The organism is Anaerococcus jeddahensis (genome assembly GCF_001182725.1).
Classification (GTDB): Bacteria; Bacillota; Clostridia; order Tissierellales; family Peptoniphilaceae; genus Anaerococcus; species Anaerococcus jeddahensis.
This window is the reverse complement of record NZ_CWHU01000004.1, coordinates 1-57,671: the sequence shown is the minus strand read 5'-3', so window position 1 is coordinate 57,671 and position 57,671 is coordinate 1. Positions and strand designations below refer to the sequence as shown.

Genomic DNA, 57,671 nt, shown 5'->3' with positions numbered 1-57,671 from the left:
CACTGGAACCTTCCACAAGGCCACGAAAATATGCCTGAACAAGACATAAATGTTGTTGATAAAAGTGGAAAAAATTTAGGAAGTGTTCATGTAGATGCACAACAAAATGCTAAGCAAAGATATTTCACAGTTCCTAATGTTAAATATTGGAATATAAATGAAAAAGGCGAAGCTGGTTTTATTGATCATAAAATAAAACAAACTTTCCCTACAAATGATGTAACCATAGGAACAAAGCAATATAAATATAGTGAAAACACAAGTTACTACAATTATAGTGACAAAAATCACTTCATCTTAAACTCACTAATGGAGGTCGATAATAAAAAGCCCGCTACTTTTAAAATAGTTAAGGTAGATAGCAAAACTGGTAAGAAACTCCAAGGAGCAAACTTCCACTTATTGGGCTCTGGAGTAAGTGTAGTGACAGATGCGAACGGTGAAGCCACATTTACAAACATTCCACCAGGAACTTATACATTTAAAGAAACAAAAGCTCCAAAGGGCTACAAATTAGATGGAGAAAACAAGACCATAACTATATCAGATGATGGTAATGTAAATGTATCTGGTAAAAACGTCGACTTCTCACAACCAGCAGGAAAAACAGAAGTAGTAGAACACAACAAATATCCGAACTGGCCAGACTATATGAATGCTATGCATTATGGGAAAGTTGACGCCAAAGGTAATGCAGAATTCTACCTATACCTAAAACCAATAGCTCCAAGACAAGGTGGGCAAACTGATAGAAATACAAGACTTGATATTTCTATACCAGGCGTAAATATTACAGATGTAACAGCATACAATGTATCTCCAGGATATAGACAAAATGTTAAATACAGTATGGAACAACAAATTGCAGATCAATATACTTCCATGCTTGGAAATGATGTAATAAACGCCAACCACGGAAATAAGATTACAGGCACTCAAAATACAACAGATGCTTACACAGGAAGAACTGGTTATCAAATCTACTTCCCAAAAGAAAGATTTGCAGGCGATTGGGGATTCTTGGTAAAGGTTAAGGCTAATATTGGTCAAAATAATTCAGCAAACTTATATTATGATTGGTTAACTAATGAAGATACAGCAAATCAAGCAAGTATACAAAAAGTTGTGACTTTAAGCAAAAATACAAGCGGTGCAGATGATAAGCCAACAATAACTATTAAAAATACCCCATTTGAAAAGAAGCCAATAGAAATTTTCAAATTTTCCAATACTTATACTGACGGCAAGAGAGATAGACTTTCTGGAGCCGAATTTGTATTAAAAGATAGCGAAGGAAACATCATTAAAAATGTCTTTACCGACAAAAATGGTAAGGCAAGTTTTGGAGAATATCCAGAAGGAAAATATATTGTCGAAGAAGTTAAAGCTCCAGACGGATATGAGAAAAACGGAGTCTACTTTGAAGTAGAAGTTAACGAATCTAGCGAAGTATCATATACTCCTCGTTTTGAAAATTCATCAGCTAGGCCACAACCAGGTCAAGATTACTTTATAGAAAAGGGAGAAGAAGTTGGAAACCATAGTAATAATATAGTAACTAGTGTTAACCAATGGCTTGACTACAACGAAGGACAATCCTACAGCCGTGGTGAAAGACCAAAGGTATGGGAAGCTTACAGATACGAATCTTTAAAATATCACGCAGATATTACTTTATCTCAATCAAATAAAGGCGATAGATTTGAAATACAATTTGATCCTAACCTTGACTTCACCCAATACTTTAATGGATTCCCAAAACTTAAAATAAATGGAAAAGAAGTAGCAGATCCATACTTCAACTATGAAACTAATCTATTAACTTATGTATTTAATGATAAGACTGCGGGAGGTCCAGCCACAGCTACTATTGACCTTATAGGTATGATACCAAGTAAATATTATGCCAAAAATACTGGCACCTATCCATTTACTATAACTGTACAACCAAACCAAACAGGTATATCAGGTCAAAAATATAATAAAAACATTGAAGCCTTCTTTGACGCATATGATTCAGGTAACAACGAGCCTGTACAAAACTATTACTTCAGAGAAATCTATGAAGAAAATGGACAGTATTATGTAGATGTAATATCCTACTACAACGTAATAGGCGATAGAAATCCATATAAGAAAGTTAATCCTAAAACACTTGCCTATAACTGGATAACAACTAAATTCCAAGGAGGAAACATTGCTAATTGGGTAGGAGAAGGTACTGAACCAAGGCAAGTACTAGATAGGGTAAAAATATATCGTACTGAGGCAAATGTTAGAACTATAAACAATGATTTTCTAGTTAATGACTACATGCCATTGTCAATGGGCTACAATGCAGAACAAAATCCTGATATTTACAGACCAGTTTTCAATGCTTCAATTGATCCAAATCAAAATGCAACCATATCACAAAATGGCATTACCTTGGTTTATGATAAGGGGCAAATTAATCCAAATGGAAAGCTTATAGATAATAAGAATCAACCACTTAAGATTAATATGCCTAGTATTAATAATGGTGAAGGTTATGTTATTGAGCAAAGATTTAAGATTCCAGATATAGATGCTTTTAATAACAAATGGAGAGCCTTTGTTATGAACAACGGCAACCTTAAATCAGCCTTCGCAAGTGGAGCCAACAAAAGTTTTGCAAAAGGAGACCAAACTGGTGGAGAAACTCCAAAGTATTATAAGGAAGATGTCGGTGTAATCAATAAGAAATACACACCTGGACAATTTAAAATTATAAAATCAAATGAAGCCGATAAAAGCAAACTTGCTGGAGCTACATTTGAATTAACAGATGCTAATAATAATACCATCTATAGAACTTCAGGTAATAACGGAGAATTAAGCTTCACAAATCTTGCGCCTGGCTCATATACACTAAAAGAAACCAGAGCTCCAAAGGACTTTATCAAGTCAGAAAAAAGATGGACAGTAAATGTTTATGCAGATGGATCAGTTAGAATTGCTCAAATAGGAATACTTGGATCTGATGAATCATATTTTGGAAATAACGAAAATATAATCATCATGCCAGTATCTAATAAACCAACCGGAACAGAATTCCGTATTTATAAGAAAGACTCTGACGGGAAACCACTTCAAGGTGCTAAGTTTGTTATAAAAAATAAAGAAGGTACTAAAGTTAAAGATGGTGAATCTAACGCTAACGGTGTTGTAGAATTTAAAGATCTAACTCAAGGAAACACCTATATTATAGAAGAATCCCAAGCACCATCAGGCTACAAAAAACTCGACAAAAAGTGGGTTCTTGTAATAGACAAAGATGGAAATAAAAAAGTCTATAATTATAGGGGAAGTTCTGAAACAACTACAACATTAAACTCAATCCTAGAAAAACCTAATGTTAACTGGGTAGACGTTGCAGGAAGATCACTTGATGGCTGGGAATTATACGACAACAGATACACAGGTTGGACAGGAAACTTCCCAACACCATATAAAATGGGTACAAGAATTGTCGGTATAAATAGAAAAGATAGATATATCATCCAAAGATATGTAATAAACCCAGAAGCAGTAAGTATTGGTGCTACTACTGCCACAATTCACAGAGAAAAACCAGAATATCCAAACATGGACTGGTATAGTGGAGCTTTAAATTCTGGAGAAGAATTCCAAGTATTTAAACTTAACAAACCAGTCACAGGAGTAATATCAGACATCAGACTTGCAGAATATGGTGCAACAGATATTACAAGCGGGGTTAAAAAAGATGTAGATAACACTCACTCCGGTCAACCACAAAGACTAAAACTAACTTTACCAGCAACTGATAAGCCACTAGTTGTTGACATCAAAGTTCCTTACAAAGAAGAATCTGGCGGAGTCGGTACTGGTATGGATTGGACTGAAAATGGTACAACATACTGGAAGAGTGACTACTACGAAAGAGCAAGTGTAATAAAAGAAGCATCTCCTGTAGTATCAAATGATGGAAATATCGTAGGATCATATATATCAGAAGGATCCTTAGATGTAACAAATGAGTTTAAAACATTTGATTTTAAACTTCAAAAAGTTAAGGATAATGATAATACAAAAAATATTGAAGGTGCGAAATTTAAGTTAACTGGACCTGGCGAAGGTGGAGAAGAAAGAGAAATCACAACTGGAAAAGACGGTATAATTTCCTTCGACAAACTAAAACCAGGTATCTATAAATTAGAAGAAATCGAACCTGCATCAGGTTATGAAAAATCAAATGTAGATTGGACTGTAAGAATAACATCTGATGGCAATAAGTATATCAAGGTTAATAAGAAAACAGGTGTTACAGAAGAAAATACTAAGCTTGTTAAACCAAATACTAATGGAACAAATACTAACACATCAGTAAGAACTTTAGCTTACAGAGGATTTTTAGAAAATAATAGCCGAATATTAGCTAATAAAAACTTATCCGAGGCTCCAAGCTTAAATTCTATGGAGGAATTTAACACAGGAGAAAGATTAAAATTAGCTGAAAATACACTAGAATTTTCAGAAGAATCAATCTCAAGCCCTCTAAGAGCGGCAAGTGATTGGCAAAAAGTTGATCCAAATGCTTCTACTGGAAGAAGAGATAATATCCAAAACAAGGACTTAGCAAGTACAAAAATCACTGAAATTAATAAGGTTGATAAGAAGTTTAGACAAGTTTTCTTGCTAAAAGACTATTCTTCTACTTCAAAAAGAGAAGTTCAATTTCATAGACAGCCAGAAGACTATGGCATAAATTTAAGTGATGGTGGTAAAACTACTTATAAAATTTATACAGTAGATTCTAAATCAACTTTGGATAATCCAATAAAAATAAAAGATGTCACAACAGCTTGTACACAAACTTTTCCAACACCATCTGGCAAAAAACAAAGGATTATGTCTGTAATTCCAGCGACAATTAGAGGACCTTTATATGTTGAAATAGAAACACCATATAATAATCAATATGGAGTGGGCTTAGGAGTTGACTATACTTATTCCAAGGGTACACCTCCATGGGGAAAAGATTCAACTTTATGGATTGCTGACTCTTATGATAAAGAAGCTTCAATAAATAAAAACCTAGTTTCATCATTTGATCTTAATATCACTAGTGGTGGAAATGGAAGTGTTACAGCAAGTAAATCTACTGGAATTAACCAAGGCGAAAATATCACATTAACTGTAAAACCAGAAGATGGATACCAACTTGAAAAATTGACAGTAGCTGGAGTTGATAAAACAAATAGTGTGGAAAATGGACAATATTCATTCACTATGCCAGCAAGTAATGTTGCAGTATCTGCTACATTTAAAGAAAAATTATATTCAATATGGACACAAACTGTAGACCATGGTTCTATTTCTGCAAATCGAAATAGTAATCTAAAAGTTGGAGATACTGTTAAAATAACTGCTAACCCAGAATCGGGATATAAGTTAGAAAAGATAACTTATAACGATAATAATGGAGATGAACAAACTATAAGTCTTCCAGCAGCTGGAGATATAACATTTACAATGCCGGCATATAGCGTGACACTCACAGCTCACTTTGTAGATGATAGACCAAGCTACAATGTAGAAGTAACTCAAGCTCAAGGTGGAACTATTACTGCTGAACCGAATACAAATGTAAAAGCAGGAGATACAGTTTCCCTATCAGCAACTCCAAGTGAAGGCTATCTATTAGATAAATTTGTTGTAAAAGATGCTAGTAAAAATCCGGTAACAGTAAATGAAAATAATCAATTTACAATGCCAAATTCTAAGGTTACAGTTACAGCAACATTTAAGGAAAAACCAAAGAATGTTTATCCAATAAGTATAGAACCATCACAAAATGGTAGTGTAAGTGTAAAAGCTAGTGCGACAAATGGAGAAGAAGTTACAGTAAGTGTAAACCCAGATGATTACTACGAACTAGCAAGCCTAACTTATAATGGACAAGCTATTAACAAAGATGCTCAAGGAAATTATAAGTTTAAAATGCCAGATAAACCTGTAAGTATTGCTGCTTCATTTAAACAAAAAGAAATAACAGGACCACAAGACGGCGAAATTACTATACCAAGTGACGGCGAATTAATAAAAATAACCAACAAGCAAACAGGCCTTGACCTTAAAATATTCAAGAGAGATTCTAATAGTAGACCTCTTGAAGGTGGAAAGTTTACATTAAAGAAAACAAAAGAAGATTATAAAACTCAAGATAATACATTTACCCCAATGGATGGTATTTCAAGTAGCGACGGTAAGTTAGTATTTACTGACAAGAATGGTAAAGAACAAACACTAGCCTTACAACCAGGTTACTATGTATTAGAAGAAACAAAATCTCCATCAGGCTACAAAAAAGCCCAAGCTCCTTGGAAGATTCATGTATATGAAGACACTACTACTAACCAATTAAAGGCAGAATACCAAGGACCAGACGAAACACCAAACTCTTTCGTAAGCTCTGATAAGGCTTTGGATGGCTATGATCCTAATAAAACACAGGGACAAAATATAATAAAAACAACTAATAGCGGTATTAAATATGCAGCTCGTTTAACTAATATCAATACAGAAGGTAAGACTTATATTCAAAGAATCTATATTGATACAAGAGGATACAATGGACCTGTCAATGTTCAAATCAAACCAGTAATAAAAAGAGAAGAATTGGATGCTCCAGGTCAACCACCAAAAATTGGTTATGAAGGAAAATATGGTGTAAAGACTGCCTACAGATCAACTTATGAGATAAAGGGATTAGATAAAAATCCAACTGATGCAAAACTTAATGACATCTTCAGAAACTATACTATAGCAAACGACGATGTATCAGTAGTAAACACAGCTAGATGGAGACCTTTTGATTGGGGCTTTGATGAAGACCAATTAAACCTTGACCCAGGCGTTTATTACATTGATGTCGAAGGCTTCTACGATGACAATATAACAAAAGAAAATATTGGCAAAATAAAAATGGATATAGACTTCATGACACCAAGATACTTCTGGCAAGCAGATGGTTTCAACCAAAATGGCACTCAACACTTTAAACTTGGAGGATCCTATCAAGCAGGGGCAGAAACATTTGGTTTAGTTTACCAAGAAGACCAATATGTAAATGGAGAGCTTAAGAAAAAAGGCACTCCTACTCCATGGGGAGCATATAAACCTGATGGACAAAAATATCCTAACTGGTTGAGCAAGGCATTTACGGATTGGAACAACGTACCTAGGAAATTTGGTATAGTCGCAGTGCCTAATGGTTATGAAGATAAAAAAATTGAATCAGTTACAACAAGTATAAACATCAGACCACTCTATTCATCTACTAAGAAGACTCAAGTTGGTCCAGAAGGTATGGATATAGTCAATGACGAAGAAACTTATAACATCACATTCTCTAAACACGGACGTGATAATAAAGATGAAGATATTAACGGTGAAGATGTAACAAAGAGAAGACTTGAAGGAGCAGTATTCAAGCTTCAAGAATATGTAATCAATGGTTACAAGGATGTAGAAGGTTCAACTATATCATCAGCCTTTAACGGATACTTTGGATTTAGAGGACTAAAACCAGGTAGATATCAACTTATAGAAGTAAAAGCTCCAGAAGGCTACAAGCCAATAAATGGGCCACTTCTACAATTTACAGTAGAAACAATTAAGACAAATTCTGGTAATATTGTAGATCCAGAATCAGGTAAAGTCGTTGATATCAAATCTATTAATGTTAAATTTGCTGAAACTGATACTAAAACTTATAAATTGAGCGACTTAAGTATGGTTAATCCAGATGATTCTGACCAAATCATAAAAGTAAGCAGTGTGGATTCAAAGAAAATTAGCATTAAGGATAGTAAGATTGTAAACCCTACTACAAATGCCATAGTTAATCTAAATGATTTAATTATCGTAACAGCAGATGGTTACGGATATCCTATCAAGCAAATTAAAATCGTTGATGGATCAAGTGGTTACATCTCACTAGAATATGACAAGGCAAATGGTGTTTACCAATACGTTCCAGAAAAATCCACATCAGAAAAAGATGGTAAGCTAGTGGACTTCGTAACAAGCGCCACTGCCAAGAACATGGGTAAAATCATAAACGAAAAACCAGGTAAAGGTGAAGTAACTGTTAAGAAATTTGATGGCAATAAACAAATCCTTCCAGGTGCAAAGTTTAAAATAACTAACAAGGAAACAGGAAAGCATGAAGAAGGAACAGTTGGTACAGATGGTACACTTAAATTTACTGCCTTAAATATAGGTGACTATAGACTTGAAGAAGTAAAATCACCTGATGGATATATCAACAACAAGCAAGTGTGGAACTTCACAATAGGTGGAGAAGGACTTGACCCATATTCAGGAGAAGCACCACAAAGAAGAAAAGATGTATCAAGTAGCATCCAAATATCTGAATCTAAACTTAGCGTGTTAAACCCAGAAAGTAAAAATGATGGTTTACTATCTGATAATCAAAAAGAAATGCACCCACACTTTGGAGAAGTATTTGAATTCGCTAACAAATACACTATTGATTCCAACTTAAAGATTAATCCTGGGGATTATTTTGTACTACAATTAAGTGACAACATTGACCTCCACGGAATAATGGAAAATCATATTACTAACCTTGATATAATTGCAGATGGAGTAGGTACAATTGCTAAGGCTGATTATAATAGAAAAGAAGGCACAATAACTTATACTTTCACAGACTATGCTGACACTTATAGCCTAGTAGAATTTTCTAATAAGCTAAAAGCATATATCAACCTAAACAAAGTACCAAGTAATAGCACTGAAAGTATTGGGCGTGGAGTTATCGGTCACGACATGATAACAAACAGTATTAATGTCGTATATGATTCAATGACTGCAAGAGAAAAATATCTAGCTACTGATGGATATTGGTATGAAAAGACCGAAAACCACCTCAACCTTGGATCAAAGATTATTAAATTTAATCCTGATACAGGCGAATTTGTTCATTACTACTATGTAAATAGAGATAGAAGTAATACTCCAAGGTCAAGATTCTATTACTCACCTGACCAAGATATTGAAAACATGAATATCGAATATTACAAACTCGATGGTAATGCAAACCTTGATGAGTTAATGCCTTTATCATTTGGTGTAAACGAAGATAACCCTAGACTTCCTGCACCCGTACAAATAAGATCAAGGTCATATCTAGGTGCAGGTCAAGAAGAAAGCATTAGTTTTAATAATGGATTAAATAATAATTCATCATATATCTTCAAAGTTACAGGAAAAGTAAGTGGAAAAGATAAGTCGTCCTATGTTGCGCATGGCAAGCTTCAAATGATAGATTATCCAGGGCGTTACGTTACAAGGTGGGATGGCCACTATGCATATGAAAATGACGCCACTGCTAAAGCAAATCTAGAAATTCAAGCCGTAAACCCAGAAAATATAATCAAATTCAAAAAAGTTGACCAAGATGGCAATCCTCTAGCAGGTGCTAAATTCCAACTTCAATATCAAGAAGACGGTCAATGGAAAGTAGATGCATCTAGAGATAAAACAACTGGTGAAGACGGAGTATTTGAATATACTAAGCTTAAACCAGGTAGCTATAAGGTAATAGAAACATCTGCCCCAACTGGATATAAAAAGGCAGAAGATCCAGTAGCAGTATTTGATGTAGATGAAAACGGTAGAATCATTAGAAAAGATAAGGTTAATAAACCAGTAAGTGGAACAGCAGCAAATACTTCAAATAATGAAGAAGAACATGGAATAACGCCTATTGAAATAGTAAATAAGAAAGAGCAAAAGATAAGTTTTGTTAAAGTCGATGCAGCTAACAAAGATACAAAACTTGAAGGTGCTGAGTTTGAAGTTTGGTATAAGAAAGAAAAGACTGGAGAATATTCTGACACTGAGCTTAAACTTTATCAAAATGATAAAGGAGATAAGTTAGTATTAAATAAAGATGAAACTGCTCCAACAGAATATAAAGCAGTAGATAAGTTTACTACAGGTAAAGATGGTAAGATTGAGTTTACTTTCCATGAAAATGGCTACTACGCTCTTAAAGAAACAAAAGCTCCATCAGGTTATATAAAACCAAGAGACTACGTTAAAGAGTTTGTTGTAAAAGATGGTAAAGTTCAAGAAGAAAAATACTTGACGGAAATGAAGGTTTCTAAGACCAAGTCTGAGTTCTATGCTAATGGAATGCACGATGTTTATAATGCTGATATAACAATGAGATTTAACCCTGATCATGAAAAGATAACTTATGAACAAGGTAAGTCAAAAATAACATTATCAGGTTTACCTTTGAATAACGAATATTATGAAAATAATATTGATACCAAGAAGGGAATAACCATCGATGCAAGACTAGTAAATACTAGTAGCAGATCTTCAGCGAAGAGTTACACTGTTCCTCTTAGTCAATATGGTACTGACAGTAAGGGTAATATAACTATCGACCTTTATGAATTAGTAAAAGAATTGGAAAAGAAAACTGGTGATTCATTCGAATCAGAAAATACCATTGAATTATCAATGTATTCAACTCTTGCTTTAAGTACAGTATTAGATATTAATTCTAAGATAGAAATAGGCGATGGCAAAGACAAGATAAGCGAAGACAGAACTTTCCATATAGGAACTAAGGGAGACGAAAAAGTCAACCACTCTTATAAGTTCACAACATCGAAAGAAATTTCTAAGGATTCAGAAACTAACGCTTATACTCCTATAGAAATAGAAAACAAAAAACTAAGCCTACCATTTACACATGGTTTGAGGGCTTGGATTGGATTTACTATTATTGGACTTATCCTAATGCTTCTTGCAGCTTATTATTACAATAAGAAAAAGAACAAGGGATTAAATCTTGAAAAAAATAGTTAATCATTAAAATTTATCTTAAATTTTGACTGACTCTTAATTTGATTGATTTCAAATTTAGGGTCAGTTTTTTTGTGAAAATTTATCAAAAAAAGGATAAATTTATGGGTAAGTACTTATTATAGAAAGTATTTTATTAAAAATAATTTAAAAAGGAGAGTTTATGTTAGATTTTACTTATAATATTCCAACAAAAATACATTTTGGGAAAGACGCTCTTGATTTTGTGGGCGAGGAAGTTAAAAAATATTCTGATAAGGTACTTATCACTTATGGTGGTGGATCTATTAAGAAAAACGGAGTTTATGACAAGATTATAAAAGAGCTTAAAAATTCTGGAGTTGAAATTTTTGAGCTTTCTGGAATTGAACCAAACCCTAGGATTGATTCTGTAAGAGAAGGGGTCAAAATAATTAAGGAAAATAATATCGGTGTAATTCTTGCTGTTGGTGGTGGATCTACTATTGATGCGTCTAAATTTATGGCAGCTGGTGCTTGTGCAGATTTTGATCCTTGGGAATTTATTTCCAAAGGAAAACCAATGAGCCCTGCAATTCCACTTTTGGCAGTTCTTACCATGGCTGCAACTGGTTCTGAAATGGATTGTGGTGGAGTTATTACAAATCCTGAAACAAAGGAAAAACTTTCATCAGGCCATCCTGATACCAGACCAAAAGTTTCATTTTTAAATCCAGAAATTACTTATTCTGTAAGTGAATTCCAAACAGCTTGTGGTTCTAGTGACATTTTATCTCACATTTTTGAATCCTATTTTAATGTTAATGATTCAATGTTTATGCTTGATAGAATTATGGAATCTTTGATGAAAACTGTAATAAAATATGGTCCAATTGCCATGAAAGATCCTAAAAATTATGAGGCAAGGGCAAATCTTATGTGGGCATCATCTTGGGCAATCAATGATTTTATAGCAGATTCTTCAAAGGCTGCTTGGACAGTTCACCCAATTGAACACGAACTTTCAGCCTTTTATGATATAACCCACGGTCTTGGTCTTGCGATTTTGACACCAAGATGGATGGAATATGTTTTGAGTGAAAAAACTGTTCACAAATTCTATGATTTGGGTGTAAATGTTTTTGATATTGACAAAAATCTTGACCAAATGGAAGTTGCAAAAAAAGCTATAGAAAAAACAAAAGAATTTTTCTTTGATACCCTTGGACTTGATTCAAATCTTAAAGATATTGATATTGATGAAAAATATTTTGACCAAATGAGCAAGAAGGCTTGTGGTAAAAATGGAAAAATAAATGGTTTTGTAGAACTTCACCCTGAAGATGTGAAAAAAATTTACCAAATGTGCCTCGAGGATTAAAAAATTTGACAAAAGGAAAAATCCTTGCTAGAATTAAAAACAAGTTAGAAGATTAATAAACCATAAAACGAGAAAAGTAATTTAGCAGAGTTTTCAAAGAGAGTTCCGTAAGCTGAGATGGAATAAAACAAAGCAAAAATGAAAATGGCCTCCGATGGGCTTGTTCGATATTTAGGACAAGACGGGATCTCCCGTTATAGAGATAGGATATGAATGTATCTGAAGAGGCATAAAATATATGCAATTAAGGTGGTAACGCGGAAAATTTCGTCCTTATTATAATCATTTGATTATAGTAAGGACTTTTTTATTAGAAATTTTTTAAAAATTCCATTTACAAAACCGATTTTAACTTAGGCCTAAAAATTTATATTTTTAAGGAGAAAAAATGACAATAAGAGCACCATACAAATACGATATCGTAGGATCTTTTTTAAGACCAGAAAGAATTAAAAAAGCAAGAGAAGATTTTTCTAAGGGAAAAATTAATGAAATTGACCTTACAAAAATTGAGAATGAAGAAATTGAAAAATTAATTAAAAAAGAAAAAGAGGCTGGTCTTAAATTTATTACAGACGGTGAATTTAGGAGAAGTTGGTGGCACTATGACTTTTACTGGGGCCTAAATGGAATTGAAAAATACACCTTGGCTGAAAATGAAAGAATAAAATTTCACGGAGAAGTTTTAAGACCTGATTCAGTAAAAATTGTAGGAAAAATAACAGGCACAAATCATCCGTTTTTAAAACATTTTAAATTTGTACAAAAATTTGAGGAAGAGGATGTAAAGGCAAAACAAACAATTCCTGCTCCAGCCCAATTGTTAAGGACAGTTTATAGGCAAATTGGAGAGGGAGAAATTTATGCAAATGAAGATGATTTTATAGAAGATGTAGCAAAGGCTTATGGGGAATTTTTCCAAGAAATTTATGATCTTGGTTGTAGGACTGTACAAATTGACGATTGCACCTGGGGCGCCTTGGTTGATGAAGATGCAATAAAAAAATACGAAAATGATGGCAAAAATGTTGAAGAATTAAAGAAAACTTATTTGAAAATAAATAACAAGGCAATTGACAAGGCGCCAGAAGGATTAAATGTTTTGACCCATATTTGTAGGGGAAATTATAAGTCATCTTTCCATTTTAAGGGTGGATATGATAATATTGCAGATTATTTATTGAAAGATGAACATGTAAATGGATTTTTCCTAGAATATGACGATGAAAGATCAGGATCTTTTGAAGCTTTAAGAAAAGTTCCAAAAGGAAAAAAAGTAGTCCTAGGAATAGTTACAAGCAAAAATGGAGAGCTTGAAAAGAAAAAGGATTTGATAGAAAGAATAAATGAAGCCAAAAAATACCTAGACAAAGACCAAATTTCAATCTCCCCACAATGCGGATTCTCATCCACAGAAGAAGGAAATAAACTTACAGAAGAAGACCAATGGAAAAAAATTAAATTATTAAAAGAAGTTGCTGAGGAAGTTTTGTAGGAGACATATCTTAGAAAATAATTCTTATAATTAAGATTAAACTTTAGAATTTTAAAATACCTTAATTAGCCATCTCGACAGACTGTAAGGAGTGGAGAGATCTCGTGGAAGAGTTAATTTATTGGATATATTTAATCTAAGAGATCTCTCGACTTCGCTCGAGATGGGTTATATCTTCATTTTATATTATTTTAATATAGGGTTAATGAATTAAAAATAATTAATTTGTAAGAAATTTATATAAAAACCTTTAGCAATTAAAGACCTTCAATAATTACCCATCTCGACCCTGTGGAGAGATCTCTTATAAAATTATGCTTACAATTAAATTTAAACTTTAGTAATTAAAAATTCTAACATTTTCTTCCAAAACACCCAAAAAATGGGTGTTTTAAATTGCTTATTTTTTCGTTTTCTTATAAAATATAATATGGTGAAAAAATATGAGAGAATTTAGTAATGAATTAAGAAAAATAGTTATAAAAGTCGGATCTTCTTCTGTAAGCCATGAAAATGGTGGAGTTGATATTGAAAGAATTGAGGATTTGGCGAAAGAAATTGTAAATTTGGAAAACAAGGGCATTAAGGTGATTTTGGTTTCATCTGGTGCGATTGCAACTGGGGCAAACAGGCTTTCTATTAAAAGGCCAAGAAATGATATTAGCAAAAAACAAGCCACAGCTGCCGTTGGTCAGGTTACTTTGATGAATACTTTCCTCAAGGCTTTTGCGGAATATGGGTATTCTATCGGTCAAATTCTTCTTACAAGAATGGTTGAAACTAACGATGTTATGAATTTTAATGCCAAAAATACTATAAATGATTTGTTGGAAATGGGTGTTATTCCAATTGTAAATGAAAATGACACAATTTCTACTTACGAAATTGATTTTGGGGACAATGATACCCTATCATCTGTAGTTGCAAAGTTGGTTGATGCTGATTTGCTCTTACTTTTGTCAGATATTGACGGGCTTTATACGGATGATCCAAGAATTAATAAGGATGCAAAATTGATCAAAGAAGTTAATGTAATTGACGAAAAATTAAGGTCAATGGGCAAAGATTCTTATTCAAATCTTGGAACAGGGGGGATGGCAACAAAAATCAATGCAGCCAACCTTTGCATGGAAAAGGGAATTGATACGGTAATTGCAAATTCAAAAGATTTAAAAAATATTAGAAAAATTGTGAAAGGTGAAGAAATTGGAACAATCTTTAAAAGAAAAATTAACTAAAATGGGTGAGCTTTCCAAAAAAGCAAAAAAAGATTTTGTAAAGCTTTCAACAAAAGATAAAAATAAAATTTTGGAAAATATAAAAATTTCCATGGAAAAAAACAGGAAAAACATTCTTGATGCTAACAAAAAAGACTATGACAAGGGACTTTCCAATAATATGGCAGAAGGTCTTCTTGATAGGCTAAAACTTGATGACCAAAGAATTGATTCAATGATTTCATCAATCGATCAAATGATAAAACTTCCAGATCCAATTGGGAAAATGACAGATGTGAGAACTCTTGAAAATGGACTTTTGATTGGGAAAAAATCAGTTGCAATTGGAGTTTTGGCAATGATTTATGAAGCTAGGCCAAATGTAACCTTGGATGCGTCAATTCTTGCCATAAAATCTTCAAATTCTATAATCTTAAGAAGTGGAAAAGAGGCAATAAATTCTTCACTTGCCATAGCAAGTGCAATTAGAGAAGGAATAAAAAATACAGGTTTTGATGAAAATATTGTACAAATAATTGACGATACTACGAGAGAGTCATCAACTGAACTTATGAAATTAAATGGCTATGTAGACTTGTTAATTCCAAGAGGTTCAGCATCTCTTATAAACGCAGTTGTAAAAAATGCAAGTGTCCCAACCCTTGAAACGGGAGTGGGAAATTGCCATTTGTATGTTGATAAGTACGCTGATATTGAAAAAGCATTGAAGATTTTTGAAAACGGCAAAACCCAAAGAATTGGCGTGTGTAATGCCCTTGAAAGTTTGGTAGTTCACAAAGACATCGACCAAAGTTTTTACCATGGATTAAATAAAATTGTAGAAAAATATAAGTTAAAAGTTCACGCTTGTGAAAATTTAATAGAAAAAATAAAAGGAGCAATCCCAGCAAGCGATGAAGATTATGGGAAAGAATATTTGGACTACGAATTTTCAGTAAAAGAAGTTGAAAGTATAGACGAGGCGATTGATCATATCTACAAATATTCTACAGGACATTCTGATGCAATAATCACAGAAAAAATAGAAGCAGCAAATAAATTTGTAGAAGAAGTAGATTCAGCCTGCGTTTATGTAAATGCCTCAACAAGATTTACAGACGGTTCAGAATTTGGCTTTGGAGCAGAAATAGGAATCTCAACCCAAAGGCTTCACGCCAGAGGACCAGTAGGATTGAATGAGCTTACAACATATAAATATGTGATTTTGGGTCAAGGGCAAATTAGGGAATAATCTTTTTAAAGATTATTTTTAGAAATTTAGGTTTTTTCTTGTAATAAATTGTTATATATATTTAATACTTCGTTATGTTAGGGCGGAGGAAATGGGGGAGTTTCGATTCTCCCCCTTTTTCCTACCCCTAACGACCCCCACTTTTTTGCCCCCCTTCAACCGACCATTGCATGGAGCTTTTCTTGTAAGAAGCTTACGCTTCTTTCAAGTTTTTAAAGATTTACTGCTATTTAAAAATAATTATAAATTCAAGTGAATTATTAGAGAAAAAAATGTTAGAACCTTAGTGAGCTATTTTTTTCCCAGAGCGTAGACAAAGTCAGTTTAATAATTTATTAATAATTTAATAATAAAATCATGCTAAAACCCATCTCGACTAAGTGAGTGAAACGAACGCATGGAGAGATCTCATGAGATTTCTCGACTCACTACGTACGATAAATCGGGATAAACAACCGAAATCAACGGTTGTTTATCTGCTCGAAATGGGTGAAAATTTAGTTTGGCAACAGTCTGAGAAAGAAAATTTAGTTTCTTTCTAATTTTGCACCCTGCAAGGGCCGGTTAAGGGGTTATAAAGATTGGGGCTTTAGGGGATATAATTAGCTTGAAATTGTGCCAGTGGTACAATTTCAATAATTATACCGCGGAATTTATTCGTAGTTTTAATTTGAAATTGAATTTTGATTTAAGATTTTTTTAAATTTAAAAAGTAAGTTAGCGTGGAAAAAGGGGGAGAATCGAAACTCCCCCATTTCCTTCGCCCTAACATAACGAAGAATTAATTTTATAAAATTACTAACTTTAAGAAAAAAAATAAATATATTTTTCTATAAGGAGGAAATATGAAAATTGGTATTATCGGCATTGGAAACATGGGTTCTGCTATTGCAAAAGGTCTTTTGGGCAAAAATGAACTTTTTTTGTCTAACAGGGGATCTAATTTAGAATATTTTAAGGATAAAGAAGTTTCTATAATGGAAAATAGAAAAGTCGTGGAAAATTCTGATTATATAATTTTGGCTGTAAAACCAAATTATTATAAAGATGTAATTGATGAGATAAAAGATTTGTTGGAAAATAAAGTTTTTATTTCAATAGCTGCAGGTTTTACTCTTGAAAAACTTGAAAATTTATTGGGATCTGACAAAAAAATTGTTATGACTATGCCAAATACTCCTGCATCTGTTGGGGAAGGGATGTCAATTCTTTGTCCAAATTCAAATGTGAGTGAAGATGAATTTTCAAATGTTTTGGAAATTTTTTCATCTTTTGGCAAGGCCATAAAAATTGACGAAAATCAATTTGATTCAGCAAGTATTGTAAATGGTTGTCTGCCTGCTTTTGTAGATTTATTTATAGAAGGCTTGTCTGATGGGGCGGTTCTTTGTGGACTTAAAAGAGATATTTCTTATAAATTAATTGCCCAAACTATAATAGGATCTGCAAAATTAATGGAAGAGTCAGGAGATCATCCAGGACTTTTAAAAGATAAGGTAACAAGCCCAAAAGGAACAACAATCGAAGGGGTCAAGGCCTTGGAAGAAAATAATTTTAGGGCAGGATTGATAAAGGCAGTTGAGGCTTCTTTTAATAAGGCTAAGAATATGTAATTAAATTCATGGGGATTTTTGAGAAAAAAATTTTCCATGAATTTTTTTATCAGCAAAATTAATCCAGAGATCTCTCGACAGGCTCGAGATGGGTTATATCTTCGTTTTTTATTATTTAAATATAAGGTTGATTAAGTAAAAGAAATTAAGGTATAAATAATTTATATTAAAAACCTTTATCGATTAAATAAATATAACAATCACCCATCTCGACCGACCATAGGGAGTGGAGAGATCTTTAAGTAAAAGTAAATAAAGAAGATAAATTAAACGCAGGAGATCTCTCGACAAGCTCGAGATGGGTTAATCTTTATATGTAATTAATAGCTGAAGAATAAACTAATATATTGCTTAAATTTCATTTTTTAAAATTTTAAAGATAATAAAAAAATTAAACTTTAGCAATAAAAAAACATACCGTAATTACCCATCTCGACCTGATAAATATGCCTTGATTTGGCATATTTATCCCTAAAACTAGTTTGAAATCAAGGGAAAATTATTGGTTTTAGTGTGGAGAGATCTCAGTGTAAGATAAATATATAAGATAAATTTAACATAAGAGATCTCTCGACTCATTACATTCGCTCGGGATGGGTATAGTCTTCGTTTTAGTTTATTAAATAATGAATTTAATTTTGTAAAAAAATAATTAATTTGTAAAAATCGAAAAACTTTAGCAATTAAAACCATCCAATAATCACCCATCTCGACCCTGCGGAGAGATCTCAGTGTAAGAGTAAATTTATAGGATATATTTAATCTATGAGATCTCTCGATTTTCGCTCGAGATGGGTTAATCTTTATATGTAATTAATAGCTGAAGAATAAACTAATATATTGCTTAAATTTCAATTTTTAAAATTTTAAAGATAATAAAAAAATTAAACTTTAGCAATTAAAACCATCTAACAATCACCCATCTCGACCCTGTGGAGAGATCTCTTTTATTGGCTTTAATTTTGATTTATTTTTTCTTCGAATTATCATTAATAGAAATTTTAATTTTTAACTTTTTACAATTTGATATTCTAATCTTGTCTCATATTTTGTGGGATATTTTTTGGAAATTATTTTACTTCAGTGTATAATTATTACAATAATATAGTAAAGTAAGGAGTATTAAATGAAAAAATCTTTAGCTATAAAAATTTTAGAAAATCATCTTTTACAAGGTGAAATAAAAACAGGAAATGAAATTGCTATTAAAATTGACCAAACTTTAACTCAAGATTCGACGGGAACAATGGCATATTTGCAACTTGAGGCTATGGATATTGAGGATGTAAAAACTGAAAAATCTCTCGCCTACATAGACCACAATATTTTACAAGAGGGATTTGAAAATGCTGATGACCATGAGTTTATAAAATCAGCCGCCAACAAATTTGGTATAACTTTTTCAAAAGCTGGCTGTGGAATTTGCCACCAAGTTCATTTGGAACAATTTGGAAAGCCTGGAAAAACTTTGTTGGGTTCTGATTCTCACACTCCAACGGGCGGTGCTTTGGGTCAAATTGCAATTGGAGCTGGTGGACTTGATGTTGCGGTTGCTATGGCAAAGGGATTTTATTTTGTAAAGGTTCCAAAAATTTATAATATTCGTCTTAAAAATTCTTTGAAAGATTATGTAAATGCCAAGGATTTAATTTTATATATTTTGGGGAAATTATCTGTAAAAGGCGGAACTGGATATATAATGGAATATTCAGGGGAAGGTGTAAAATCTTTGTCCGTAACTGATAGGGCGACAATTTGTAATATGGGAGCAGAACTTGGGGCGACGACTTCAATTTTCCCATCTGATGAAAATACTTTAAAATATTTAACAAGCCAAAATAGAAAAGAAGATTATAAAAAATTAGAGGCGGATGAGGATGCTTTTTATGATGAGGTAATGGAAATTGATTTGGAAAAAATCGAACCTGCTGTTGCAAGACCTCATTTTCCAGACCAATACCAAAAAATTTCTGAAATGGAGAAAATAAAAATCGACCAAGTTGCAATCGGATCTTGTACCAATTCATCCTACATGGATATGATGAAAGTTGCTTCAATTCTTGATGGAAAAAAAGTTAATCCTGATGTTTCTCTTGTAATTTCTCCGGGCTCTGCAACAATTTTGGAAAAATTATCAGAAAATGGTGCTTTGGCAAAGATGATTAAGGCAGGAGCAAGAATTTTGGAATCGGGTTGTGGGCCTTGTATCGGCATGGGCCAAGCTCCAAAAGCTGGCGGAATTTCTCTAAGATCTTTTAATAGAAATTTTAAGGGAAGATCTGGCACAATTGATGCCCAAATTTATTTGGCAAGTCCAGAAACTTGTGCGATTTCTGCGATTAACGGATATATATCAAATCCTAAAGATGCCGAATTTAAAAAAGATTTTGACGAAAATATTATTTTTGACCATACTGATGCCTATTTTATAAAAAGAGAAGAAGATTTATCAAAAAGAATTAAAGAAACTGTAAAAGGGAAAAATATCAAGCCATTTCCAAAGGCAAGTCCTGTTTCTGAAATAAATTCAAAAATAATTTATAAGGCGGGAGATGAAATTACAACTGATGATATTTGTCCATCAAATGCTAGACTTTTGCCATTTAGGTCAAATATAGAATACTTATCAGAATTTGCCTTTACAACAAAAATCGATAATTTCAAAAAAAGAGCCGAGAAAAATTCTGGTGGAGTAATTGTTGCGGGTATAAATTATGGTCAAGGCTCATCAAGAGAACATGCTGCCCTCATTCCTCTTTACCTAAATATAAAAGCGGTTATTGCCAAATCTTTTGCAAGAATCCACAGGTCAAATTTGATTAACAATGCAATTTTACCGTTAGAATTTGAAAATGAAAAAGATTATGAAAAATTATCTGAATTTGATAATATTCAAATAAAAAATATAGAAAATTCTTTAGAAAGCGGGGAGTTTATTTTAAAAGATTTGGATAAGGATATAGAAATAAAAGTCAGGGGAGATTTTTCAAAAAGAGAAATTGAAATTTTAAAAATTGGTGGCTATATAAATTATGCCAAAAATTTAGAATTGGAGTAATTATGAAAGTAACTTTAATAATGGGGGATGGAATCGGTCCAGAAATTTGCGATTCGATGAAAAAAGTTTTAAAGGCCTTGGGATCAAAGGTTGAGTTTGAAGAAGTAAATGCTGGAGCGAGCGTTTTTGAAAAAGAAAATACTTTTATACCAGATGAAGTTTTTAAATCAATTGAAAAAAATAAAATTGCCATTAAAGGTCCAATCACAACCCCAATTGGCCATGGTTTTAGGTCAATTAATGTTGAACTTAGGAAAAGATACGATCTTTTTGCAAATATTAGGCTAATAAAGTCAATAAAAAATATAAAAACAAAATATGAAAATGTTGATATGGTGATTTTTAGGGAAAATACTGAAGACTTGTATATGGGTCTTGAAGAAAAAATTTCTGATGATGAATTTCATTCAATAAAGGTAATCACTAGAAAAAAATCAGAAAGAATTATATGGGCAGCCTTTGAATATGCCCAAAAATTTAATAGGAAAAAAGTTACCATAGTTACCAAGGCAAATATAATGAAATTTACAGATGGTTTGTTTTTAAATGTTGGACGTGAAATTTCAAAATCTTATCCAAACATTGAATTTGAAGAGCTTTTGGTTGATAATACTGCCATGCAAATGGTTTTAAATCCTAATAAATTTGACGTTGTTGTTACTGAAAATTTGTATGGGGATATTTTGTCAGACTTGGCAGCAGGCCTTGTTGGTGGACTTGGCTTAATTCCTGGAGTAAACAAGGGAGAGGATATTTCAATTTATGAATCCGTTCATGGTTCAGCTCCTGATATTGCTGGAAAAAATTTGGCAAATCCTATTGCAATTTTACTCACAGCATCTCTCATGCTTGATGACATTGGGGAAGGAAATTTGTCCGAAAAATTAAGAAAGTCTATTGAAAAAACAATGGAAGATAAGAAAAATCATACAAAAGATCTGGGAGGAGAGGCAAGTTTAGAAAAAATCACCCAAGAAATAATAAAAAATTTGGAGGCCTAAGATGGATACGAAGAAATTAAAAGCCCTTTCAAAGGAAATAAAAAAGGAAAATACAATTGATAAAGAGCTTTACGATAAATTTTCCATAAAAAGAGGGCTTAGAAATAAAAATGGAACCGGAGTTTTGGTTGGAGTGACCAAGGTCGGAGATGTTTTTGGCTATAAAATTGAAAATGGAGAAAAAATTCCAAAAGAAGGCGAGCTTTTTTATAGGGGATTTCCTTTAACTTCTATGGTCGCTGATTTTAATAAGACAAAAAGACTTGGCTTTGAAGAGGTAATCTATCTTTTATTATTTAATAAACTTCCAAATAAATGTGACCTTGAGGATTTTAAAAATATCCTTGTTGAAGAAAGAAAGCTTCCAAAAAAATTTTTTGAAGATACAATCCTAAATCTTCCTGGAAATAATATCATGAACATAATGATGAGGTCAGTCCTTGCCCTTTATTCTTACGATAATAATCCAGATGATACTGATACTTTAAATGTTTTGTCCCAATCACTTTCTTTAATTTCAAAAATGCCTCTTATTGCAATTTATTCCTATCAAGCAAAAATCCACAATTTTGACGGCAAATCTCTTATAATTCATAACCAAGATAAAAATAAGTCAATTGCTGAAAATATTCTTTCTATGTTAAGGGCGGACCAAAAATATAAAAAAGAAGAGGCGGAAATTTTGGATTTACTATTGATAATTCATGCAGAACACGGAGGAGGAAACAATTCAGCCTTTGCAACCCACGTTGTTTCATCATCAGGAACTGATACATATTCTGCAATTTCCACTGGACTTGGATCACTTAAAGGACCAAGACATGGAGGAGCAAATTTAAAAGTAAGCCTTATGCTTGAAAATATTAGGGAAAATTTGAAAAATAGAGAAGATGAAAAAGAAATTAGAAAATATTTGGAGAAAATTTTGGACAAAAAGGCCTTTGACAAAAAGGGTTTGATTTATGGTTTGGGCCATGCAGTCTATACCCTTTCAGATCCAAGGGCGGTTTTGTTAAAAGAGAAGGCAAGGGAGCTTTCAAAAATAAAAAATTGCGAAAAAGATTTTGAATTTATAGAAAAAATCGAAAAAATTGGTGGAGAAATTTTGATGGAAAGATTAAATAAATCCTATCCAATTTGTGCAAATGTAGATTTATATTCAGGATTTTGCTATGAAATGCTAGATATACCAAAAGATTTATATATTCCAATTTTTGCCATAGCAAGAACAGTCGGTTGGTCAGCCCACAGGCTTGAACAAATTGAAGATTCAAAAATAATAAGACCAGCTTACAAGTCCTTGAGCCAAACAAAAAAATATTTATCAATGGATGAAAGGTGATTTAAAAAAATTTTGCAAATTAAATAAATTTGTCCTATAATAAAAATAGCTAGGGGTGCTTTTAGCTGAGAGATGGATTTTCCATTAACCCTTTAAACTTGATTAGGTTAAAACCTGCGTAAGAAAGCGATAATTTTTTAAAAGAAGTTTAAAGACCCTAGTGAAGGGTCTTTTATGATGACTAAATAAAAGAATATCCCATTTCGACCGAACGTAGTGAGCGGAGAAATCTAAGGAGATCTCTCCACTCCCTTTGTACGATAAATCGGGATAAACAATCGAAATCAACGGTTGTTTATCTGGTCGAGATGGGTTTGAGCTTATTTAATTTTAATTTCTTATAAATTTTAAAAATAAACTCTGTCAATTCTCAAAGACCCTAGTGAAGGGTCTTTTTTTGATCCTGCAAATGTCTATTTATCTATGTGTCGAACACAAATGGGGCATACCACCTCGGGTATGGATTCTATTTGTGTTCTTTTTTTTAGGAGGTGAATATGGTTTTAATAAATGGCAAGGAAGTAAAAATAAAAAATGAAATTTCTTTGTATGAATTTTTAAAAGAAAATAAATTCGATCCTCACTTTGTGGCTGTTGAAGTCAACCAAGCACTTGTAAAAAGAGAAAATTTTAAAAATTTTCTTGTAAAAGATGGCTACAAGGTTGAAGTTTTTTCCTTTGTTGGAGGGGGTTGATTTGGATTTAAGAGATAAAATTTTAAAAAGACAAAATAAAAATGACAATGAAATATTTGAAAAAGCAAAAGTTTCGATTTTAGGTTGTGGGGGACTTGGCTCAAATATTGCCATGATTTTGGCAAGAGCAGGTATTGGAGAAATTTTTTTGTATGATTTTGATAAGGTTGAATATTCAAATTTAAACAGGCAAAATTATAAAATTTCTGATATTGGAAAAGAAAAAGTACTCGCAACAAAAAAAATAATTGAAGAAACTATTCCCTATGCAAAAGTTCATGCAAAAAATATGCATTTGGATGAAAAAAATATGGATGAAATTGTAGAAAATACAGATTATTTTATTGAGGCTTTTGACAATAAAGAGTCCAAGGTTATGGCCTTTGATTATTTTTCAAAAAAGGAAAATAAATTTCTTTTCACTGCATCGGGCATGGCTGGACTTGGGGATATTTCAGATATTATGGTTAAAAAAATAAATAATATCACTATGGTTGGTGATTTCAAATCGAACGCAAAAAAAGATGGGCTTTATCTTGCCTATGTATCAATCATGGCAAGTCTTGAAGCGCTTGAGTGTTTGAAAAAAATAAGAAAGGATTATTATGGAAGATAAATTTATACTAGGTGGCAAGGAATTTAATTCGAGATTTATTCTTGGTAGTGGGAAATATTCTGTTGAATTAATTGATGCTGCTGTAAAAAACGCAGAATGTGAAATGATTACAGTTGCCCTAAGACGTGCAAATACAAAAGATGTGGCAAATATTTTAAATTATATACCAAAACACGTTACAATTATTCCAAATACTTCTGGGGCAAGAAATGCCGATGAGGCAATTAGAATTGCAAGACTTGCAAGAGAAATGGGCTGTGGAAATTTTGTAAAAATTGAAATTATGAGAGATAGCAAATATCTTTTGCCAGATAACGAAGAGACTTTGAAGGCTACAAAAGTTTTGGCTGATGAAGGATTTGTTGTTCTTCCTTATATGTATCCAGATTTAAATTATGCAAGAGATTTAAGAGATGCGGGAGCTGCTGCTATAATGCCGCTTGCTGCTCCAATTGGATCTAACAAGGGACTTGTTACAAAAGAATTTATAAAAATAATAATTGATGAGGTTGATCTTCCAGTTATAGTTGATGCAGGAATTGGTCTTCCAAGTCAAGCTGCAGAGGCAATGGAAATGGGAGCTGCTGCAATTATGGCAAATACAGGAATTGCAAGTGCATCTGATATTACAATGATGGCAAGAGCTTTTAAACTTGGAATTGAAGCAGGTCGTCTTGCTCGTCTTTCAAAACCAGGCAGAGTTTTAGAAAAAGGTGCTGATCCATCATCACCATTGAGGGATTTTTTCGATTAAGATGAATATTAAAAAAGTTACAGATTATTTTCCAGAAATGGATATAATAGATTCAAATATAAAAACCGAAGTTTTAGATAATTACGAAAAAATAAAAAATAAAAATGTAAGTCATGCCGATATTCTTGCAAGTTTAGAAAAAGAAAGACTTGATGAAGAAGATTTTTACAATCTTTTATCAGACAAGGCTCTTGATTATTTAGAAAAAATGGGAGAGCTTGCAAAAGATAAGAGAGTGAGATATTTTGGAAATAATGTTTGTCTTTTCTCACCGATTTATATAGCGAATTATTGCGAAAATTCTTGTAGGTATTGTGGATTTAGGGCAAAATCTGATATAAAAAGGGCAAAATTAAATTTTGAAGAAATTGAAGAAGAGATGAAGGCTCTTTCAGATACTGGAATAGAAGATGTTTTAATTTTAACAGGGGAAAGTCAAAAATTTTCATCAGTAGACTATATAGCAAAAGCTTGTGAAATTGCAAAAAAATATTTTAAGACAATAGGAATTGAAGTCTATCCTGCAAATGTAGATGATTATAAAAAATTAAAAGAGGCAGGAGCAGATTTTGTTACAGTTTTTCAAGAATCTTATAATCCAAAAACTTATGATTTTTACCATCCTTACGGCCACAAAAGATCTTGGGTTTATAGGATTGACACCCAAGAAAGAGCGATGATGGCAGGATTTAGGGGAGTTGGATTTGGAACACTTTTTGGACTAAATGATCCGATAGAAGAAGCTTTTAAATTGGGCCTTCATGCTCAAAAAATTCAAAAAAAATATCCTCATGCAGAAATTGCAATTTCTCTTCCAAGAATTAGACCAACTCATGGGGCAGACGAACTTAAATTTTTTGAAGTAAATGATAAGAAATTTTTCCAAATCATGCTTGCCCTTAGAATATTTTTGCCATTTGCATCAATAACTCTTTCAACAAGAGAAGAGCGCGAGTTTAGAAATTTGGCAGTAAAATATGCAGCAACAAAAATTTCTGCATCAGTAGATACATCAATCGGCCACAGGTCAAAAAAATCCCAAGACGAGGGAGACGAACAATTTGAAATTGCAGATAATAGGTCATGTGATGATGCCATAAAAGATTTAAAATCAATAGGCATGACTCCGGTTTTCACAGATTATATTAATGTTTAGGAGTATTATGAAAAAATTATATTTGGTAACAAATTCAGATAAATATACTGAAGAAGAATTTTTAAAAAGAATTGAAGATGCCCTAAAAGGTGGAGTTGATATTCTTCAATTAAGAGAAAAAGAAAAAACAGACCTTGAGATTTTGAATTTAGGAAAAAAAGTAAAAAAAATTTGCGATAAATATAAGACTCCTTTGCTAATTGATGACAAACCTCACCTTGCTTGGGCACTTGGCTGTGGTGTTCATGTTGGGGCGGATGATTTTCCAATTTCACTTTGCAGAAAATTATTGGGAGATAAGGCATTAATAGGAGCTACTGCAAAATCAGTAGAAGCCGCAAAAAAAGCCCAAGAAGATGGGGCAGACTATTTGGGAGTTGGGGCAATTTTTGAAACAAAAACCCATGTAAAAACCAAAAGAACCTCAGTTGAAACTTTCAAAAAAATAAAAGAGACTGTAGATATTGACGTTTATGCAATAGGTGGCTTAAATATCGAAAATGTAGACGTTTTGAAAAATTCAAAAGCCGACGGGATTTGCGTAGTAAGAGCAATAATGGATGCAGAAGATGTTTATCAAACAAGCTGCAATTTGAAAGAAAAAATTCAAGAATTATAAAAAAATAAACCCATATCGAGTGATAAAAAGTTAGACATCTCAAAGAATTGGTAAAATGAAAAAATAAACAAAACCAATAGATCTCTCGACTCATTACATTCGCTCGAGATGGGTTAATTTTTTTATTTATATTTAAGCTAAAGTTTAAGATGAAATTTTAAGCTAAAGTTTGAAATAAATTTTTAAGTTAAAATTTAAGTTTGAGATTAAAAAAATAAAATTGAAAATTTAAAGATATAAAAATTCAAATTTAAAATCAAATATCATATAAATCAAATAATATTATAATCATATAAAAAATAAGAACTTTAGTAATTTAAAAAATGCACACAATAACCCATCTCGACTAAAGGAGCTGTGCGAGTGCGTGGAGAGATCTCAAAGAATTAGTAAATTTTTAAGAAAAAAACCAAGAGATCTCTCGACTACTGAAATTCGTTTACTTTGCAAACTTTACCGTGCTTTCGCACTAATTTCAGGGATAAATGTACCAAATCAAGGTACATTTATCTGCTCGAGATGGGTTGCTTCTTTGTTGGATTTAATGAATTAATAAATTTTAATGATGTAAAAATCTTGAAATTAAATCTTAAAGTCGAAATTTAATCGAAACAAAATATTAAATTAATAGAGACTAACAACTAAAAACTTTAGCAATTAAAAAAATCTAGCCAAAACCCATCTCGACCTGATAAATATGCCTTGATTTGGCATATTTATCCCTAAAACTAGTGTGAAATCAAGGGAAAATTTGCAAAGCAAATTGGTTTTAGTGTGGATAGATCTCTTTATTAATTAAATCTAAAATTTAAATTTTTCCGAAGAAACCCATTCAGAATTATATTCCCAAACTTATTTTTTATTTACAAAATCAAGCAAAATATTATCTATCGATTCTACTTCTATATATTTTATTTCCTTAATACAAATCTCAAACTCATCGTAAATCTCACCAGAATTTTGGTCTACTGCATCAATTGTGGCAAAATCATCATCTATATCTTTAACATAGCCACAAATTAATTCATAATAATCCAAAGTTTTTCCTAAATTTATTATTTTTTCATTGTCCTTTGCATACTTGACTAAATCGAAAAAATCAGGCTTATTTTTAAAAATTTCGCTGTCAGATTTTCCTATCTTTATTGACTTCCAATACTCATTATAAATTTTTAATTTTTTTAAAAAATCTGATTTATCATTTATTTCCACCAAATCTTTTGAAATTAAAGTATATCCATCAAATCTTCCTTGATCATCTAGGTTATTTATTAAAACTTTTTCATCATCTTCATATAATAAAAATCCATAGGCAAAGGATGAATTTTCATTTAAAAGTTCTACTAATTTATTTTCCATAATTCCCCCTTTTTTTCTTTTATTATACTAAATTAAGGCAAAATAAAAAGCAGGAAAAATCCTGCTTTTATTCCATATATCTTTTTAAGAAATCTTTTGTCCTTTGATTTTTTGGATTTGTGAAAATTTCTTCTGGAGAGCCTTCTTCTAGAATTATTCCTTCATTCATAAATAAAACTCTACTTGAAACTTCTCTTGCAAAATCCATCTCGTGGGTTACAACTATCATTGTAATTCCTTCTTTTGCAAGTTTTGTCATAACTTCCAAAACTTCTCCGACCATCTCTGGATCAAGGGCGCTTGTTGGCTCATCGAAAAGTAATACTTCTGGATCCATACAAAGGGCTCTTGCAATTGCAACTCTTTGTTTTTGTCCACCAGAAATTTGTGATGGTTTTGCGTTTATATATTGGTCCATACCAACAAGTTGAAGGAATTTTTTTGCTTTTTCTTCTGCATCTTTTTTTGAAATTTTTAAAACTTTTTCTTGGCTTAGGGTGCAGTTATCTAGGACGGTTTTATTTTCAAATAAGTTAAAATTTTGAAAAACCATGCCGACTTTTGTTCTGTAGGCTCTAAGGTCAAATTTTTTATCTAAAATATTTTTATCCTTGTATAAAATTTCTCCGTTTGTTGGCTCTTCTAAAAGGTTTAAGCATCTTAAAAGGGTAGACTTTCCAGATCCAGAGGACCCGATTATTGTTACTACTTCACCTTTTTGAACTTCCATATTTATATCTTTTAAAACTAAATTTTGTCCGAATTTTTTTTCTAAATTATTTACTTTTATAATACTAGGCATGGATTCCTCCTGTTACTGATCCGAGTGTAAATTCTTTGTTATTAAATCTTTTTTCAACTAATAAGATTATTCTTGTTGTTAAGAATGTTAGTATGAAATAAATTATAGCTGTTATCAAATATGTTTGGAATATTTGGTAGGTTGAACCTGCTATTGATTTTGATACAAAGAATAATTCTGTTACACTGATTACGTTTAATACTGATGTATCTTTTATATTTACTACAAATTCATTTGCAATTGCTGGTAAAATTGATTTGATTGTTTGTGGAATTACAACATTAAACATTGTTTGTGAATGGGTCATACCTAAAGCCTTACAAGCTTCAAATTGTCCTTCATCAACTGAGTTTATTCCACCTCTTACAACTTCTGATAAATATGCTCCTGTATTAATTGAAACAATTATAAAGGCTGCAAGCATGGTTGACATATCGATTGATAAGAATTGTTTTGCTCCATAAAATATTAGGATTGCTTGAACCATCATTGGAGTTCCCCTAAATATTTCTATATAACAAACTAAAATAAAATTAATTATTTTGTGTAGAATGTAGGCATAAATATTTTTATTTTTGTCAACCTTAATTTTTCTAATAACTGCTACCACAAGGCCTATTGCAAATCCAATTAAAGTTGAAATTATTGAAATGAAAAGTGTTGAGAAAATTCCATTTATAAATAGGGAAGAATACTCATTCCAAATTTCTTTCATTTGACCAAAAAATGAAACTTCACTTCCATCATTTTCAGATAAATTTACCATTTCATTCATAATCTTATCTTGGTCTTTGGTATTCATTTGAGATAAAATTTTATTTATTTGATCTTTCATTTGAGAATTTTTTCTAAGACCTACAGCAATTGATGTATCTTCTGATGAAGTTTCAAATCCCTTGCCTTTTGCAAATTCTACATAAGTTAAGTCATTATTTGCAGAAACTGCTGACATAGCTCCTGGTTTTTCTGAAACATAACCGTCAATATTTCCAGATTTTGTTGCAGAAATCATTGAAGGGAAAGATTCCATAGCAGCCTGTTTATCAAGTCCATCAATTTGATCTAGTACTGTGTAATGGAAGGTATTTAATTGTCCGGTAACTTTTGCTCCCTTAAAATCATTTAAAGATTTAGCATTAACAAAAGAAGAATCTTTTTTCAAAACTATTACCAAATCAGAAACATAATAAGAATCGGTAAAGTCAATTTCTTTTTTTCTTTCAGCAGTAGGACTCATACCAGCGATAATCGCATCGATTTTTCCACTAGTAAGAGCTGGTGGAAGGCCGTCCCATTCAATTTTATAAATTTCTAATTTTTTGCCCAATTGATCGGCGATTTTTTTTGCTATTTGAACATCGTATCCATTTGCAAATTCTCCCTTGGAATTTTTAACTTCAACAGCTCCATTTGCATCATTAACTTGTGCAAAGTTAAAAGGTGCATAATTAACTTCCATACCAACCTTAAATGTGTCCTCATCAGCGTGTGAAACTTCCATTGTAAAAACGAAAGCAAATACAAAAGCCACCAAGAACTTAATTATTCTTTTCATTTTCTCCTCCAAAATTTTTTATTTTTTTTCGTAACTTAATTTTAAGAATTAAATATAAAAAACGGTCCTCATCCCTCAAGGGACGAAGACCGTGTTACCACCCAAATTTAATATTCTTTCACAAAAATATCCTTATTAAGTACAAAATATACTTTCAAAGGATCCCATTAGAAAGTACAAAATTATACCCCTTTGCTATAACGTGCAAATTACGGCATCAAATCAAAATATCCTTGATGCAACTCTAAGGCTTTATTCACTAAGATTATAAGATCTTTTTTCACCATCCAAAGATTCTCTACGCCTATAATTTTTTAGCTACTCTTCTTTTCAAAGTTTTTATATTTAATCTTAGACTAATGATACATCCTCAAATTACATTTGTCAAATAAATATTTATATTTTTAAATGAAAAATTATAATTTTTGAAAAATTTTTAAACTTTTTTTAGACAAATTTATCATGTAAAATTGAAAAGGAAATTGTAAGAAGAATATAAATAGAAAATTATAAAAAATACCATATAATATATTTGCAAGAAATATAAAGGAGTTTGAAATGACAGAAAATAAAATGAATTTTGATAAATTTAAAATAAAAACTAGAGAGGGATCTCTAATCAAAAAAACTATAGCAGTAATGTCAGGAAAGGGAGGAGTTGGAAAATCTTCTGTAACAAGTATGCTTGCAGCAAAACTTTCTAAAAATGGAAATAAAGTTGCAATTTTGGACGCAGATATAACTGGTCCATCAATCCCACAAGCTTTTGGTATAAAAGAAAGCGTAAGAAGCCTTGAAGATGGAACCTTGCTTGCACCAGAAAGTGTGGGCGGAATAAAAATTATGTCAATAAATTTGGTTTTAGAAGATAAATCTGCTCCAGTTGTTTGGAGATCATCAATTGTAAATAATGTTTTAAAACAATTTTACACAGACGTTGATTGGGGAGAAATAGATTATCTTTTGATAGATATGCCGCCAGGAACAAGCGATATTCCTCTAACAGTTTTCCAATCATTAAATATTGATGGGGTAATTGCAGTTACAACTCCTCAAGATTTGGTAGGAATGGTTGTAGAAAAATCCTTAAATATGGCAAAAATGATGGGCAAGGAAATTCTTGGAATTGTTGAAAATATGTCATATTTTAAGGCTCCAGATACTGGAAATATTTACAAAATATTTGGAGAAGGAAAAACAGACGAAATTACTGAGAAATTTAAAATTGACACAGTAGCAAAACTTGCAATTAATCCAGAAATTACAAGTTTAATTGACCAAGGAAAAATTGAAGAAGTAGAAGAAAATGACCTTGATAAATTAGTAGAAAAAATTGAAAAATTATAAGGAGATTTTATGAAAAAGATATTTAAAAATAAATTATCAAAAATTTTAATTTTTGCCTTAGTTTTGATTGTTCCATCAATTTCAAAGGCAGTAGGAAATTTTGATTCAAGCAAAGAGTCATATATGTATGGCGCAGGATTAAATCAAAATCAAATAGAAAATGTAAAAAATAAATTAGGCCTTTCAGATGATATAAACATGGAAAGTGTAAATGGATCTGATTGTGAAAAATATTTAGGCTACAGGGCAGATGATTATAATATGATTTCATCAGTTTCCGTAAAAAAACTACCAAAAGGAAGTGGAATTAAGGTTGAAATTTTGACACCAGAAAATATTACATCAATTACCCAAAGTCAATACACAAACGCAGCAATTACATCAGGAATTTCTGATGCAGAAATAAAAGTAGCAAGTCCAACTCAAGTTACTGGAGAATCTGCTCTTGTAGGAGTATATAAAGCTTTGGAAATGTCTGGAGAAAAAGTAGACACAGAAAGCACCCAAACAGCTCAAGAAGAACTTGGAACACTAAAGAAAATAAGTGATGAAAATGAAAATAACGGATCATTCGACAAGGACAAATTAGACCAAGCAGTTGCTGAAGTAAAACAAAATTTAAAAGACTACAAAGACAAAAACGGCCAAACAGCAGATAGCGGACAAATACAAATTTTCATTCAAGATGCTTTGAAAGATGTAAATATGGGAGATATTTTATCAAATAATAATATACAAATTCTAGTAAATTATTTTGAAAAATACCAAGAAAGTCCAGCAATTGACAGCAAAAATGTAGAAGAAAACCTAAAAAAATTCGCAGGAATAGCTACAGAAAAAGGAAAAAAATTCTATCAAGATAACAAAGAAGACATAGACAAGGTAGGAAATGATATAAAAGAATCAGGTCTTTGGGATAAAATAGTACAATTTTTCAAAGACTTATTCAGTTCATTTACATCAAATTCAAGTAATGATAGTTCAAATAATTAAATAAAAAACAAAAAAACCCATCTCGACCAGGTAAATATTTCTTGAATTTGAATATTTACAATAAAACAAAGTGAGATCTCAAAGTATAAATAAGTTTATAAAATAAACAAAACCAATAGATCTCTCGACTCATTCCATTCGCTCGAGATGGTTTAATTTTTTTATTTATATTTAAGCTAAAGTTTAAGATGAATTTTTAAGTTTGAGATTAAAAAATAAATTTGAATATAAAAATACATAAAATCAAAATTTAAAATCATATATCATATACAAGCACATAACATTATGTAAATTACAGAAATAAAAAAATAAAAACTTCAGCAATTAAAAAACTCTAACATTAACCCATCTCGACCAAAGGAGCTGTGCGACTGCGTGGAGAGATCTCAAATAATAAGTAAATTTTTAAGATAAAATAGACAAAAGAGATCTCTCGACTCATTCCATTCGCTCGAGATGGTTTAATTTTTTTATTTATATTTAAGCTAAAGTTTAAGTTAAAAATTAAAAATTTAAATTTAAATCTTTAAAAGAATCAAAATAAAGGTCAAAATTTGAATAAAATATAAGAAAAAATTTGATTAATAATAAAATCTTTAAGAATAAAAAAATGCAACAAAAACCCATCTCGACCGACTGTAGGGAGTGGAGAGATCTCAAAGAGTAAGTAAATTTTATGATAAACTAAACCAATAGATCTCTCGACTACTGAAATTCGTTTGCTTTGCAAACTTTACCGTGCTTTCGCACTAATTTCAGGGATAAATGTACCAAATCAAGGTACATTTATCTGCTCGAGATGGGTAATTTTTTTTATTTATTTTTAAACTAAAGTTTAAGTCAAAAATTAAAAAAGTCAAATTTGAAAATGAAAAATTTATTATTTTTAATACCAACCACGAAGCTTCATTGCTTCTGCTATTCTTTTTATTGCAAACATATAGGCTGCTTCTCTTACGTCAGTTTTGTATTGGTCTTTTATTGCAAAAATTCCTTCAATTGCCTTTAGCATATCTTTTTCTTGTTTTTCTTGGACTTCTTTTTTTGTCCAATAAGATCCGTATTGATTTTGAACCCATTCATAATATGAAACCAAAACTCCACCGGAATTTGCCAAGATATCTGGAATTATTTCTACATTTTTTTCTTTTAATATTTCATCAGCTTCTGGTGTTGTTGGACCATTTGCTCCTTCTGCTATTAATTTTACATCTAAATTTTTGGCGATTTTTTCTGTAATTATATTTTCAAGAGCTGCTGGTATTAAAATATCGAATTTATGTGTCCAAAATTCTTGGTCGGAAATTTTCTTTGCCTTTGGATAGCCAACAAGACTTTTGTTTTCATCCCTATATTTTTGCAAAGATTCATAATCAAATCCATCTTCAGAATATAGGGCAGAGCGTCCGCATTCTTCACTTTCATCTCTTATTGAAAGATATTTAACTTTCGCTCCTTCATCTTGTAAATATTTTAAGGTAAAACTTCCAACATTTCCAAAACCTTGAAGACCAATTTCTGCATTTTTCAAATCAATTCCATGTTTTTTTGCTACATATTTTGTAGAAATTACAACTCCATATCCTGTAGCTTCGTTTCGTCCGAGACTTCCTCCAAGAATTAATGGCTTTCCAGTAAAAGTTCCCAAATCTTCTCTGTCGCCATTTAATTTTATATATTCGTCCACAAAATAAGACATGATTTGTCCATTTGTATTTACATCAGGAGCAGGGATGTCAATTCTTTCTCCCAAATATTTATAAAGCCCTCTGATATAACCACGAGATAAAGATTCTATTTCTCTTTCTGATAATTTTTTTGGATCAACAGCTATTCCGCCTTTTCCTCCGCCATAAGGAAGAGCCAAAAGTCCTGCTTTTAAACTCATCCAAGTTGAAAGAGCCTTAACTTCTTCTAAATTTACATTTTGATGAAATCTTACTCCGCCTTTTGAAGGACCTAGTGCATGGTTGTGAGCCGACCTATATCCTTTAAAAACTTTCAAAGAACCATCATCCATTTTTACTGGTATCGAAATTTCAATAACCCTTTGAGGCTCTTTTAAAATTTCATAAACTCCTGGATTTAAATTTAATTTCTCGCAAGCTTTTTTTATTTGTAATTGCGCAGATTCTAACGGATTTAATGTATCTGTCATTTTTAACTCCTTATATTTACTAATTTATTTCTATAAAATTTAATCTTTTAATTTATTATAGCACCATTTTTTTTATCGCACAATAAAAAAATACACCTCGAAAGGTGTATTTATACTGTTGACAAACTAAAATTTTCCCCATTTCGAGCGAACGAAGTAAGTCGAGAAATCTCAGAGATCTCTCCGTGCGTTCGTTTCACTTACTTAGTCGAGATGGGTTTTAGCGTAATTTTATTTTTAAATCATTATTGAGTTATTAAGCTGACTTTGTCTACGCTCTGACACCTCGAAAGGTGTATTTTATTCTTCAAGTAATCTTTTTATTATTATAGGATTACCAATTCCTGATGTTATTATTCCATCTCTTGGATTTGCTGCGTGAACTATGCCACCTTGGCCGTCAGCAATTGCCACGTGGGTAATGTTTGAAAGGCTAGTTCCAAAAAATACTAAATCGCCAGCTTTTTCTTCACCAAGATTTATAGTTTTTCCATAATCTGCTTGGCTTTGGGCAAAGTGAGGAAGGCCAATTCCAAATTTTCCGTAAACTTGTTGAGTAAATCCAGAACAATCAACTCCATTTGTAAGGCTTGTTCCACCCCAAACATATGGATTTCCTATGAAATTTGTTGCAAAATTGTAAGCTTGTGAACCAATATCATCGCCAGAAACTGTATAATAAACATATTGAACTTCTTCAGTATTTTCTTCTGGCTCATCTTCTAAATATTGTCTAACAATATCATTTTCTTCAGCCTTTTCTTTTTCATCGACTGGGTACAAGCTCAAATTATTTCTATCCAAATAATCCATATATCTTTTTACAGAATCGTAGATTTTTTTGTATTTATCTTTTAATTTATCCAAGTCCTTTTGATCTTTTTTAGATATATCAAAAGAATCAATTTTTGCAAAACCTGTTTTGCCTTCTTTTTTTACTTTTACAAAATTTGTATTTGCATCAAAATTAACCAAGTCTACTTTTTCTTTGTCTTTAAAATTTGAAATTTCTTTGGAATTTTCGTCAGCTTTTTCGTAAATTTTTCCGTCTTTGATTGCTTTTATATCATCAAGAACATGGTACCAAGCTTTTTCTGTGTATGCAGTTTTTCCTTTGAAATCAATTTCAAAACAATTACTTTTTTCGCCCTTTATATGATAAATATCAGGATAATCAATTCCTCCAACAAATTTCATTCCTTCTTCGCCGCTAACTTTGTCAGTTACATTAACCCCTTCGGTTAAATCATAATTTATTAACAAGGCCTTGGCGTTAGATTTTTTTGGAGTAAATAATTGCGCAAGCATTATTGTTGATATAAATAAAATTATTTTTTTGTTTTTTCTCATTTTCCCATCCTCAAATTATTTAAATTTCAACTACTGTTAATTTATCATTATATTGATTTGCTGTCAATTAATTAAACTTTAAATGTAAATAAAAATTGTTTTTTAAAATTAAAAGAAAATAATTGTGATATAATTAATTTGAAAAATTTTTAAAATTTCAAGAAAGGTGAAATTATGAATCTAAAAAAATTTGGAAATTTGGCTTTTGATAAAAAAACAATGAAAGAAAATGTTCCCTATCCTGTTTATTTAAAATGGAAGGAAGCTGCAAGAAATAATGATATTCTAGACAGGGAAACCGCTGATTCAATTGCTCACGCTATGAAAATTTGGGCGCTTTCAAAAGGAGCAACTTCCTACACTCACTGGTTTCAACCACTAAATGGGAAAACTGCCAACAAAAAAACAGCATTTTTAAATAGAGATGACAAGCACAATCCCATCAACAGATTTTCTGGAAAAGAACTTATAAAAGGAGAGCCAGATGCTTCATCATTTCCTTCTGGAGGAATGAGATCAACTTTTGAAGCTCGTGGTTATACATATTGGGATTTGACTGCAAATTCTTTTATTGAAGATAAGGTTTTATATATTCCTTCAGTTTTTGTTTCATTTTATGGGGAAAAACTTGATAAAAAATTGCCCTTAATTGAATCAATGAATAGGCTTTCTAAGGCTGCAAGTCCAATTTGTAATATGTTTTTGAAAGAGCAAAAAACTTATAGGGTTAAGGCCAAGGTCGGTCTTGAGCAAGAATTTTATCTAATTGATAAAGAATTTTATGATAAAAGAATTGATCTTGAATATTGTGGAATGAGTCTTGTTGGAAGTGACTCAATGGTTGAAAAAGAAATAATTTCCCACTATCTTGGCGCAATTCCTCAAAGAGTTAATGATTTTTTTGAAGATGTGAACGAACAATTATGCGATTTGGGAATATACATGGAAGCTGAGCACAATGAAGTTGGTCCAAACCAATTTGAAATTGCAATTATGTTTGAAAACTCTAATATTTCAGTTGATAACAACCAATTATTGATGCACATTTTGGAAAAAACTGCCATAAAACACAATTTAGCTTGTCTTTTAAAAGAAAAACCTTTCAAAAATATGGCAGGAAGTGGAAAACACAATAATTATTCCCTTGCAACAAATTATGGTAAAAATTGTTTTTCACCAGGAAATGATCCCAAAAATAATCATTTATTTTTGCTATTTTTATCAGCAATGATTAAAGTTTGTAATCTTTATCAAAACCAAATTAGACTTTCATCATCTTCAGTTTCAAACGATTATAGACTTGGGGGAAATGAGGCACCACCATCAATTATTTCAGTTTTTATTGGAAAAGATTTGGAAAATATTTTAAAATCAATTGCAAACGATGAAAAGATTAAAGACATAAATAACAAGGTGAAAATTCCCCATCTTGGAGAAATAGAAACGGATTCATCAGACAGAAACAGGACTTCACCAATCGCCTTTACTGGAAATAAATTTGAATTTAGGATGCTTGGCTCGTCAAAATCAGCTGCAGATTTAAATACTCTTATAAATCTTGCTATGGCAAAAGTTTTAAAAGAATTTGGACAAAGACTTGAAGGAAAAACTGATGAAGAATTAAAGTCTGAAGTATATGAAATTGTAAAAGAAACTTACAAGGAAAATGGGGAAATTTTATTCCAAGGCGATGGCTATTCAAAAGAATGGATAAAAGAAGCAGAAAAAAGAGGACTTCAAAACCACAAAACCTTCCTAGATGCTTTACTTTTCGCCAAAAAAAATTCTTCCTACGATATTTACAAGGAAGAAGAAATTTTTAACCAAAAAGAAATAGATTCAATAATAAATGTAGAATTTGAAGAAATAATAAAATTTTGCCAACAAGAGCTTGAAATTTTATCAAATTTAATCTACCAAGAAATCCTTCCATCAGCCATGAAAGAAATAAAAGAAATAAAATCATATCTAGCTTTTTTAGAAAATGAAAAATTAGAAGAAAAAGCAAAAAGAATAAATGAAAATGTAAAAACACTTTTAGAATATGGGGATAAAATTAAAGAAATTTTAATGGATTTTGAAAATATAAAAGAAATAGAAGAAAAAACAATCTATCTCCAAGAAAAAACAAGAAAAATTACAGAAGAAATAAGAGAAGTTTCAGATAAGCTAGAAAAAGAAATTTCCAGAGAAAATTATTCAATGCCTAGATATGTGGATATGTTGAAATCTTTATAAATTTTTAAAAAATTTAGAAGCTTGAAAAAGCTTCTTTTTTTGTTATATAAATTTACTTCTTTATTGAATAAAATAATTATTTTTAAAATTTTGTTATTTACTAGATAAAATATATGTAATAAATTATTAGTAATTTAAAATTAAGAAAGATTTAACCCATCTCGACCGACTGAAAGGAGTGGAGAGATCTCATGAAATTTCTCTGGATGTTGCACTCGGTGGAAAAGGGTAAATTTTAGTTTGTCGACAGTTTGAAAATTTTGTTATATATTTTTGTTTTACATTAAAGCATATTACTTTATAAAATTAACTCTTCGTTGTGTTAGGGGGAGGAAATGGGGGAGTTTCGATTCTCCCCCTTTTTCCTCCCCCTAACGACCCCCACTTTTTTGCCCCCCCTGCAACCGACCATTGCATGGAGCTTTTCTTGTAAGAAGCTTCGCTTCTTTCAAGTTTTTATAGTTTGATTGTTATTTAAAAATAATTATAAATTCAAGTTCATTATTAGAGAAAAAATTGTTTGAACGAAAGTGAGTTATTTTTTCTCTATTAATGAACTTAGAATTTATTTATTTTGGGTATTTATCTTTATTAAATTCGAATAATCAATTTAAAAATCGAAAGAAACTTTAGTTTCTTTCTAAATTTTGCCCCCTGCAAGGGCCGGTTAAGGGGTTATAAAGATGGGGGTTCTTAGGGGGAAGGAAAAAGGGGACAATCGGAAGTCCCCTGTTCCTTCCGCCCTAAGTCTACGGAGTTTTAATTTTATATAAAATTTTTGTTTTTAATAAAAACAAAAAAGTCCTTTTCATATTTCTACAGAAATATATTAAGCCCTAAGTCTGCTGATAAAATTTTTAATAAATTTTTCCCAACGACTGAGTTTCCTGATTTATCTAGTCTTGGAGAATATACGCATATGCCGCATTTATTTGGGACTACTCCTAAAATTCCTCCGCCTACTCCGGATTTTGATGGGATGCCTACTTTCATTAAATATTCTCCACTCGTTTCATACATTCCGCATGATGCCATTTGGGCTATTGTCATTTGTACTATGTTTTGTGGAATTATTAAATTTGAGGAATCTATATCAAAGCCTTCGTTTGCTAGGACTGCCCCAAATCTTGCTAGAGTTTCTACGTTTGCTCCTATTGCACAAATTCTTACATATAAATCCAAAACTTCATCAGCGTTTTGGTCGAAAATATTTTTGCTTTTTAAATAATAGGCAATGGCTCTGTTTCTATCTGTGGTTGAAATTTCTGATTTATAAATATCTTCCATAAATGAAAAATTCCCGCCTTGGCTCATTTCGTCTATTAATTCTATTACTCTTTCAAATTTTTCTTCCTTGTTTTTTCCAAAAATCATTGAGGTAGTTGTAATTGCGCCTGCATTTATAAAGGGATTTGCAGCTCTTTGTTCGATTGGAATTAGGGAATTAAATTCGTATTTAGTTGGTTCTGTTCCAACTTTTGAAAAAACTTCCTCGATTGTGTTGTCTTTTAATGCCATAATCAAGGTAAAAATTTTTGAAATTGATTGAACGGAAAATATTTTTTCACTTTCTCCAAAATTATAAATATCTCCACTTGTTGTGACAATTGATAGGGCAAAGGCATCTTTATCTACATTTGAAAGTTCTGGTATGTAGGATGCAACTTCTCCAACTTCCTTGTATTTTTTTGATTTTTCTATACATTCTAGTATTCTTTTTTCAATATCTTCTCTTTTCATAAACATTTTTATCACCTACTTATTTATATAAAATATTTACCCAATTTGATATAATAATAATTAAGTAGAAAAAAAGGAGTAATTTATGCTTATTTTGAAAATTTTAAATGAAGATAAGTGGCTAGATGATTATGATTTTTTTAAAAATTTTAAAAATTCTTCTTATTATGAAATTTTGCTAGATACTTATGAAAATTTGAATACAAAAATTCTTTACCAAAGTCACATTCACGGTCAAGGTCATATTGAAAGGGTGATTTTACTTTCTATGCTTTTGGCTTTTTATTATAAATTAAATGAAGACGATACAAATATTTTAAGATATGCGGCAGCCCTTCACGATACAAAAAGAGTTGATGATTCCTACGATACTGAACACGGTTATAGGGCAGCTTTATATTCAATAGATTATGCAAAAATAAAGGAAAATGATAAAAATATTCTCCAAGCAGTTCTTGCAGTTCATTCAAGACCTGACAAGATTATGGATCAAACTATAAATGAATTTTTTGTAAAAAATACTTCAAGGGCAAAATATTTGTCAGGACTTTTCAAAGACGCCGACGCCCTTGATAGGGTTAGGCTTGGAGATTTGAATGAAAAATATTTGAGAAATGATTTTTCTCACGATTTAATCGATTTTTCACAAACTTTATTTGATAAATATGTGGAGCGCCAATGAAAGAAAATTCATTAAGAGAAAAAATTGCCATTTTATCAATTTCTTTGATTTTAACAAGTAACAGCATAATTTCTGGAAGTTTGGTCTATATTCAAGAAGCTTTCAATCTTACAAGAAATGAGGCTGAGTTTATAATTACCCTTTCAAGCTTTACTGTAATGATTTTTATATTCTTGGCAGAATATATTGCTCTTTGGCTAGGCCTTAAAAAAACTATTCTTTTGGGCCTTGGCCTTGTTGGAATTAGCGGGCTTATTCCTGTAATTTTTGAAACTTATCCTGGAATAATTATTTCAAGATTTATCCTAGGTGCAGGTCTTGGAATGTTTAATGGGCATTCGGCAAATTATATAAATCTTATTTATCACGATGACAAAGAAAGAACCAAACTTCATGGTCTAAGAAATGCAGCGGAATTTATTGGACAAATAATACTATTTTCTCTTGCAGGAATTCTTGTAAAAATTAATTATATTTATACATTTTTACTTTATACGTCTGCTTTTTTGATTTTGGTATTTTTTAAATTTAATGTAGAAGATGTGAAAATAAGAAAGGATGAGACAAAAATTAATTTTAACTCAAATATTTTTCTTTTTATAATTTTTGCAATGATCGTCCTATTAAATGCAAGTGCCATGACAATGAGATTTCCCTTTGTGGCAAGCCTAAGTCGTGGAATGGATGTAAATATAAGTTTTTATTTAAATTTTGTTCCAATTGTTGGAATGATTTCAGCTTTTTTATTTACCCCAATAAATAGAAAATTAAAAAATAAGACCATGTTTTTTGGACTTGGATTTTTTGTTTTGGCAAATTTTTTGATAATTAATTTTGACAAAAATCTAATAGGATTTTTACTTTGCATTTTGCTTTTGACTTTTGGTCAATCCATGTGCATGCCATATATTTTTGCAGAAGTTCCCAAATATGTAAAAGGACACAGCTCAAGAATTGCCACAAATTTAATTTTTATAGGTTGTAATACAGGAGTATTTATAGCTCCAATTTTTATGAAAATTATGGATAAAATTCTTAATACAAATTCTATTTCAAAGGGCTTTATTGGATTTGTCATAATTTATTTAATTATTATAGGAATATTTTATAGAAGAAGAAAAAAATAATCTCTCGAAACTAAATCGAGAGATCAGACTGCTGACAAACTAAAAAATTTCCCATTTCGACCGAGTGTAACGAGCGGAGAAATCTCATGGAATCTCTCCATGCGTTCGTTTCACTCACATTAAAACACGTTTGCTTTGCAAACTTCTTCATGCTTTCGCATTTAGTTTTAGGGATAAATATGCCAAATCAAGGCATATTTATCTAGTCGAGATGGGTTGCAGCGTAATTTTATTTTTAAATTAACAATGAATTACTAAACTGACTTTGTCTACGCTTTGATTTCTCGAAAGTCAATCTAGAGATTTTTTTAATTCAAATTATTTATTTAAAATAAACATCCTTGTATTTTTCATCTTTTTCAAATTTATTTTTGATATAAGGGCAGGTTGGAATTATTTTTTTCTTATTTTCTCTTGCGTATTCCACCAATTTGTCAACCAATTTTCCTGCTATTCCTTGACCACCATATTCTTTGTCAACTTCTGTGTGAGGGGCATCTATCAAATATCCCTTATTTACTAGACTTATAAAACCAATTTTTTTATCTCCATCAAAAACTTGTATTTGTTTTTCATCTTCATTAATTTTGTATTCCATTTTATCACCTCTTTTTTTGCTTATACCCATAATTTTTATTTATAGAAAAAAATCTGGGTATAAATATTTCTAGAAGATGGAAATTTATTAAAAATAGAAAGGAATATTATGAAAAGAGAATATAGTTACGGATCAATTATTCTAGTTGAAATTATAATTGCAATAGTTAGCTTTGGTATTTATATGGCTTTTGGAGAGAAGGCTAATGAAAGCACAATTTTTTCTATTATCAGTTCAATTATAACTTGGCTAGGATCATTTGTTATTGCTTCAGGCCTAATTAATAACAGAAAGGGAAGGCTTGGAGATTATTTAAATCAAATTGGAAGACTAGATAAAAAAGCGATTATTGTAAATTTATTGCTTATAGCAATAACAGTTTTATTAACTGTGGCATTTGGAGGAGGAGCTGGATTTGCAGCTGTAAAAGATAATCCAGCAGGAATTTTATCTGCAGGTTTACTTGGAACAATTCTTACTGCAATTTTTGCGATTTTTACAGCCTACGCAAATCATATAGTTTCAGATCCTAGAAATAAAGACCAATCAATTCCGGATGCTTTTAAAAGTGTATTTTCAATTGGTGGAAAATTATTTGGAAAAACTATCTTATTATATTTGTTGTATATAGTTTTACCTCTTATTCTTATTTTTGGAATAATTATTGGAATAATCGTTGGAGCAGATAGCGTTCAAATGGGCATAGGAATTACTATAGTAGGAGCTGGAATTTTGGGTATATATTTTATTCTGATTTCTCCAATTATAGCAGCAAGGCTTGCAGATAATTATTTAAATTTAACGGGTGATATTGAAGGAGAAAATAAAATTATAGAAAATGAAGATGATTTTACTATAACTAGAAATGTATAAAAAAATTAGCAGGAAGTTTTAATTTTCCTGCTATATTTTTTTCTTTAAAATATTTACTGATGAAATAATGGTAAAGATCAAAATTCCAACATCGCCCACAATTGAAAGCCAAATTGGGCCAAATCCAAGAAGACTTAAAATCATAAGAATAATTTTTGTTATCATAATAATTGCTAGATTTTTTTTCGCTTTTTTATCAATAATTTTTGAAATTTTTACCAAATCTTTTGTTTTTCCAAAGGCTCTATCAAAAATTATTACATCCAAATTTTTAAAATTAAAATTGCAATCTTTTTTTACCAAACTTATTCCAACATTAGAAGCTTTTAAAGCATTTTTATCAAGCTTATCATCTCCAACAAAAACGACCTTATGACCATTTTTTTCCTCATTTAAAATTATATTTAATTTTTCCTTTGGACTAAGTCCAAAGCCATAGGAAATTTCAAGCTCTTTTGCAAGATTTTTAACTTCCATTTCATCGTTTGAAGAAAGAATTGCTATATCAGAAAATTGATTTTTCAAATAATCTATGCTTTCTTTTACGTCATCTTTTAAGTAATCTTCCAAAACAATTTTACAAACCAAATTGTCATTTAAGCTCATATAAATTGCCTTGTCAAAAGAATCATCACTTACATTTACAAATTCTTTTCTACCAATTTTTATTTCTTCATTATCATAAGTTTTTGCCCAAATATCAAGGTCATTTACAATCTCTTTTGCCAAAAAATATGAAGGATTATCTCTTCTTTTAAGCTTACTTACAATAGATTTTCCAATGGGACTTTTTGATAATTTTTCCAAATTATAAAGATAATCCAAAATCAAATTTTTGTTATAATTTCCATAATAAATTATATCCTTGACCTTGAATTCACCAAGAGTCATGGTATTGGTCATATTTGTGTAAAAATAGTGGCTATCGATTATTTTTTCAAAAGTTTTTTTGTCTTTGACAAGAATTTTATTTTTCTTTGAAAGGATTAGTCCAAAAATATATGGAAGAGAAGTCCCCAAAATAATACTTGTAGGACTTGCTAAAATCATAAAACTAATTGATTTTTGTACGAATTTACCAAGATTTGCTCCCAAAACTGCAGGAACTACTGCAAGAAAAATTGCAAGGGCAAAAATCATTGGTGTAAAAATCTTAGTAAAATTTCTAATTATCATTTCACTTTCAGTTTTTGTTTGGCAAGATTTTTTTATCAAATCCATAATTTCAAAAGCCAAAGAATTTTCAAAAACTTCTTTTGCCTCATATCTTATTTGTCCAGTTTTTAAAACAGAAGTAGAAAAGACTTGGCAATTTTCTTTAACTTCAATCGGAAGATTTTCTCCGTTTAAAGTCGAAGTATCCAAAAGCCCTTCGCCTGAGATTACTATTCCATAAACTGGGATTTTTTCACCTTCTTTTGCAAGAAGAATATCGCCTTTTTTTATATTTTTTGTGGAAATTTTTACAATTTTTCCATTTGATGAAATTTTATTTACATTTTTTGGGAAAATATTAGAAATATTTTTGAAATTTTCCCCCTCCTTGTCCAAGGCAAGTTTTTTAAAAAATTTAGCAAAATTAAAAATAAGCACTATTAAACAAGCTTCAAGGAAAAATCCTATAAAAAATGTAAGGAAGCTAGAAAGTGTAATAAGGAAACTTTCATCTTTTAAATTTTTTTTAGAAAAAGCTTCAATAGCTTTTATAAAAATATCATCTCCAATAATTAAATACATGGCAAGATAGCTTATAATTATAAAAAATTTCCTCCCACCTTGCTTGTAAAAATAAGTGACTATGACAAGTAAAATTGCATAAAATATTAAACTTATCAGATCCTTTTTTCTCTCTTTTTTCATATTTCTAAAAATTTCCATATATATACCTTTCATAAATTTAAAATCATTCTATAATTTAAGCCTTTAAATTCCAATTGAAAAACTTTAATTAAAAACACCCATCAACCCATCTCGACCAAAGGAGCGAAACGAGTGCGTGGAGAGATCTCGCGATATCTTTTTATTGTATATTTTTCTCAAATGTATTTATTTATAATTTTCTCCAAAATTAAAAATATTTTAAAAATTAATTATTTTCTTTTATATTCACAAAAAATTATAGCAGAAAGGGGAATTTGTGGCAAGATTTAAAGCTTTTAATCCCGAGTAAATAAGTTGAATTTAAATCCTATAAGTGTATATTGGAAAAGACTAAAATTAGATTTTTTTAAAGCGAATATTAATAAATTAAGATTTACATAAAGGAAGTGTTTAATGAAAGAAAATAAATTTATTTTAAAATCAGACTACACTCCAAAAGGAGACCAACCGGAGGCAATTAAAGAACTTGCCGAAGGAATAAAAAAAGGAAAGCACCACCAAATCCTCCAAGGAGTTACAGGATCTGGTAAAACTTTTACCATGGCAAATATAATTCAAGATGTCCAAAGACCAACTCTTGTTCTTGCCCACAACAAAACACTAGCCTACCAATTATTTACAGAATTTAAAGAATTTTTCCCAGAAAATGCCGTTGAATATTTCGTTTCTTATTATGATTATTACCAACCAGAAGCCTATGTTGCGGCAACCGACACATATATAGCAAAAGATTCTTCAATCAATGATGAAATTGATAAATTAAGACACTCTGCAACTATGAGTCTTTTTGAAAGACGAGATGTAATAATTGTGGCGAGTGTTTCTTGTATTTATGGCTTGGGAGATCCTGAAGAATATAGAAAATTAGTTTTATCACTAAGACCAGGCCAAGAAATTTCCCCAGAAGAAGTTATGAAAGAATTAATCGAAAGACAATTTGTAAGAAATGATTTTGATTTTTCACGAGGAACTTTTAGAAAAAGGGGAGATGTCCTAGATATTTTCCCAGCAGGAAATGAGGAAAAAGCAATTAGGGTAGAATTTTTTGGAGATGAAATTGATAGGATTTCAGAATTTGATTCATTAACAGGAAAAGTTATAAGCCACATATCCCACGGCTATATTTATCCTGCAAGTCACTATGCAACAAGTGCAGAAAAAGCTGCAGCCGCTATCACAACAATAAAAGAAGAATTAAAAGAAAGATTAGCTGAGCTTGAAAATCAAAATAAATTGGTCGAGGCTCAAAGGCTTGAACAAAGGACAAATTATGATATAGAAATGCTAGAAGAAATTGGATTTTGTTCAGGAATAGAAAATTATTCAAGACACTTATCCCAAAGAGAACCAGGCTCAAGACCTTATACATTAATAGATTATTTTCCAGACGATTTTGTGCTTTTTGTTGATGAATCTCACGTTTCAATTCCCCAAGTTGGAGGAATGTATGAAGGCGATAGGTCAAGAAAGCAAAATCTTGTAGATTTTGGCTTTAGACTTCCATCAGCCCTTGACAATAGGCCTCTAAAATTTCCTGAATTTGAAAAATTAATCAATCAAACAGTTTATGTTTCAGCAACTCCTGGCCCTTATGAAATGGAAAAAACTGGTGGAAAAGTTATTGAACAAATCATAAGACCAACTGGACTTTTAGATCCAATAATTGAAGTAAAACCAGTTGAAAATCAAATTGATGATTTGATAGAAAATATCCACCAAACTATTGAGAAAAAAGAAAGGGTTCTTGTTACAACTCTTACAAAAAGAATGGCAGAAGACTTGACCGATTACTTATCAGAAAATGGAATCAAGGTAAAATATCTTCACTCAGACATAAAAACAATCGAGCGAAGTGAAATAATTAGGGATTTAAGACTTGGAAAATTTGATGTTTTGGTAGGAATAAACCTTCTTCGTGAAGGACTAGATTTACCAGAAGTTTCTTTGATTGCAATTTTGGATGCAGACAAGGAAGGATTTTTAAGAAGTGAAACCTCCCTTATCCAAACTATAGGAAGGGCAGCGAGAAATTCAGAAGGTCGAGTAATAATGTATGCAGATAAAATTACAAGATCAATGAAAAAAGCCATTGATGAAACCGAAAGAAGAAGAAAAATCCAAACAGAATTTAACGAAAAACACGGCATAACCCCAACAACAATAAAGAAAAATATTGCTGAAATAATCCAAGTAACAAAATCAACAAATGAAATAGAAGAAGTAAAAGAAGAATTCTCACACGAGCAAGTTGAAAATATTATAATTAATTTAGAAACAGAAATGTATAAGGCTGCAGAAGAGCTAGACTTCGAAAGAGCAGCAGAAATTCGTGACCAAATAGCAAAAATGAAAAGAGAATTTGCTGGGGTATAAAATTCAAAGAAATTTAAAAAGTTGAATTTAGTAATATATTTATAGAAATAAGAATTAAACCATGCGCCATCTCTACTAGATTATTGTGCCTTGATTAGCCAATAATTTCTAAAACAAAGTGTGAGAACACGAAGAAATATGCAAAGCAAACGCAGAGCGTAGAAAAAGTCAGTTTAATAATTCATTAACGTTTTAAAAATAAAATTACGCTAAAACCCATCTCGACTAAGTGAGTGAAACGAACGCATGGAGAGATCTCATGAGATTTCTCGACTCACTACGTTCGCTCGAAATGGGTGAAAATTGAGTTTGTTAACAGTCTGAGTTTGCAAAGCAAACGTGTTTTAGTACGAGCGAGTGGAGAGATCTCGTGAATTAAACTTATCATTATAATTTACTTTGATTAAATGGAAAATTAAGCAAAAACTTATCTCAAGTACAGGGAAAAACTATGCTACACCCATCTCGAGCGAAGTCGAGAGATCTCATGAATTAAACTTATCATATAATTTACTTTTTCTAGACTTTTAGAAATTTAAGCAAATCAATAAAAAAATGCAAAGACAATATGCGGAGGTATAAATGAGTGAAAATAAAATAGTAATAAAGGGGGCGAGGACCAATAATTTAAAAAATATTGATCTGACCATTCCTCGAGATAAAATGATTGTATTTACTGGACTTTCCGGATCGGGAAAGTCCACCTTGGCTTTTGACACAATTTATGCCGAAGGTCAAAGAAGATATGTGGAAAGTTTATCATCCTATGCCAGACAATTTTTGGGAAACTTGGACAAGGCAGATGTCGATTCAATCGAGGGACTTTCCCCATCAATTTCAATCGACCAAAAAACAACCAACAGAAACCCAAGATCAACAGTCGCAACCGTAACAGAAATTTATGACTATTATAGGCTTTTGTTTGCAAGAATTGGAGATGCCTATTGCCCAGTTTGTGGCAAAAAAATCGAGGCCCAATCCATTGACCAAATGGTCGATAGGATTTTAAAACTTGAAAATAAAACAAGAATTCAAATCCTTGCCCCAGTAGTAAGAGAAAAAAAAGGACAACACAAAAAGAAACTCGAAAATATCCAAAAAATGGGCTACGTCAGAGTGATGATTGACGGCGAAAGATATGATCTTGAAGAAGAAATCGAACTTTCAAAAACCAAAAAACACGATATTTCAATAATTGTAGATAGGATTGTAATAAAAGAAGGAATAAATTCAAGACTTTCCGATTCCTTGGAAACGGCCCTTGAACTTACCGACGGACTTGTAGAAATAAATGTTTTGGACGGAGAAGATTTTATCCTTTCATCAAAACTTGCCTGCCCAGAAGGCCACATTTCCCTTCCAGAAATCACACCAAATATGTTCTCCTTCAACGCTCCCCAAGGTATGTGCCCAGAATGTAACGGGCTAGGATTTCATTTGCAAATTGACCCTGATCTTGTAATTCCCGACAAAAATCTTTCCATAAATGAAGGAGCAATCGACCCATATGCTACAAGTGGAAAGGGAACTTATTACAACGAAATGATTAAGGCTATTGCCAAAAATCACAAATTTTCCCTTGATGAGCCTATAAAAAATGCTCCAAAAAAAATGATTGATGAAATTTTGTACGGAACAAAAAAGAAAGTTTCCTTTACTTTCGATAGCCATTTTTCAGGAAGAAAAAATTATACAGGCCATTTTGAAGGAGCAATAAAAAATTTATCCGACAGGTACGAAAGAACAAATTCCGACGCTCAAAAGAAAAGAATGAGAGGCTTTATGAGCGAGGAAGAATGTAAAACTTGTCACGGCCAAAGACTAAAAGATGAAATTCTTGCCATAAAAGTTGACGGTAAATCAATTTCAGAAATTGCAGATATGTCAGTTGATAAAAGCATAGAATTTTTTGATAATTTAAAACTTTCACCAATGAAAGAAAAAATTGCCGAATTAATAATAAAAGAAATAAAGGCAAGAATCAAATTTTTACAAGACGTAGGACTTGGTTATCTTTCTCTTTCAAGAGCAGCATCAACCCTTTCAGGAGGAGAAAGCCAAAGAATAAGACTTGCAACCCAAATCGGATCGGGACTTGTTGGAGTTTGCTATGTTTTGGATGAGCCATCAATTGGACTTCACCAAAGAGATAACAATAAATTAATAAAATCCTTGAGAAATTTAACCGATATAGGAAATACACTAATAATTGTAGAACACGACGAAGATACCATGAAAGCTGCAGATTTTCTTGTAGATATTGGACCAAAAGCAGGAGTTCACGGAGGAGAAATTGTAGCAAAAGGATCACTTTCTGATATAAAAAAATGCAAAAAATCAATTACAGGAGCCTACCTTTCAGGAAAAGAAAAAATTCCAGTTCCAAAAGAAAGAAGAACATGGGACAAATATATAGAAGTAAAAAACGCCAGACAAAATAATTTAAAAGGAATAGACGTAAAATTTCCTCTATCAACCTTCACAGCAGTAACAGGAGTGTCAGGATCGGGAAAATCTTCCTTGGTAAATGAAATTTTGTACAAGGCAGTCACCAAAAAATTAAACAAATCCAAAACTCACCCGGGAAAACACGATTCAGTCGAAGGCGTTGAACAAATTGACAAAATAATTTCCATCGACCAATCCCCAATAGGAAGAACCCCAAGATCAAATCCAGCAACCTACACAAAATTATTTGACAATATCAGGGACGTTTTTGCAATGACAACAGAAGCAAAAATGAAAGGCTTTGATAAGGGAAGATTTTCTTTCAATGTAAAAGGAGGAAGGTGTGAGGCTTGTAAGGGCGATGGAACAATAAAAGTTGACATGATGTTCTTGCCAGATGTCTACGTTCCATGCGAAGTTTGTCACGGACAAAGATATAACAGAGAAACCCTAGAAGTAAAATACAAGGGAAAAAATATATCAGAAGTTTTGGACATGACAGTAGAAGAAGCCTTAAAATTTTTCGAAAATCATCCATCAATAATAAGAAAATTACAAACTCTTTATGACGTTGGACTCGGCTATATAAAAATCGGCCAACCATCAACAGAACTTTCTGGAGGAGAAGCCCAAAGAGTAAAACTTGCAAGCGAGCTTGCAAAAAGGTCTACAGGACAAACCCTATACATTTTGGACGAACCAACCACAGGACTTCATATGGCAGATGTTCATAAATTAATAGAGGTTTTAAATAGATTAGTTGATCAAAATAACACAGTAGTAGTAATCGAACACAACCTTGACGTAATAAAAGTCGCCGACCACATAATAGACCTAGGACCAGAAGGAGGCGACGGAGGCGGAGAACTTTTAGTAACAGGGACTCCAGAAGAAATAGCAAAATGCAAAAAATCATACACAGGACAATTTCTTAAAAATATTCTTTAAAAAAATTATAAAACAAAGATCACCCAAGGGTGGTCTCAGAGCGTAGACAAAGTATAAATTTAGCTAATATTTTATTTTAAAATAAATATTAAGCGACGTACCATCTCGACTAAGTGAGTGAAACGAACGCATGGAGAGATCTCATGAGATTTCTCGACTCACTACGTTCGCTCGAAATGGGAAAAAAATTAGTTTGTCAACAGTCTGAGATCACCAAAGGTGGTCTTTTTAAATTATTTGTAAAATTTACAAAAAATAATCTAAAAATTTAAAATAAATTTTGAATAAAAATTCTTAAAAATCTTAAAAAAATTTAATTTCCCAATTCATATAAATTATTTTAATAATATTTATCAAATGACTTAAAAAAGCACTAAAAATATTAAATAGGTTTTTATGAATATTTATAAAATATGTAGACTTTTTGAAGAAAGATGATATAATGGAAGTGTAAAAATTTAATTTTTTTTAAAATTAATACGAGCTTTTTAAAATATTTAGTATCTTATAAAAACAAATAATAAAATACTAAATATTTATAAAAGTAAATTGTTGTATGCAACTAAAAAATTATAATCTTACCTTGATAATGGTATAAGAAAGGAAAGTTATGAAAAATTCGAAGAAGATGATAGAAATCATCGAAAAGAAAAAAGAGTTAAGCGAAGAGAAAACTCCTAAATATGGCACAAGAAAACTATCAATTGGTTTAGTATCATGTATGTTAGGGTTTTCACTAATAATCGCACCATGCTCATCAAAAGCAATAGAGTTAAAAGAAAGTCCAGAAGCAGCAGCTTCTGAAAAAAACATTCCAGAAACTCCTGTTGTAGATGAAACAAAACCTGCTGAAACACCAAAAGAAGAAACAGCAACGCCTGTAGAAAATCCTACAGAAACTACACCAGCTGTAGAAAAAAAAGTAGAAACAAAACAAGCTGATACATTTAAAGCTAACCTACAAACTATTACAGTAGATCAAGGAAAAAATGTAGAAGATTATAAAAAAGCAATAACAAATCTTCCACAAGATGCAAAACTTGATGTAACAACACCAGCAGATACAAAAGAAGCTGGAGAAAAAGCTGTAAAAGCAACAATTACATTTTCTGATGGATCAACAAAAGAAGTTGAAATAAAAGTAAATGTAAATCCAGTAGAAAAAACTGAAGAAAAAAATACTGAAAATTCATTAGAAGTTTCTCCAGAAGAAGAAAAGACAGGAGTGACTGCTCCTAATGAAGGGGTTGATGCAATTTCATCTGCGACTTATTACAACAAGGCCAACTGGGAAAATAAAATCAAAGATAAGTCTCGTTGGCCTATAGGCGACAAACAAAGACTTGTGAGGGTATCCACATCAGACCCACTAGAAATGAACGATGTAAACTACGACGGAGCATTTATTGATGCCAATGGTAGAACTGTACTTAGACTTATATACAGGGAAAAGGCAGCTGCTACTTCCGGCGTTTGGTACAGAGCATTGTTCAACTTTGGAGAGCTTGACCAATACGTTGACTATGACAAGTCCTATGTTGTAGGTAGAGATGGTGAAACAAAGTATGATTTAAAACCATTTAACGACAGAAAAGAAAGACTGCTGGATATTGGTAGAGCTACCGGGGACAGAACGAACCAAAGAAAGAATCTACCTATAAACTTAGTATTAAATGAAGGTTTAAGAACAAAGGACCTAGGAGATAGGAACTATATCGTTCAAATGCGTATCACTAATGGTGACGATGCGACTAAGATATACGCCTACGCACCGGGCAAGTCTTCAATGGACTATTCATCTTATACGAAATCTACCTCAGTTTCACTTAGCGACAAGGTTGACTCACTTTTCGTAAAGGGCGGCCAACAAAGTGACAGTGAAAATGCGACGAATCAAGAATTCTTTATGTCTGAGTATATAGCTAACCCGGACGAGTATGCTGATACAACTAATATTGGTATAATCAGAACTCAATATAAGGGGCAAAGAAAAGGTACTGCAGATTCGCCTACAGTAGGCGGAGAACCTATTGCCTTCGTTCAAGTCTTTGACGCGAAACTTGTACCTTTCTTAAAAGAAGAAGCTGATGGTACTATTGCCTATACAAACCTATTAAATGAAGATAGGACCGTATCAAAATTTGCCAACAAGGTGAAAATTAAAAAGACTGACATTAACTACTCAAAGGATGGCAAGCTAGCCTATGTTGTACTAGCACCTAAGGCCTTCCAAAAAGATGGCGTTAATAAAGTAGAAATTTCTAAGCATGACCAATATACAATGCTTCAAGGTTTTTATTTCACTGCTATTGATTATCTAGTAGACAAGACTAAATTTGCAGATAACTTTGTTGGCACAAACAAACTAGACTACTCAATGATGTCCGGTTGGATGAATCCAAACATTAACGGTTGGACAGTTTTTGAAAAAGAATATGAAAACGACTATAGAGTACCTGAAGGAGAATCCTACCTAATTGACGTAGGAACAAAACCTGCAAGCAACCAAATCATGGTTCAAATTGGTGACGAAACAAGAGCTATCTATAGAAAACCGCAAGGTTACTACAATGGCTACGTTACTGGCAAAAATGGCATCGACCAAATCGATGAATTTGCTAAAGGTGTATATAAATTTACACTTAGAGAAGGTGCTACTATTGAAAAAGGACAAAAGATAAGAATACTTGTACCTTATGTAGGAGACCACCCAGATACGGTCAACTTCTTAGAAGCCAATGACGGCACAGACTATAACAAGGGATCTGCCCAACTAAGATTGCAAAAAGATAGAAATATCAATATGCACCTTTACACAGACCTTCCTGGTGGAGCAACATTTAAATTAAGATATACTCTAAAAGGTCAAACTGAAGAAAAAGAATTAGTTTTCACTAAGCCAAATCTTGCAGGTGGACTATGGAAATATAATGACAGTGACAAAGTTTTAACAGGTATACCAAATAGATCTTCAACTTCTACAGGTGGTAACTTCTATATAGATACTACAAAGCTAGAAAAAGGAAAAGATATATTTGTAGATGCTTATGATGAAAAAGGTAATAAATTAGAAGATAAAACTTCTTACTTTAGATATTCTAAAGTTAACAAGGTAAGTGTATACAATGATATGACTTGGGTTGACCACACAGATACTTCATCAATCCTATCTATCAATAAGTCACTTTACACTCCATATCAATTGATATTTACAAATGATTATGCAGAAGGAACAGATGACTTCTACAAGGATCCAAGAGCATTTACTGGAACTAATGAAAACTTTATGAAAGACACTACAAGCTTCGTTGGTTATACAAAGTATGACGGCGGTAAAGTAAGAACTCTTTATGAAGAAGGAAGAGTTGGCAAACTTTACGCAAAAGTTGAAGCTGCTGCAGATGAATATACTGATAAGGGCGAAATAAAAACTGATAATAGTAAGAAGATTACTATTCCTAAGTCTGATATCTTTGATGCTCAATTTGAAGGAGATAACAAAGAATATAGAGCTTATGAGTATACAGTAAACTTAAGAGAGATGCTCCTTTATCATTCAGAAGATAAAACACCTAAACCACTTACGTTATTGAAGGATATGAAGTTTGTTTCAACAGCATCAGACGGTTCATCACTTCCATCTGACCTATATGAAACAAGAGTTAGAGCAAGAGTATTATTTGATGCAAATACCGGTAAATTAACAGAAGGCGGCAAACAAGTTGATAGAGTTGTTAAAATAGCACCAGATAACGTTAAGTTCTACGGCCAAGAAGGCTACAAAGCTAACGGTTTTGAAGGTGCAAATGTAGAGGCAAATACTGGCGATAAATTCCCAGGTGCACCAACACTAGCAGGAAAGAACTTCTTGGGTTGGGTTACTGAAGCAGGTAAGAAAGTACTAGGCGACAATGCGGTTGTTACAGCTGATGCCTTTGGCAAGTTAAGCAAAGATCAAATCTTTACTAACGAAACACCTGTAACAAAACATTTGGTTGTCTATGCTATTTATTCAGAAGATGTAGCGGTTACCTTTGATGCGAACGAAGGTAAGTTTGCCGATGGCAAGGACACAACGACAGTTGAAGCCGAAAGTGGTAGTGTTACAAAACCAGCTGATCCAACAAGAGAAGGCTATACTTTCAAGGGCTGGGCAGCAAGCAAAGATGCAACAGAAGCTGATGCTAACATCTTAAATAATGTAACAGCAGCAAAAACTGTATATGCAGTTTGGGAAAAGAAGGCTGACGCAGAACTTACTTTAAAAAATCCTAAAAAAACTCCAGTAGGAGATTTAAACGCATTAACATCAGGAGAAAAGGATGCTGTAATTGCAGCTATTATAAAAGCAAACCCAGATGCAAAATTAACAGCAGCAGATATCAAGGTTGAAAACGACGGTAAAGCCATCGTAAGTAAAGATGGCAAGACCAAAGAGTTTAAGCCGGAAGAAACTGTAGAACAAAAAGAAGTTCAAAACAACTTCAACCCACCAAAAGAACCGGTTCTTGTTGATAATACAAGCACATTAACACCTAAGGAAAAACAAGCAGTTAAAGACGCTGTTAAAAAAGCCAACCCGGACAGAAACTTTACAGATGATGACATTACAGTTGCAGATGACGGTACTGTAAAAATCAACCAAGACGGTAAAGTAGGAACTATTCCTGCTGATAAGACCGTTAAGGCTAAGGACTCAGTTTTAACATTAGTTGATCCTGATGTAACTGAAGTTAAGGACATTAACAATCTTACTGAAGAAGAAAAAGATGCAGTAAAGAAAGCTGTTATTGCAAAGAATAGTGGCTTGACTGAAAATGACATCACAGTAGACTCTAAAGGTAACGTTAGTGTTAAGACCAGTGATGGAAAGACAGGAGAAATTCCTGCTTCAAAGACAGTTAAAGAAAAAGACTTGTCAAAATTAAAGAAACCGACAGTAACGCCTGTAGCAAATGATAAAAATCTAACAGAAAATGAAAAACAAGCAGTTAAAGATGCTATCAAGGCTGCCAACAAAGACTACGACTTACAAGATAATGAAATCACAGTAGATGAAAACGGTAAGGCAACGGTAACAAGAGGCAAATCTTCAAAAGAATTTGCACCAGCAGATACTGTTAAGAAAGACGCCAAACTACTTGATGTTAAGGAACCTAAGAAGACAGAAGTTGCTGACATTAATAAGCTTACAGAACCAGAACAAGAAGCGGTTGAACAAGCGATAATTGATGCTAACCCAGACCTTAAACTAACAAAAGAAGAAGTAGTAATTAATGATGATGGTTCTGCAGTTATTACAAGAGGTGACAAGAAATATGCACTTGCACAAAAAGATAATGTTGTTGAAAAATTAAAATACCCTGAAATAACTGAGGTTGCCAATCCGGCTAAACTTACTGAAAACGAAAAAGCCGATGTTGAAAGAGCAGTTAGAAAAGCTAACCCAAATCTACCAGAGGGTACTACTGTTGTTGTAGGAAATGATGGTACAGTAACAGTAACTTATCCAACATCAGATGGTAGAAGTCCAGCAACAATACCAGCTAAAAATACAGTTGTAAAAAATAATACTAAAGACAAAACAGCACCAGCTGCACCAACAGTAGAAGCAAAAGACGATGGCAGCGTAACAGTAACACCACCTAAGGATGTAGATGTTAAGTCAATGGATATAACATATACACCAGAAGGATCAGACACACCAGTCACAGTTAAAGCAACAAAAGATGACTATGGCAATTGGTCACTACCAGCAGATAGCGGTCTAAAAATAGATCCAGCATCTGGCGTAGTAACAATTCCAGCAGACAAAGTTAAAGACGGTACAGAAGTAAGTGCAAAAGCAAAAGATGAAGCAGGTAATGCATCAACTGCAGGAACAGCAAAAACTCCTACAACAGCAGATAAAACTGAACCAGTAGTTCCAGCTAAGACACCAGTTGCAGACAAGACTAACTTAACAGATGATGAAAAAGCAGCAGTTAAGAAAGCAATCGAAGATGCAAACAAAGATAAATTGCCAGCAGGAACAACAGTAGAAGTTGGTAAGGACGGAACAGCAACAATCACATACCCAGATAAATCAACAGATACAATCAAAGGTAGTGACTTAGTAGAAGCAAAAACTCCTACGACAGCAGATCAAA

General features: G+C 31.9%; 31 protein-coding genes, 1 riboswitch and 2 other annotated features (1 of these 34 running past the window's edge). Of the genes, 23 read left to right on the top strand and 8 right to left on the bottom strand.

Annotated elements, in window-relative coordinates; genetic code table 11:
- From BN2087_RS01470 to thiE, 14 genes are all read left to right on the top strand, one after another.
- On the top strand, positions 1–10,896 hold the 3' portion of the coding sequence (locus BN2087_RS01470; protein ID WP_049690133.1) for a SpaA isopeptide-forming pilin-related protein. It extends 2,781 nt beyond the left edge of the window; the window shows 10,896 of its 13,677 coding nt (coding positions 2,782–13,677); the start codon falls outside the window, past its left edge; the stop codon is at positions 10,894–10,896.
- Positions 10,897–11,056: 160 nt separating this feature from the next.
- Complete coding sequence (locus BN2087_RS01465) at positions 11,057–12,232, top strand: iron-containing alcohol dehydrogenase (protein ID WP_049690132.1); 1,176 nt, start codon at positions 11,057–11,059, stop codon at positions 12,230–12,232.
- Positions 12,233–12,287: 55 nt separating this feature from the next.
- Positions 12,288–12,510 (top strand) — a binding site (T-box leader).
- 110 nt (positions 12,511–12,620) lie between these two features.
- Positions 12,621–13,727 carry a 5-methyltetrahydropteroyltriglutamate--homocysteine S-methyltransferase gene (locus tag BN2087_RS01460; RefSeq protein ID WP_049690131.1) on the top strand — a complete coding sequence of 369 codons (1,107 nt, stop codon included), beginning with the start codon at positions 12,621–12,623 and terminating at the stop codon, positions 13,725–13,727.
- A gap of 443 nt (positions 13,728–14,170) precedes the next feature.
- Complete coding sequence (gene proB, locus BN2087_RS01455; RefSeq protein WP_049690130.1) at positions 14,171–14,965, top strand: glutamate 5-kinase; 795 nt, start codon at positions 14,171–14,173, stop codon at positions 14,963–14,965.
- The gene (locus BN2087_RS01450) at positions 14,934–16,196 is read left to right on the top strand and encodes a glutamate-5-semialdehyde dehydrogenase (RefSeq protein WP_049690129.1); all 1,263 of its coding nucleotides are present in this window, start codon (positions 14,934–14,936) and stop codon (positions 16,194–16,196) included. The genes proB and BN2087_RS01450 overlap by 32 nt, the downstream gene beginning before the upstream one ends.
- Positions 16,197–17,041: 845 nt before the next feature.
- On the top strand, positions 17,042–17,809 hold the full coding sequence (gene proC, locus BN2087_RS01445) for a pyrroline-5-carboxylate reductase (RefSeq protein ID WP_049690128.1): 768 nt from the start codon (positions 17,042–17,044) through the stop codon (positions 17,807–17,809).
- A gap of 1,126 nt (positions 17,810–18,935) precedes the next feature.
- The gene (locus BN2087_RS01440) at positions 18,936–20,867 is read left to right on the top strand and encodes an aconitate hydratase (protein WP_049690127.1); all 1,932 of its coding nucleotides are present in this window, start codon (positions 18,936–18,938) and stop codon (positions 20,865–20,867) included.
- Positions 20,868–20,869: 2 nt separating this feature from the next.
- Positions 20,870–21,868, top strand: coding sequence for an isocitrate/isopropylmalate dehydrogenase family protein (locus tag BN2087_RS01435; RefSeq protein ID WP_049690126.1), 999 nt, complete (start codon positions 20,870–20,872; stop codon positions 21,866–21,868).
- A 1-nt stretch (position 21,869) separates the two neighbouring features.
- Positions 21,870–23,210 carry a citrate/2-methylcitrate synthase gene (locus tag BN2087_RS01430; protein WP_049690125.1) on the top strand — a complete coding sequence of 447 codons (1,341 nt, stop codon included), beginning with the start codon at positions 21,870–21,872 and terminating at the stop codon, positions 23,208–23,210.
- Positions 23,211–23,251: 41 nt separating this feature from the next.
- A riboswitch (TPP riboswitch) is annotated at positions 23,252–23,352 on the top strand.
- A 355-nt stretch (positions 23,353–23,707) separates the two neighbouring features.
- A complete protein-coding gene (gene thiS / locus BN2087_RS01425) occupies positions 23,708–23,905 on the top strand; it encodes a sulfur carrier protein ThiS (RefSeq protein ID WP_049690124.1) in 198 nt (65 codons plus the stop codon).
- Position 23,906: 1 nt separating this feature from the next.
- Complete coding sequence (gene thiF / locus BN2087_RS01420; protein ID WP_049690123.1) at positions 23,907–24,521, top strand: sulfur carrier protein ThiS adenylyltransferase ThiF; 615 nt, start codon at positions 23,907–23,909, stop codon at positions 24,519–24,521.
- The gene (locus BN2087_RS01415; RefSeq protein WP_049690122.1) at positions 24,511–25,275 is read left to right on the top strand and encodes a thiazole synthase; all 765 of its coding nucleotides are present in this window, start codon (positions 24,511–24,513) and stop codon (positions 25,273–25,275) included. The genes thiF and BN2087_RS01415 overlap by 11 nt, the downstream gene beginning before the upstream one ends.
- Position 25,276: 1 nt before the next feature.
- On the top strand, positions 25,277–26,431 hold the full coding sequence (gene thiH, locus BN2087_RS01410) for a 2-iminoacetate synthase ThiH (protein WP_049690121.1): 1,155 nt from the start codon (positions 25,277–25,279) through the stop codon (positions 26,429–26,431).
- 7 nt (positions 26,432–26,438) lie between these two features.
- Positions 26,439–27,050: a thiamine phosphate synthase gene (gene thiE / locus BN2087_RS01405; protein ID WP_049690120.1), complete on the top strand. Its 612-nt coding sequence runs from the start codon at positions 26,439–26,441 to the stop codon at positions 27,048–27,050.
- 852 nt (positions 27,051–27,902) lie between these two features.
- Here the strand turns inward: thiE and BN2087_RS01400 are convergent.
- The 3 genes from BN2087_RS01400 to BN2087_RS01390 form a co-directional block, all read right to left on the bottom strand.
- Positions 27,903–28,409, bottom strand: a complete 507-nt coding sequence (locus BN2087_RS01400) for a hypothetical protein (protein ID WP_049690119.1) — start codon at positions 28,407–28,409, stop codon at positions 27,903–27,905.
- Between the two features lie 67 nt (positions 28,410–28,476).
- Positions 28,477–29,211 carry an amino acid ABC transporter ATP-binding protein gene (locus tag BN2087_RS01395; protein ID WP_049690118.1) on the bottom strand — a complete coding sequence of 245 codons (735 nt, stop codon included), beginning with the start codon at positions 29,209–29,211 and terminating at the stop codon, positions 28,477–28,479.
- Positions 29,204–30,766, bottom strand: coding sequence for an ABC transporter substrate-binding protein/permease (locus BN2087_RS01390; RefSeq protein ID WP_049690117.1), 1,563 nt, complete (start codon positions 30,764–30,766; stop codon positions 29,204–29,206). The genes BN2087_RS01395 and BN2087_RS01390 overlap by 8 nt, the downstream gene beginning before the upstream one ends.
- Positions 30,767–30,841: 75 nt before the next feature.
- Positions 30,842–31,109, bottom strand: a binding site (T-box leader).
- Positions 31,110–31,324: 215 nt separating this feature from the next.
- Here BN2087_RS01390 and BN2087_RS01385 point away from each other — a divergent pair.
- Positions 31,325–32,113 carry an Mrp/NBP35 family ATP-binding protein gene (locus tag BN2087_RS01385; RefSeq protein WP_049690116.1) on the top strand — a complete coding sequence of 263 codons (789 nt, stop codon included), beginning with the start codon at positions 31,325–31,327 and terminating at the stop codon, positions 32,111–32,113.
- Between the two features lie 9 nt (positions 32,114–32,122).
- Complete coding sequence (locus tag BN2087_RS01380) at positions 32,123–33,106, top strand: DUF1002 domain-containing protein (protein ID WP_049690115.1); 984 nt, start codon at positions 32,123–32,125, stop codon at positions 33,104–33,106.
- An 886-nt stretch (positions 33,107–33,992) separates the two neighbouring features.
- Here the strand turns inward: BN2087_RS01380 and BN2087_RS01375 are convergent.
- Both BN2087_RS01375 and BN2087_RS01370 read right to left on the bottom strand, forming a co-directional pair.
- A complete protein-coding gene (locus BN2087_RS01375) occupies positions 33,993–35,264 on the bottom strand; it encodes a Glu/Leu/Phe/Val family dehydrogenase (RefSeq protein ID WP_049690114.1) in 1,272 nt (423 codons plus the stop codon).
- Between the two features lie 300 nt (positions 35,265–35,564).
- The gene (locus tag BN2087_RS01370; RefSeq protein WP_049690113.1) at positions 35,565–36,614 is read right to left on the bottom strand and encodes a C40 family peptidase; all 1,050 of its coding nucleotides are present in this window, start codon (positions 36,612–36,614) and stop codon (positions 35,565–35,567) included.
- 174 nt (positions 36,615–36,788) lie between these two features.
- Here BN2087_RS01370 and BN2087_RS01365 point away from each other — a divergent pair, with 174 nt between their 5' ends.
- Positions 36,789–38,852, top strand: a complete 2,064-nt coding sequence (locus BN2087_RS01365) for a glutamine synthetase III domain-containing protein (RefSeq protein ID WP_049690112.1) — start codon at positions 36,789–36,791, stop codon at positions 38,850–38,852.
- Positions 38,853–39,668: 816 nt separating this feature from the next.
- Here BN2087_RS01365 and glsA read toward each other — a convergent pair.
- Entirely contained in the window at positions 39,669–40,598 is a 930-nt protein-coding gene (gene glsA, locus BN2087_RS01360) for a glutaminase A (protein ID WP_049690111.1), read from the bottom strand.
- A 79-nt stretch (positions 40,599–40,677) separates the two neighbouring features.
- Here glsA and BN2087_RS01355 point away from each other — a divergent pair, with 79 nt between their 5' ends.
- Together BN2087_RS01355 and BN2087_RS01350 are read left to right on the top strand one after the other, a co-directional pair.
- Positions 40,678–41,274 carry an HD domain-containing protein gene (locus BN2087_RS01355; RefSeq protein WP_049690110.1) on the top strand — a complete coding sequence of 199 codons (597 nt, stop codon included), beginning with the start codon at positions 40,678–40,680 and terminating at the stop codon, positions 41,272–41,274.
- Positions 41,271–42,401, top strand: coding sequence for an MFS transporter (locus tag BN2087_RS01350; protein WP_049690109.1), 1,131 nt, complete (start codon positions 41,271–41,273; stop codon positions 42,399–42,401). The genes BN2087_RS01355 and BN2087_RS01350 overlap by 4 nt, the downstream gene beginning before the upstream one ends.
- A gap of 322 nt (positions 42,402–42,723) precedes the next feature.
- Here BN2087_RS01350 and BN2087_RS01345 read toward each other — a convergent pair whose 3' ends face one another.
- Positions 42,724–42,999: a GNAT family N-acetyltransferase gene (locus tag BN2087_RS01345; protein ID WP_049690108.1), complete on the bottom strand. Its 276-nt coding sequence runs from the start codon at positions 42,997–42,999 to the stop codon at positions 42,724–42,726.
- Positions 43,000–43,107: 108 nt separating this feature from the next.
- Here BN2087_RS01345 and BN2087_RS01340 point away from each other — a divergent pair, with 108 nt between their 5' ends.
- Positions 43,108–43,872 (top strand): hypothetical protein, encoded by a 765-nt coding sequence (locus BN2087_RS01340; RefSeq protein ID WP_049690107.1) that lies wholly within the window; start codon positions 43,108–43,110, stop codon positions 43,870–43,872.
- A 30-nt stretch (positions 43,873–43,902) separates the two neighbouring features.
- On the opposite strand, the gene BN2087_RS01335 is transcribed toward BN2087_RS01340, so the two are convergent.
- Complete coding sequence (locus BN2087_RS01335; RefSeq protein ID WP_245190765.1) at positions 43,903–45,765, bottom strand: HAD-IC family P-type ATPase; 1,863 nt, start codon at positions 45,763–45,765, stop codon at positions 43,903–43,905.
- A 381-nt stretch (positions 45,766–46,146) separates the two neighbouring features.
- Between BN2087_RS01335 and uvrB the strand changes: the two genes are divergently transcribed.
- The 3 genes from uvrB to BN2087_RS01320 form a co-directional block, all read left to right on the top strand.
- A complete protein-coding gene (uvrB, locus tag BN2087_RS01330; RefSeq protein ID WP_049690105.1) occupies positions 46,147–48,126 on the top strand; it encodes an excinuclease ABC subunit UvrB in 1,980 nt (659 codons plus the stop codon).
- 582 nt (positions 48,127–48,708) lie between these two features.
- Entirely contained in the window at positions 48,709–51,522 is a 2,814-nt protein-coding gene (uvrA, locus tag BN2087_RS01325) for an excinuclease ABC subunit UvrA (RefSeq protein WP_049690104.1), read from the top strand.
- A gap of 610 nt (positions 51,523–52,132) precedes the next feature.
- The coding region (locus BN2087_RS01320) for a MiiA motif-containing surface protein (protein ID WP_053094088.1) at positions 52,133–57,671 on the top strand (5,539 nt) is incomplete at its 3' end.

Bases quoted from the DNA above. Each gene is read 5' to 3' on its own strand.
- BN2087_RS01380 (WP_049690115.1), top strand. From the start codon at position 32,123: ATGAAAAAGATATTTAAAAATAAATTATCAAAAATTTTAATTTTTGCC.
- thiS (WP_049690124.1), top strand. From the start codon at position 23,708: ATGGTTTTAATAAATGGCAAGGAAGTAAAAATAAAAAATGAAATTTCT.
- thiE (WP_049690120.1), top strand. From the start codon at position 26,439: ATGAAAAAATTATATTTGGTAACAAATTCAGATAAATATACTGAAGAA.
- BN2087_RS01435 (WP_049690126.1), top strand. From the start codon at position 20,870: ATGAAAGTAACTTTAATAATGGGGGATGGAATCGGTCCAGAAATTTGC.
- BN2087_RS01395 (WP_049690118.1), bottom strand. From the start codon at position 29,211: ATGCCTAGTATTATAAAAGTAAATAATTTAGAAAAAAAATTCGGACAA.
- uvrB (WP_049690105.1), top strand. From the start codon at position 46,147: ATGAAAGAAAATAAATTTATTTTAAAATCAGACTACACTCCAAAAGGA.
- BN2087_RS01365 (WP_049690112.1), top strand. From the start codon at position 36,789: ATGAATCTAAAAAAATTTGGAAATTTGGCTTTTGATAAAAAAACAATG.
- BN2087_RS01370 (WP_049690113.1), bottom strand. From the start codon at position 36,614: ATGAGAAAAAACAAAAAAATAATTTTATTTATATCAACAATAATGCTT.
- BN2087_RS01345 (WP_049690108.1), bottom strand. From the start codon at position 42,999: ATGGAATACAAAATTAATGAAGATGAAAAACAAATACAAGTTTTTGAT.
- BN2087_RS01355 (WP_049690110.1), top strand. From the start codon at position 40,678: ATGCTTATTTTGAAAATTTTAAATGAAGATAAGTGGCTAGATGATTAT.
- uvrA (WP_049690104.1), top strand. From the start codon at position 48,709: ATGAGTGAAAATAAAATAGTAATAAAGGGGGCGAGGACCAATAATTTA.
- thiH (WP_049690121.1), top strand. From the start codon at position 25,277: ATGAATATTAAAAAAGTTACAGATTATTTTCCAGAAATGGATATAATA.
- glsA (WP_049690111.1), bottom strand. From the start codon at position 40,598: ATGTTTATGAAAAGAGAAGATATTGAAAAAAGAATACTAGAATGTATA.
- BN2087_RS01350 (WP_049690109.1), top strand. From the start codon at position 41,271: ATGAAAGAAAATTCATTAAGAGAAAAAATTGCCATTTTATCAATTTCT.
- BN2087_RS01385 (WP_049690116.1), top strand. From the start codon at position 31,325: ATGACAGAAAATAAAATGAATTTTGATAAATTTAAAATAAAAACTAGA.
- BN2087_RS01430 (WP_049690125.1), top strand. From the start codon at position 21,870: ATGGATACGAAGAAATTAAAAGCCCTTTCAAAGGAAATAAAAAAGGAA.
- BN2087_RS01460 (WP_049690131.1), top strand. From the start codon at position 12,621: ATGACAATAAGAGCACCATACAAATACGATATCGTAGGATCTTTTTTA.
- BN2087_RS01340 (WP_049690107.1), top strand. From the start codon at position 43,108: ATGAAAAGAGAATATAGTTACGGATCAATTATTCTAGTTGAAATTATA.
- proB (WP_049690130.1), top strand. From the start codon at position 14,171: ATGAGAGAATTTAGTAATGAATTAAGAAAAATAGTTATAAAAGTCGGA.
- BN2087_RS01415 (WP_049690122.1), top strand. From the start codon at position 24,511: ATGGAAGATAAATTTATACTAGGTGGCAAGGAATTTAATTCGAGATTT.
- BN2087_RS01390 (WP_049690117.1), bottom strand. From the start codon at position 30,766: ATGAAAAGAATAATTAAGTTCTTGGTGGCTTTTGTATTTGCTTTCGTT.
- BN2087_RS01440 (WP_049690127.1), top strand. From the start codon at position 18,936: ATGAAAAAATCTTTAGCTATAAAAATTTTAGAAAATCATCTTTTACAA.
- proC (WP_049690128.1), top strand. From the start codon at position 17,042: ATGAAAATTGGTATTATCGGCATTGGAAACATGGGTTCTGCTATTGCA.
- BN2087_RS01400 (WP_049690119.1), bottom strand. From the start codon at position 28,409: ATGGAAAATAAATTAGTAGAACTTTTAAATGAAAATTCATCCTTTGCC.
- BN2087_RS01335 (WP_245190765.1), bottom strand. From the start codon at position 45,765: ATGAAAGGTATATATATGGAAATTTTTAGAAATATGAAAAAAGAGAGA.
- BN2087_RS01375 (WP_049690114.1), bottom strand. From the start codon at position 35,264: ATGACAGATACATTAAATCCGTTAGAATCTGCGCAATTACAAATAAAA.
- BN2087_RS01465 (WP_049690132.1), top strand. From the start codon at position 11,057: ATGTTAGATTTTACTTATAATATTCCAACAAAAATACATTTTGGGAAA.